The organism is Microbacterium sp. 22296 (assembly GCF_052045385.1).
In the GTDB taxonomy this organism is placed as follows: Bacteria; Actinomycetota; Actinomycetes; order Actinomycetales; family Microbacteriaceae; genus Microbacterium.
In genome coordinates, this window is the sequence record NZ_JBQEOS010000007.1 from 1 (window position 1) to 56,209 (window position 56,209).

The window sequence follows — 56,209 nt, forward strand, 5'->3', positions numbered from 1 at the left end:
GTGGTGGGGGCGAATGTGCTGGTGGGTTCGAGCAATTATTTCGGGCAGTTGGGTATCGGTTCGGCGGGGAATGATCAGGCGGAGTTGTTGCAGACGTCGTTGAAGTTCTCGTCGCCGGTGGTGGAGATCAGTGCGGCGGGGACGCATGCGCTGGCGTTGCTGGCGGATGGGACGGTGTGGTCGACGGGGTCCAACGGTGAGGGGTCTCTGGGTGATGGGACGAAGACGGATCGGTTCGTGTGGGGGATCGTTCCGGGGCTGTCGAATGTGATCTCGATCACCACCACGTTGGGGGCGTCGCACGCGCTGACGGCGAACGGGGATGTGTGGGCGTGGGGCGATGGTGTGAACGCGCAGTTGGGGCAGGAGGATTCGTCGAAGTGGGGGACGCAGTGGCCGTCGCCGCAGAAGGTGAAGTCGCTGCCGGGTGCCACGCAGTTGGCGTCGACGGCGCTGCGCACGGTGTTCGCGCTGATGTCGGATGGGACGGTGAAGTCGTGGGGTGCCGGCTGGTCGTTTCAGCGCGGCGATGCCGATGGGAACCCGCGGGGGACGGCGGCGACGATCGCCGGGCTGACCGATGTGGTGCAGCTCGCATCCGGGTTCGGTGGCGGTGGGTTGGCGCTGAAGAGCGATGGGACCGTGTGGGCGTGGGGCAACAACGACAAGGGTCAGCTGTGCGACGGCACCACGAACGCGCGGCCGACGCCGGGGCAGATCCCCGGTCTCACGGGCGTGACCCAGATCTCGGGCGGCCCGGGGTCGGACTACGGCTTCGGCAGCGGGTACGCGTTGAAGTCCGACGGAACGGTCTGGGCGTGGGGGGAGAACGGCTCCGGTCAGCTCGGTGACGGCACCACGACGGATCGCAACATGCCGGTGCAGGTGAAGAACATCACCACGGCCACGCAGATCAGTGGATCGATCACCTCGGGATTCGCGTTGCTGTCGGACAACCGCGTCGCGGCGTGGGGTGAGACGTTCCTGAAGAACATCGGCACCACCTCAACCCCCGGCTACGTGACCCCGGTCCGACCCGTCACCAAGCTGCGCGCCTCCCAGCACAACAAGTACGGATTCCACGGCCTCTACCTCATCACGGAATGACGTCGAGCTGAATCGAGCTCACCGCAGGCGGGACCTCGGACCGATGACCTCATCGTCCGGGGCCTCGTCGTCGTCGTGGCGGAGGAGTTCCGTTCCCGGTGCCGGGCAGACATCGCGCCGGGAACCCCGGTGACACCGCACCCGACGGCCGCGCAACCCCTCCGGGGCTTCCAGGAACGACGGGTAATCCGGATGAGGAGATGGAGGGTCGCGCGCCTCGTCCCGGGCGCGGCTCCGGCATCCGCTCGACAGGCGGGCCGTCGCGGCCTCGAGCGAACCACCGACACCGCAGCCACCAGGGAGACCGAATGACCACCATCGCCATCATCGGAGCCAGCCCCGGATTCGGCGCCGCCGTCGCACGCCGCTTCGACGAAGAGGGACAGAGCGCCTACGGGCAGATGCTGCACGACGCCGTCGCCGACGAGGGCATCCACGTGGGCCAGCTCATCATCCCCCGCGAGATCGCGCCCGGCGACGCGACCCACGACCCCGACGTGCTCGCAGGACACCTGTGGGACATGCACACGCATCGCGGCGACTTCCGCCGGTACGCCGATGACCTCGACGCGTAGGCGCCGTTCCGGCGCAGCGGCGGCGCTGACGTTCTCTCTCGTCGCCCTCGCCGGTTGCACGGGTGAGCGGGAGTCGGGAGCCCTGCCGCCGTCGCCGCGGACGCCCTCCGAGACCGCGACCACGAGCGCCCCGGCGCCCGGGGAGGACGGCTCGCCTCGTCCCGCGGGGGAGCCGGAGGTCATCGTGTCCGGCCTCACGACGCCGTGGTCGGTCGCCTTCGTGGGCGAGACCGCACTGATCAGCCAGCGCGACACGGGCGAGATCCTCGAGCTGAGCGACGAGGGCACGCGCGTCATCGGCGAGGTCCCCGACCTCGCCGCGCGGGGCGAGGGGGGCCTGCTCGGCCTCGCTCACGCCCAGGACTTCCTCTACGCCTACGTCACGACCCCCGGCGGCAACCGAGTTGTGCGATTCGCTCTCGAGGGCATGCCGGGTTCGTTCGCACTCGGGGCCGTCGAGACGATCGTCGACGGCATCCCCTCCGCGAACATCCACAACGGCGGGCGCCTCGCTTTCGGACCGGACGGCATGCTCTACGTCACCGCGGGCGATGCGGCCGATCCGGAAGCCGCCCAGGACCCCGAGGTGCTCGGCGGCAAGATCCTCCGGGTCGCCCCCGACGGCAGCATCCCGGCGGACAACCCCCTGCCGGGTTCGCCCGTCTGGAGCCTCGGCCACCGCAACCCCCAGGGCATCGGGTGGGATGCCGCGGGCACGATGTTCGCGTCGGAGTTCGGTCAAGACACCTGGGACGAGCTCAACATCATCGAGCCGGGCGCGAACTACGGCTGGCCGGAGGTCGAGGGCGTCGGCGACGACGATCGCTTCACCGATCCCGTACAGCAATGGGCGCCCGCCGATGCCAGTCCCAGCGGCCTCGCCGTCGTCGGAGACACCGTCTTCATCGCCAATCTCCGCGGTCAGCGTCTTCGGGTCGTGCCCGCTTCCGCCCCCGACACCTCGAGTGAGTTCTACGTCGGAGAATTCGGACGTCTCCGCGACGCGGTCGTCACCCCCGACGGCGACCTGTGGATGGTCACGAGCAACACCGACCGTGGCGCGGGCAGCGATGACTCGATCCTGCGGGTTCCGCTCGCCGCGGGGTGAGCGCGTCCCGGGCGATGATCTCCTCAGGGCGTCAGCACCGTCACCCCCGCCTCCGCCAGGGCGGCCGCGAGGTCGTGTGACGGCGCTGCGTCCGTGACGAGGTAATCGGCCTTCTCGAGCGGCGCGACCTGCGCGAACAGCCGGCGGTCGAGTTTGCTGGAGTCGGCGAGGATGACGGTGCGATCGGCGCGTTGGATCATCTCGCTCATCATCGTCGCGTCGCCGAGATTGCTCGTGGAATACCCTGACGCATCGACCGCGCCGACGGCGATGAGGGCGTAATCGCAACGGATGTCGACCTCGGTGGTGTTCGAGCTCATCGCGAGCGTGACCGGACCGGTCGTGGCCTGGGTGATGGTCCGGACGGCACCGCCGAAGATGAAGAGGTCGCGGAAGACGCTGGGGGAGATCTCGGCGGGGATGCGCAGGTTGTTCGTCGCGATCGTCAGGTTGCGGTGGTTGCGCAGCGCCCGGGCGACCGCGAGCGTCGTCGTGCCCGCATTGAGCATGAGGACGGAGCCGTCCTCGACGAGGTCGACGGCGAGAGCCGCGATGCGTTCCTTCTCGGAGATCTGCATCTGCAGGCGCACGTCGAGACCCCGGTCGCGGCCGGGCACCGACATCGCGCTCACCGCGCCTCCGTGCGTGCGCACGACGATCCCCTCACGGTCGAGTTGATCGAGGTCACGGCGCACGGTGTCGATCGAGACGCCGAAGTGCGAGGCGAGATCGACGACCGTGACCTGTCCCGATTCGGCGACGTACGCGGCGAGCTCGGCCTTCCTCCCCGCCGGCAAGCGCCTCTTCGTCGTCACTGTGGCTGCGTCCATGCCGTCATCTCTAGCACAGAGCAGCACGGGAAGCCGCATGAATTCCGGGAAAACAGCATGGAACAGCAGCAAAACCGCGGATTTTGCCACTTCGAGCGCGGTTCGCTGCCGTAATAGTCACGAATCTGCATCGGGCGCTTGATTACTCCGGCACAGGAGCGCATACTCATGCTTAAAGATGCAAGAACGCGCAGAACAGCGCGAAATGCAGCAGATCTCAACGAGGAGAAACGATGGACAACAGCGGGCGTCGGCGTCGGAACGCCATCAAGCTCGTCGGTGTCGCAGCAGCGGCCACGACCCTCCTGGCGATGGCGGGGTGCTCGTCGAGCGGCTCCGCTCCCGCCGCAGACGGAGACGTCACGATCGAGTTCGCCCAGTGGTGGGAACCCGAGCTCGGCGACGGCGAGTTCCGCGGTCTCATGGACCAGTTCGAGCAGGAGAACCCCGGCATCAAGGTCGATCTCGTCAGCGGCCCCTACGCCTCGACCAAGGAGCAGCTCTTCGCGGGCGCGGCCTCCGGCACCATGCCCGACGTCGTCGGGCTCGACGGCGCGTGGGTGAGCGACTTCGCGAAGCAGGGCGTGATCGCCGACCTGACGCAGCTCATGAGCGAGGCGGGGTACGACGACAGCCAGCTCGCCAGCCAGATCAAGGTCGACGACAGCACGTACATGATCCCGGTCGTCAACTTCGTCTACCCGATGTTCACGAACGACGGCCTGCTCGCCCAGGCGGGTGTCACGGCTCCGCCCTCGACGCGCACCGAGTTCGCGGACGCGGCCAAGAAGATCACGGCTCTCGGCGGCGACGTGTCGGGATGGGTGCTCCCGCTTTCGCTCGAGGCCCCCAACGGCGTCCAGAACGACGTCATGTCGTGGGTCTGGGCCTCCGGCGGTTCCATGCTGAAGGACGGTCAGCCCGACCTGACGAACTCCGACGTCTCCGCCGCCACCGACTACATCCAGCAGCTCTGGGCCGATGGGGTCATCGCCCCCGGATCCTTCACCATGAAGGAGCAGGACAAGGTCGAGGAGTTCACCAACGGTCGCGTGGGCATGATGATCGACTCGCTCGCGCACATCAACCTCATCCGCGAGTCCAACCCCGACCTGACCTTCTCCATCTCGGCGATCCCCGCCGAGGACGGGTTCTCCGGTGAGCGCGGCATCCCCTACGCCTCGTGGGGCATCGGCGTCGCCGAGAACTCCGAGCACAAGGACGCCGCCTTCAAGTTGGTGCAGTTCCTGATGGGCACCGACGTCAACAGCGAGCTGTCGACGATGGCCAAGGCCTTCCCGGGCAACACCGAGAGCGTGCCGACCTTCGTCGAGGACGACGAGCTGTTCAAGACCGCCTTCGAGATCTACAAGGACGGTTACCCCGCGAACGAGTTCACGGGTCTGCCCGTCGCCGAAGAGCTCATGCGCCAGTTCGGCACGCAGTTCCAGTCGGCGTTGGACGGTCAGCAGTCGATGAGCGACGCGCTCACCAAGACGCAGGACGAATGGACGTCGGAGTTCTGATCCGACGCCGATCCGGGATGCCGCATCGCCCCCCGCGGTGCGGCATCCCGCTCATCGAAAGCCGCACACCATGACCATGCGCACCCTCACACCCCCCGACACCGAGGTAATCGTCACCGGACGACCGCTCTCGCGGCGTACCCGGCAGCTCCGCAAGGCCGGCGAGGCCTACGTCTTCCTCTCGCCCACCCTCATCCTGCTGTTCGTCCTCATGATCGTCCCGATCGTGATGGTGATCGGCTACTCGTTCCAGGACAACGTCATCCTGAACAAGAGCCCTGATGTCGTGGGCGTCGCCAACTACGTCACGATCCTCACCGACCCGGGCTTCTGGAAGGCGACGGGCAACACTCTCTTCTTCACCCTCACCAGCGTCGCCGCGCACCTCGTGCTCGGCCTCTCGTTCGCCCTCCTGTTGAACAGTCGTCTCATCGGCGCCGTCCCCCGCGCGATCTTCCGCGGGCTCTACGTTCTGCCATGGTTGTTCACCGTCGCGGTCATCGCAGTGCTCTGGCGCATGTTGCTCGCCCCCAACGGCATCGTCAACTTCCTGCTCAACACCGACATCGAGTGGCTCGCCTCCCCGGCGCTCGCGCTCGGCACGGTGACCTTCATCAACATCTGGGCGGGCTACCCCTTCTTCATGGTGAGCCTGCTCGCGGGGCTCCAGGGCATCCCGAGCGACCTGTACGAGGCGGCGACCGTCGACGGCGCCAGCCCCGTCCAGCGCTTCTGGAACGTCACGATCCCGCAGCTGCGCCCCATCATCGTCAGCCTCGTGCTGCTCGACCTCATCTGGACGTCGCAGCAGTTCGCTCTCATCTGGCTGACCACCGGCGGCGGTCCCATCGACGTCACCGAGATGCTCAGCACCTACACCTACAAGCTCGCATTCGCGAAGTACGACTTCTCGATGGCCTCCACCTCGGCGGTGCTGGTCCTGGCGATGTCGATGATCATCGCGGTGCTCTACGTCCGCCAGCAGAAGGCGAGGGACTGACATGGCCCTGACCACCCCCGCGCGTCCGTCCGTCACGAGCGCTCCGNACCACCACCGTCACTCGTCGTCGGCTCGCCACGACCGGTGTGTTCATCGGCCTCCTGCTCGGGGCGGTCTTCGCCGCGGGCCCGGTGCTCTGGATGCTGTCGAGCTCGTTCAAGTCGAACACGCAGATCTTCGAGCTGCCCCCGCGGCTGGTCACCGAGACCTTCTCGTTCGACGCCTACATCTCGATCTTCACCAACCCCGAGACCGTCCGCTTCTTCATCAACAGCTACGTCGTGGCGGGGGCGGTCACGATCCTGACGCTGCTCGTCGCCATCCAGGCGGCCTACGCGTTCAGCCGGTTCGAGTTCCGCGGCAAGCGCATCGTCAACGTCATCATCGTCAGCGTCCAGGCGGTGCCGCCGATCACGCTGCTGATCCCGTACTTCGGGCTCATGGTCGGACTCGGGCTGTACAACACCTATCCGGGCCTGATCTTCACCTACATGGTGTTCACGCTGCCCTACGCGATCATCATGATGACGGGGTACTTCAACACCCTGCCCAAGGAGCTCGACGAAGCCGTCCGCGTCGACGGCGCCGGGTCCTTCACCGCCCTCTGGCGCGTGCTCGTGCCGATCTCGATCCCCGGCATCGTGTCCGTCGGCATCTACACGTTCATGATCGCGTGGAACGAATTCCTCTTCGCGCTGACCCTCACGCGCACCATCGACATGCGCACGGTGCCGATCGGCATCCAGCTGCTGATGGGCCAGCACTCCTACGAGTGGAACCAGATCATGGCGATGAGCATCCTCGGCTCGATCCCCGTGCTGCTGCTCTTCCTCTTCTTCCAGCGCTTCTTCATCAGCGGCCTCACGGCCGGTTCGGTGAAGAGCTGAGCCACCCGAACCCCACCCAACAAGGAGAATCTCCGTGCTCTACACCGGCAAGTCCATCCTCGACGTGGCGAATGCCCACAGCTTCGCCATCCCGGCCTTCAACATCAGCGATTGGGCGATGTTCACCGGGATCATGGACATCAGCGAAGAGAAGTCCGCTCCGGTCATCATCGCCATCCACCCCGACGAGGTCTCGCACATCACCACCGACCTGATCCCCGCCATGCACGCCCGTGGGCACCGCTCGAGCGTGCCCGTGGCCATCCACTGGGACCACGGCGGAACGTACGAGCAGATCATCACCGCGATCAAGGCCGGATTCACCTCGGTCATGATCGACGCCTCGCTCGAGCCCTTTGAGCAGAACGTCGCCCTCACCCGGAAGGTCGTCGAGGCCGCGCACGCGGTCGGTGTGCAGGTGGAGGGCGAGCTCGGCACGATCGGCGCCAACGACAGCTACGGCGAGTCGGGTGCCGCCGAGATCATCTACACGAACGTGGATGACGCGGTGCGCTTCGTCGAGCAGACGGGCGTCGACAGCCTCGCCATCGCGATCGGCACTTCGCACGGGCTCTACCCGGCCGAGAAGAACCCCGAGCTGCGCCACGATCTGCTCGAGCAGATCAAGGCCGCCGTCGGCATCCCCCTCGTGCTGCACGGCGGATCCAGCAACCCGGATGCCGAGCTCTCGCGCGCCGTGTCGCTCGGTATCAACAAGATCAACATCTCGAGCGACATCAAGGTGGCCTACCACGACCGCATGCGCGAGGTGCTGGGCACCGACCGGCGCCTGCGCGAGCCCAACGCGATCCAGCCCGAGTGCATCGCGGCGATGAAGGTCACGGCCGCGGAGAAGATCGACCTGTTCGGCGCCGCCGGCAAGGCCGACCTGTACTGAGAGATCGGAGACCGGCGTCATGGGGGGAGACCTCGTCCTCGGACTCGGCGGCACCGTCGATTACGAGATCGGATGGGATGCCGACGTGCTCTCGGCACTCGCCCGGAGTCACGGCATCCATCTCGATGAGCTGACCACCACGACGCCGGTCATCGACGAGCGCGCCCTCGTCGTGACGGTGCTCGCCTTCCTCGCCACCGGCGGGGGAGGCGAGCGCTTCGTCCTCTCCAGCGACATCGTCGAGCGCTTCGCGGCGCACTTCGACGTCGAGATCACCCTCGGCGGCACGGGGGTGCGCGCGGGGATCGCCCTCGATCGCATCGGCGTGCCGACACTGCAGCACCTGGTGAGCATCGACGACAACGTGCGGCACCTCCTCCCGGCATCCATGCGCATCGTGTCGTCGGCGACACGGGACACCCTCGATCCGCATCTCATCGTGCAGTACCCCGAGGGCGCGACCGTCGAGCTGATGGATGCCACGGTGACCGCCCCGGCATCCAACCGCCTCATCTTCGCCAACGACGCCCCCAACCGTGAGATGGCGATCGCCACCGACCTCGGCGACGCTCTGGCGGGAGCGGCGGCCTTCCTCGTCTCGGGCTTCAACACGATGCAGGACGCCGCCCTGCTCGAACGTCGTCTCGACGACCTCACCGCGGCCATGCGGCACCTGCCCGCCGGCGCCCTCGTGTACTACGAGGACGCCGGGTTCTACCACCGTGAGCTGTCGTCGCTCGTACGCGCACGTCTGCTCGACCGCATCGACGTCTACGGCATGAACGAGGACGAGCTGCAGGAATATCTCGGTCGGCCGGTCGACCTGCTCGCACCCGACGACGTCGTCACGGCCCTCGCGGAGGTGCACGAGGTGATCCCGGCGCGCGCGCTCGTGGTGCACACGAAGTACTGGGCGATCGCCGTCGGTCCCGACTCCGCCCGGCATCGCGCGGGTCTCGACAGCGCGGTGCGCACGGCCGCCACCCGCTACCGGCTGGGCGACATCTGCACCGTGGACGACCTCGACGACACGGCGCGGCTGCCGCGTCATGCCGGGGGTGCCGCCGTCGTCGCGGCGGCGGAGAGCGGGCTCGGGGCGACGGGAGTGCCCGCCTTCGTGGTCGACACCGCGCACCCCACGACCATCGGGCTCGGCGACACGTTCGTCGGCGGCTTCCTCGCGGCGGTCCCCGCGGCCGCGCGGATCGCGACGGCGGTGGCCCTGGAACGCGCGCTCGACGCCGCGTCGACGGTGCACTGATCGGTGACCGGCGGAGGGGCGGGGAGCTGCGGAGGACCAACGGGCCCGCCCGGCACTCCGCGCCTCCCTGGTCCTCCGCTCGTCACGGCGATCGAGTCTCGCGGGCCCGCGGGCGTCAGTCGTGGGAGCCGGGCCGGTAGGCGCGCCACAGCACGCGCGCGTGCCGGGCCTTCGCCCGTTCGACGCCGTGCTCGTCCTTGCGCGCGGCGCTGATCCACTCCGCGAACCGGCTCGCCATGGCGCCGAGCACCATGCGCACGTCGGCGTGCGAGGCGGGCGGGACCGCGGCGTCGGCCGCCGGCATCCGCCCCTTCGGCGCGAGCTCGTCGCGCACGTGCCGCATCGTCAACCGGGCGACGCCGACCGCGTGGCTGTTCACGACGCAGTGCGCGGCCCCCTCGATCTCCCACCGCCGGGCTGCTTCCGCGCGAGCGACCAGACGCGAGTGCAGTCGTCGGGGAGAGGGCCGGTCGAACTCTCCGCGCAGCAGCAGCACGGTGGCGCGGCCGGCACCGATGCGATCGGAGATCCGATACCGCAGCATGTGCGGGAGCGTCTCGAAGAAGTAGAGGAAACCGCACAGCAGATACGCCGAGACCGCCAGGAGGGCGATGTGGACCGATTCGCGCACGGTGGACTGCGCGAAGCGCGCGGCCTGCAGCAGCGCGTTGGACTCGGTCTCGTCGACCACCGGACTCACCAGGACGGCGTGCGTCAGGTGGTGGCGTCGGGCCAGGACCTCGGCGACGACCTGCGTGCCCATCGAGTGGCCGATCAGCACGGGGGCGGTGAGACCGTAATGATCGAGCACACCCTCCACCTGATCGGCGAAGAACTGCGCGGTCGGATTCTCACCGGAGGCCGGAACACCTCCGAAGCCCGGAAGGTCGAGCGCGTACACCTCTCCCTCCTCGGCCAGCAGGGGTGCGAGGAACTCGAAGTACGAGGAGGCGACGCCGATCCCGGCGACCAGCACGAACGACCGGCCCGTGTCCGCCCCCGTCGAGACGCGGGTCACGCGCGTGCGCGCGGCACCTCGGCGGTACGTGTCGACCTGCACGTCGGCGGGGCGGGAGTCGTCGGCCATCCGACCAGGATGCCGCACCCGCCTGAGCGCCCTGTCAATCCCGGTCCCGGCGTCACGGAACGCGCATAGCCTCGGCCCATGAGCGAATCCTCCCGTGAAGAAGAGACCCTGGGTGCCGTCCGCGAGGGTGACAACCCCGCCGAGAAGGACCCCTCCGACTGGGTCACCGGCGACGAGCCGATGACCGCTCCTCAGCGCAGCTACCTGGACACCCTCGCGCGAGAGGCCGGCGAGGAGATCCCCGCCGACCTCACCAAGGCCGAGGCCTCCGAGCAGATCGACCGTCTGCAGTCGGAGACCGGTCGCTCGACCGAGTAGGACCGCCGCGACAGCGCCCCGCACCCCTCAGGGAGTGTGGGGCGCTTCGTCGTGGGGGCACATCTCACCCATGTCCTCGGTCTCGCCGCGGGCGATGTCATCGAGGAAGTCGGCGACGATGCGCCGCTCCTCGGGCCCGAGGCGTTCCGCCGCAGCCACCGCGGACGCGCGTCGGACGGCGAGGATACGGCGCGCGGGAGACGCGGCGTCGATGGTCTCGCGCACCACGATGGAGCGCCGGTCGCCGGGGTACGGCTCGCGCGTCACCCAGCCGGCGTCGGCCAGGCGGTCGATCAGGGCCGTCGTCGCCGCCGACGAGATGCCGAGCATCGCGGCGAGCATGCGGGGGGTGACGGGCTCGGCGTCGTCGACGCGCTGGAGAAGGAAACGCAGGACCTTCGCGTCGTTGGGCCCGATGCCCAGGGATTGCAGCGCCGCGCGCTCGGAGGCGATGCCCGAATCGGTGAGGTCGTTGAGTGCCTTCACCACGTCGGCCGCCGTCGCAGGGTCTCGCATCTCGCCTCCTCGGATGTCTCGATGGGTTAGTGTCTCGGACGCCTATCAACTAGCCAAACGCCCTAATTGCATGGTACCTGCCCGCGCCATGCGTGGGCAGGGGGCTGGACGAGTCGGGCTGACATAAGATGCCCTGGTGGAAAACGGGTCGGAGTCGTCGCGTTATTGGTACGGCGCGAGCGAAGAGGATCGCCGTCGACGTGCCGTCGAGGTGCTCCAGGCCTTCCGCGTGTATCGGGCCGCCGAAGTGGCCATGCGGCGGCGAACCCGTGACTCGATGTCGATGGGCGAGAACGAGCTGCTCGTGCTGCGCTATCTGTTGAGGGCAGCGGGTCAGAAGCGGCAGGTGTCGCCCAGCGAGTTGACGCGCTACCTGGGGGTGTCGACCGCCTCCACCACCGCGATCGTCGACCGTCTCGAGAAGTCCGGCCACGTGGTGCGGGTGCCGCACCCGACCGACCGCCGCAGCATCTTCATCGTCGCCACCGCGGCCAGCGACGAAGAAGTGCGAGCAACCCTCGGATCCATGCACACGCGCATGATGGCGGCCGTGGTCGACATGACCCCGGAAGAGAGCGCGGCTGTCATCGCCTGCCTCGGCCGGCTCCAAGATGCGGTCGATCAGGTCGACCCGCACCCCGTCGACGCCGACCTCGCGCGTTGACGCTCGCCCCGCGGAGATGAATCGGCGTCCGAGAAGATCGCCTAGCTACTCGCCCGTGGAGTATTAGGTGGTGGCCGGGTGCCATGAAAGCATCGAGGCATGGACGAACGCCTTGTCGAGACGCGCCCCTCGGTGCGCCCGGGCGAAGCAATCGCCGTCGTCGACGGCGTCCCGGTGGCGTCGTTCCGTGACGTGGTCGCGCGTCTGCGCGTGGAGTACCCCGGCGTAGACCCCGCGCATATCGAGGGCGTGGTCCTGCGCGAATGGGATGCGTTCTCGGCGGGTCGTCCACTCGTGGTGCCCGCCGCCGTCGAAGAGGGCGCGCGCGAGATCCTCGATCAATCGCACGTCTGACTCAGGGGCCGAGTTGCAGGGGTTCCTCGACGAGGACCAGTCCTCCCGAGGAATTCGCCGAGTTCGCCAGGGCCTCGATCCACACGCGGCTCAGGAGTGCCGGCTCGGGCTCGTCGAACACGAACCGCAGCGGGATCGACGGGTGCAGCCACACCGTGCTGCGTCCCACCTCCTGACCGGGTCCGTGCGTCCACGACAGCGTGAAGCTCTCGCTCCGGCGGAGCTTGGTGGCGATGACGACCTTGACGTGCGCCAACGCACGATCGTCTATCTCGATCGGCGTCGCGGCATCTCCGTAGTAAAGCGTTCCCACACGAGCACGTTAGCCTCGCCGCGCGACCGCGGCTCGAGGGCTTGATTCGGGGGAGTCGGCATGGCATCCGGGAATGCGGAGGGCTCTCCGTCTTCCTCGACTAGGCTCGTGGACATGGGCAGATTCATCTACGACACCGTGGCCAATGCGGTCGACATCGATGACCGCACGCTGGCACACCTGCGCATCGTCGTGATGAACAAGCTGCGCCGCTCGGAGTCGTTCATGTTCGACGTCGAGGTCGGCGACGGCAGCGGGCGTCGCAGCTTCTGGATGCATCCCTCGGTGCCGATCCAGTTCCACTTCTACGGAAGCCGCCAGCCGCGCATCAACCGCGTGTGGGTCGAAGATCTCATGCTCGCGGCCTCCGGCCCCAACGGTCTCGCGATCACCCCCGAGCCCAGCGAAGACGCACACGTCGAAGAGGGCTGACCCCGTCCGACGCGGCCGGTCGCCCGCCGCGCCGCGAGCGGGGCTCAGGCCGTGCCGGAATGTTCGGCGGGGCTGAGGTCTTCGGGGACGAGCATGATGCCGCCCGAAGAGTTCGCCGAATCGGCGAGGCGCTCGATCCATTCGCGGCTCAGTGTCGTGGGTTCGGTTTCGTCGAAGACGAAGCGCAGGGGGATCGCGGGGTGCAGCCACAGCGTGCTGCGTCCGCGTTCCTCGTCGTCGCGGTGACGCCACGAGAGCGTGAAGCTCTCTCCGCGACGCAGCTTGGTCGAGATCACGACCTTGAGGTGGGCGAGAGCACGGTCCTCGATGTGGACGACCGTGCCGCTTCCGCCGTAGTGAATGGTCCCCATGCCGCCACGATACGCCAGAGCGCGGGGGAAATACGCGCCGGATCACGCGGTGTCAAGACCACCCGGGGGTGCGCGGGCCACCTGACACAGTGGGGTCACGCACGGAAGGAGAGCGCCGTGACACCCCACCCCCCGCCCCCTCGGCATTCCGAGCCTGCGGAAGACCCGGACCTGCCGGAGGTCTTCCGTAGCCTGATCGGCATCGACGTCATCGACGGCGAATTGGTGCCGCGCGCATCGGAGCCGCCGCAACGGTGAGGCTCTCAGCGGCCTCGTAGTCGTCGTCGGTACCGTCGTGTCCATGTCGGATGCGCTGGACGATCAGCAGATCACCGTCTCCGGCGCTGCTCTCCGTGCTCTGCGCGACGAGTTCCAACGCTTCCTGATGGAGTACCGGTTCGGGCTCGCCGAAGTCGAGACGAAGATCTCGATCCTGCGCGAAGAGTTCCAGGAGATGCACGCGTACAACCCGATCGAGCACGTCTCGAGCCGAGTGAAGTCGCCGGACAGCCTCGTCGACAAGGTGCGGCGCAAGGGCATCGAGGCCGACTTCGACTCGATCCGCTCGGCCATCACCGACATCGCCGGCATCCGCATCACGTGCAGCTTCGTCGATGACGCCTACCGTCTGTCCGATCTGCTCACTCGGCAGGACGACATCACCGTGCGCGACGTGAAGGACTACATCGCCCAGCCGAAGGCGAACGGGTACAAGAGCCTGCACGTCATCGTCGAGGTTCCCGTGTACCTGTCGACGGGGCGCGTCGACGTGCCCGTCGAGGTGCAGTTCCGCACGATTGCGATGGACTTCTGGGCCAGCCTGGAGCACAAGATCTACTACAAGTACGACCGCCTCGTGCCGGCCGAGCTGCTCGCCGAACTGAAGAACGCCGCCGACACCGCATCAGAGCTCGACGCGCGCATGGAGCGACTCCATCGTGAGATCCGCGGCCCGCGCCCGGGGATCGTCTCGCTCTGAGCGCGCGGGGAGCGGGTGGTCACCCCCCTCCCGAGTGGAGACAATAAGGGGATGACCGACGACGACGCACGCCTCGACGAGGTCGCCGCCGAGTTGCTCGCCCTGCCGCCCGCGCGCTTCACCACCGCCCGCAACGAACGCGCCGCCGAGATCGGCGGAGCCGTCGGCCGCCGGATCGCCCGGCTGCGAAAGCCCACCGTCGCCGCCTGGGCCGTGAACCTGCTCGTGCGCGACGGACAGCTCGGTGAAGCGGTCGAACTGTCGCGGGCGCTGCACGAAGCGCAGGATGACAGGGATGCCGCCGAACTCGCACGTCTCGGACGACAGCGTCGACAGCTGGTGTCGGCACTCGCCCGCCGCGCGGGTGAGCTCGCCGCCGGCGCGGGCACACCGCTGAGCGCGGCGACGGCCGATGCCGTGGAGAAGAGCGTCAACGCCGCGATCGTCGACGAGACGGCCGCCGCGGCGATCCTGACGGGGCGCCTCGTGGCCGCCGTCGACCTGGCGGCCCTCGAGGGCGACACCCTCGGCCAGGCGGTCGCCGGCTCGCTCCCCGACGCCCTGCCGACGCCGGCGCCGCGCGACGACCTCGCCGCCCGGAGAGCGCGGAAAGCCGCGGAACAGGCGGTGCGCGAGGCGGAACGCGCACGTGCCGACGCCGAGCGCGAGCGGACCTCGATCGAGAAGACACTCGCCACGGCGCGCGAGAAGGCCGACCGCGCGCACGAGCGCGTCGATGCCCTTCGTGCCGACCTCGTTCGGGCCGAGAAGGACGCGGCGGACGCCGATGCCGCGGTGCAACGCCGAGAGGATGAGCATGCGGATGCCGTCGCCGCGGTGAGCGCGGCCCGTCGTGTCCTCGAGCGGGCCGAGGCGGAGCGAGACGCCGAGCCGCAGCGAGACGAGAGGGGCGGGGCATGACCGAGGGATCAGCGGACGAGATGCTCTCCGCCGCCCGCGCGCGCCTCGACGACGCGCCGCGCGAACGGCTGGGGGATCTGCAGGAGGGACGCCGGCTGCTCGGGTTCCCGCGCGCGGCCCGCATCGCCCCGCGGGGGACGGCGTGGCACCTGGGGGTACTCCTGCTCACCGACGACGGTGTGCTGGCCACCGGCGACATCGTGCGCTCGCGCGCCGAGGTGCGCCGGGGTTTCGCGGCCGAGTCGCAGAGGCGCCGCGCCGAGCTGTCGGCCGCGGCCGCCCGCGGGGGTGTGCCCGAGGGGGAGACGGTGCACATCGGATGGCATCCGATCGACCTCGCCCGGCTCGATGCGACGTCCAGCCCGGTGGCCGTGCGCGGGTCGGAGCCGCTCGTCAGATGGAGCGCGGCCGGTGGGTACATGCCCCTCGCGCGCTACCTCGACGAGCGGATCGACCTGCTGCGTCATCCCCCGGAGCGCGCTTAGGGGGCCCGCGCATAGTCGGGGCGCGGGCACCTGTCAACAGCGGTGACCGCGGTCCTGACCGGAAACGACGCTGGTCTATCGTGAGCCACGTGCAGCAGGTATGGCCAGGATCCAGTTATCCCCTCGGGGCCACTTACGACGGTAATGGGACGAACTTCGCCCTGTTCAGTGAAGGAGCGGAACGCGTAGAGCTCTGCCTCTTCGAAGAAGACGGAACGGAGACGCGTGTCGATCTCGTGGACGTCGACGCGTTCGTGTGGCACGCCTTCCTCCCCAACGTTCAGCCCGGGCAGCGGTACGGCTACCGCGTGCATGGGGAGTACGACCCGAAGAGCGGTAAGCGCTTCAACGCGAGCAAGCTCCTTCTCGACCCGTACGCCAAGGCCGTCGAGGGGCAGATCGACTGGGGCCAGCCGGTCTTCAGCTACGAATTCGGCGACCCCGACTCGTTCAACGACGAGGACTCCGCCCCGCACATGATGAAGGGCGTGGTCGTCAACCCGTTCTTCGATTGGGCGGGCGACCGTCAGCCGAAGATCCCCTACGCCGAGAGCTTCATCTACGAGGCCCACGTGAAGGGCCTCACCCAGCTGCACCCCGACGTGCCCGAGGAGCTGCGCGGCACCTACGCCGGCATCGCCCACCCCGCCGTCATCGATCACCTGCGCAAGCTCGGCATCACGGCGATCGAGCTCATGCCGGTGCACCAGTTCGTCAACGACTCCACTCTCGAGGAGAAGGGGCTGTCGAACTACTGGGGGTACAACACCATCGCGTTCCTCGCGCCGCAGAACACCTACTCCTCAACCGGTGACCACGGCCAGCAGGTGCAGGAGTTCAAGGCCATGGTGAAGGCCCTGCACGCCGCCGGCATCGAGGTCATCCTCGACGTGGTCTACAACCACACCGCCGAGGGCAATCACATGGGCCCGACGCTGTCGATGCGCGGCATCGACAACGAGGCGTACTACCGCCTCGAAGACGACGACAAGCGCTACTACACCGACTACACCGGCACCGGTAACAGCATGAACGTGGGCAACCCCCACACCCTGCAGCTGATCATGGATTCGCTGCGCTACTGGGTGCTCGAGATGCACGTCGACGGCTTCCGCTTCGACCTCGCCTCGACCCTCGCTCGCGAGTTCTACGAGGTCGACAAGCTCGCCACCTTCTTCGAGCTCGTGCAGCAGGACCCGGTGGTCTCGCAGGTCAAGCTGATCGCCGAGCCCTGGGACGTCGGCCCCGGTGGCTACCAGGTCGGCAACTTCCCGCCCCAGTGGACCGAGTGGAACGGCAAGTACCGCGACACCGTCCGCGACTTCTGGCGCGGTGAGCCCCAGGCCCTCGGCGAGTTCGCCTCGCGCCTGACGGGTTCGGCCGACCTCTACGAGCACTCGGGCCGGTTCCCCGTGGCGTCGATCAACTTCGTCACCGCGCACGACGGTTTCACGCTCCGCGACCTCGTGTCGTACAACGACAAGCACAACGACGCCAACGGCGAAGACAACAACGACGGCGAATCGCACAACCGCTCCAGCAACATGGGCGTCGAAGGTCCCACCGATGATCCCGAGGTGCTGAAGCGTCGTGCGCAGCAGCAGCGCAACTTCATCGCGACACTGCTGCTCAGCCAGGGCGTGCCTATGCTGCTGCACGGCGACGAACTCGGTCGCACGCAGGGCGGCAACAACAACGGCTACGCGCAGGACAACGAGATCACGTGGGTGGACTGGTCGACCATCGACACCCCGCTCATCGAGTTCACCGCCGCCCTCGCTCGGCTCCGCAAGCAGCACCCCACCTTCCGCCGCAGCCGGTTCTTCGACGGCCGCCCGGTGAAGATGGAGGAGGGCGCTCCTATCCCCGACGTGGTGTGGCTGCGTCCCGACGGCTCGCTCATGCAGCCGGAGGACTGGGACAACGGCTTCGGCCTCGCGGTGGGTGTGTTCCTCAACGGCCAGGGCATCCGCGAGCGCGATCGCCGCGGCGAGTCGATCAGCGACGACCACTTCCTCGTGCTCTTCAACGCGGGTGACGACAAGGTCGACTTCCGGCTCCCCGACTTCGAGTACGCCCCGAAGTGGGACGCGTACGTCGACACCGCGGGGGAGCGGGCGAACACCGAGCCGCTCGACCCCGGCGAAACGCTCCCGCTGGAGCCGAAGTCGCTCATGGTCCTGCGCGAGCACCACCTGCCCGAGCCCGAGATCGACCACTCGGTCGCCGCCTCCCTCACCGCGCAGATCCCGGTGGTCGGCACCGACGACCTGCCCGGTCAGGCGCCCAAGCCGGAGCTGTGAGCGACATGCGGCATCCGCTCTCGACCTACCGCCTGCAGATCCGCGAATCGTTCACCCTCGACGACGCCGCCGAGGTCACGGATTACCTCCGTGACCTCGGGGTCTCGTGGGCGTACCTCTCGCCGATCCTCGAGGCCACTCCGGGCTCGGACCACGGCTACGACGTCGTCGACGTCACGCGGGTCGACCCCGCACGGGGCGGTTCCGAGGGCCTCGACCGCTTCGCGGCCGCGGCGCGGGCCACAGGACTCGGCATCCTCGTCGACATCGTGCCCAACCACATGGGTGTCTCGGAGCCGCGGACGAATGCGTGGTGGTGGGACGTGCTGCGTCAGGGCCGCACCTCGGCGCACGCGACGGCGTTCGACATCGACTGGGAGTTCGGCGGCGGCAAGGTGCGCGTGCCGGTGCTCGGGGATCATCTCGACGCCGCCATCGACGACATCTCCTACGACCCGAAGCCGGCCGTGGACGCCCCCGACGGGCTGATCCGGTACTTCGATCACGCGTTCCCGGTCGCGCCGGGGACGGGTTCCGCGGGCGATGACATCCGCGCGCTGTTGGACGCGCAGAACTTCGAACTGCGGTTCTGGCAGGACGAAGCTGCCGACCTGAACTACCGTCGCTTCTTCGCCGTCACGACCCTCGCGGGCGTGCGCGTCGAGCTGCCCGAGGTGTTCGACGCCACCCATGCCGAGATCCTGCGCTGGGTGCGCGAGGGCCTCGCCGACGGCCTGCGCGTGGACCACCCGGACGGCCTGGTGGATCCGGGCGGGTACCTCGACCGGCTCGCGGTCGCGCTCGAGGAAGCGGGCGAGGGCGAGGTCGGCTACGTGCTGGGCGAGAAGATCCTCGAGCACGGCGAGGCGCTGCCCTCGTGGTGGAAGACCGCCGGAACGACCGGATACGACGCGCTCGCCGAGATCGACCGCGTGCTCACCGACCCCGCCGGAGAGGCCGCCCTCGACGCGCTCGATGCGCGCCTCCGCGCCGACAGCGACCTCGCGCCGCTGACCGGCTGGCACGACCTCATCCACGACACCAAGCGCAAGATCGCCGACTCGATCCAGGTGTCGGAGATCCGCCGGATCGTGCGCGGGCTCCCCGCCCCTCTGCGCGAGGAGTTCGAGGCCGAGGTGCTGCAGGACGCGCTCGCCGAAGTCCTCGCGTGCTTCCCCGTCTATCGTTCCTACCTGCCGGCCGGCCGCGCGCACCTGGACGCCGCCGTCGGCGAGGCCGAGGTGCGGCGGCCCGAGCTCGGCGACGTCATCGAGAAGCTCGTGCCGGTGCTCGCCGACACGAGCCTCGAGGTCGCGTGGCGGTTCCAGCAGACGACCGGGCCCGTCATGGCCAAGGGCGTCGAAGACACGGCGTTCTACCGCTACACGCGGCTGGGTTCGCTCACCGAGGTGGGCGGCGACCCGGGGGAGTTCTCCCTCGACGTCGCGGGTTTCCACACCGCGCAGGCCCTGCGGCACGCGTCGTGGCCCACCGCCATGACCACGCTGTCGACCCACGACACCAAGCGCGGCGAGGACACGCGCGCCCGCATCGCGGTGCTCGCCGAGATCCCGGAGACGTGGGCGGCACGCCTCGAGGAGTTCCGCGGGATCGCCTCGACCGGCCACGGACCCTTCGACGCTCTGCTGTGGCAGGCGATCGTGGGGGCGTGGCCCGCCTCGGCATCCACCCCCGAGGGGCTGAAGGTCTACCGCGAGCGCCTGCACGCGTACGCCGAGAAGGCGGCACGCGAGGCGAGCGAGGTCACCGGCTGGTGGGAGCAGGACGAGGCCTTCGAGGAGCGCATGCACGCGGTCGTCGACGCGGCCACCGGCCCTGCTGCCGAGCGCGTCCGCGCCTTCGTCGACGAGATCTCGCCCGCCGGGTGGTCGAACGGCCTGTCGGCGAAGCTGCTGCAGATCATGGGCCCCGGCGTCCCCGACGTCTACCAGGGCTCGGAGCTGTGGGAGCAGTCGCTCGTCGACCCCGACAACCGTCGTGCGGTCGACTTCGCCGAGCGCCGTCGGATGCTCGCCGAGATCGACGCCCCGGGGGCTCGTCCTCCGGCGGTGGATGCCACGGGGGCGGCGAAGCTGCTCGTGACCTCGCGCGCGCTGCGCCTGCGCCGCGAGCACCCGCTCGACATCTACCGTCCGCTGGAGGCCGCGGGAGTGGCATCCGACCATGTCGTCGCGTTCGACCGCGGCGGCGTGTTCACGGTCGCCACGCGTCTGCCGCACGGGCTGAAGGCGGCGGGAGGCTGGCGCGACACCGTCGTGCTGCTGCCCGGCACGCCCGTCGTCGACGTGCTGACGGGCCGCTCGTTCGCCGGTGGCCCGACCCCCCTGGCCGATCTGCTGGCGTTCCTCCCGGTCGCCCTCCTGATCTTCTGACCCCCCCCGAGCGCGTGAGTCGCCAGAATTTGTCGCCTCACGCGCTCCTGGAGCGACAAATCTTGGCACCTCACGCGTAAGGACGAACCCACATGAGCATCGACGTTTGGGCACCCAAGGCACGGCGGGTGCGGCTGCGCCGGCTGGACGACAGCGGCGACAGCGTCGTCGAAGACATCGAGATGACCTCGGCGTCGGACGGATGGTGGACGGCACCGGTCGACCTCGCCGACGGCGAGCGCTACGGCTTCGTGCTCGGCGACGGCGACGACCTGCGCCCCGACCCCCGCTCGCGGCGTCAACCCGGCGGCGTCCACGAGGCCTCGGCGTGGTTCGACCCGTCGGTGTACTCGTGGAACGACGCGGCATGGACGGGCAAGCAGCTCGCCGGGGGCCTGATCTACGAGCTGCACCTGGGCACCTTCACCCCCGAGGGGACCCTGGATGCCGCGATCGGGCGCCTCGACCACCTCGTCGACCTCGGCGTGACCCACGTCGAGCTGCTCCCGGTCAACGGCTTCAACGGCACGTGGAACTGGGGCTACGACGGCGTGCTCTGGTACACCGTGCACGAGGCCTACGGCGGTCCGGAGGCCTACCAGCGCTTCGTCGACGCCGCGCACGCGGCGGGGCTCGCCGTCATCCAGGACGTCGTGTACAACCACCTCGGCCCCTCGGGCAACTACCTGCCAGAGTTCGGGGAGTACCTGCGCGAGGGCAGCCGAAACACGTGGGGCGACTCGGTCAACCTCGACGAGGACGCCGTGCGCGCCTACATCGTCGAGAACGCCCTGATGTGGATGAGCGACTACCACGTCGACGGCCTGCGCCTGGATGCCGTGCACGCGCTGCTCGACCACCGCGACGTCCACGTGCTCCAGGAGATCGCCGAGCGCACCGACGCCCTGTCGGCGCACCGCGGCCTCCCGCTCACGACCATCGCCGAGAGCGACATGAACGACCCGAAGCTGATCCTGCCGCGCGAGGCCGGCGGCTACGGCCTCACCGCCCAGTGGTCGGACGATTGGCACCACACCGCGCACGTCGCCCTCACCGGCGAGACGACCGGTTACTACGAGGACTTCGCCGACCTCGAGGCCTTCCGCAAGGTCAACGAGGGCGGGTTCTTCCACGACGGCACCTACTCCTCGTTCCGCGAGGAGAAGCACGGCAAGCCCATCCCGGATGCCGTGCCGAACTGGCGTCTCGTGACGTTCGCTCAGGACCACGACCAGATCGGCAACCGCGCCGCCGGCGACCGCCTGTCGCAGTCGCTCGGCTACGATCGCTTGGCCGCGGCCGCTGTGCTCACCCTGACCGCTCCCGGTACGCCCATGCTGTTCATGGGCGAGGAGTGGGGCGCCACCACGCCGTGGCAGTTCTTCACCTCGCACCCCGAGCCCGAGCTCGGCAAGGCCACCGCCGAGGGGCGCATCGCCGAGTTCGAGAAGATGGGGTGGGACGAGGACTCCGTGCCCGACCCGCAGGACCCCGCGACGTTCGAGAACTCGAAGCTCGACTGGGACGAGGTCGGCGAGGGCGACCACGCCCAGCTCCTCGGCCTGTACCGCGAGCTCGCGAAGCTCCGCCGGGAACGCCCCGAGCTCACCGATCCATCGCGCGACGGTCTCTCGGCCGCCGCGCGCGAAGCCACCGGCGGACGCGTCTACGAGCTGCACCGCCGCGACCTCGTGGTCGTGGTGAACCTCTCGGAGGCAGAGGCCACGGCATCCGTCGTTCCGGGAGCGCGCGTGCTGCTCGCCACCGCGAACGGCGTGGTGCTGGACGGCACGATGCTGAGCGTCCCCGCGGGGGCCAGCGCGATCGTGGGCCCGGCGCTGTGACGTCGCGCTGACGGCCCCGTTCCCGCAAGGGGGGCGGGGCCGTCAGCGTGTCAGCGGGACGCGTCCCAGTTCGGCCTGGATCGCCACCGCTGCCGCTCCCCGCGCCCAGGCGGAGAACCCCGAGCCGTCGACATGCACCCGCACCGGGGTCGAGCCGTGAGGGCGGGTGCGCTCCAGGGCCGCGTCGACATGCTCGCGCGCGAGGTCGCAGACGGCGGTCGCCTCACCCGCCAGCACGATGTCGGCCTGCAGCGACAGGTTCGCCGCCAGCCCGCACAGGATGCCGAGGGCCTCGCCGGCATCGTCGATCGCGGCCCGCGCCACGGGTTCGCCGTCGCGGGCCAGCGAGAAGACGTCGTCGGCGCTGACCGCGCGTCCGAGATGCCTCGACACCCGGGTGCTCAGTGCACCGGTCGTCAGCAGGGCGTCGGCGCACCCGCGATGACCCTCCGCGCACGAGGGCCCGTCGGCCCGGAGCGGGAGGTGGCCGACGGTGCCGCGAGACGCGTCGGGGGAGCGGACGGTGCGCCCATCGATGACGAGCCCCAGGCCGACGCCGGCGCCGATCGTGACGACGGCGAACCCGGGGATGCCCCGTCCAAGGCCGAACCAGCGCTCGGCATCGGTGAGGGCGACCACGTCGTTCTCGAGCGCGACCGGGACGCCGAGCCGTTGGGCGAGCATGTCGGCGAACGGCACGTCCCGCCATCCGAGGAACGGGGCGTCGGCGGCGAGGCCGTCGTGCACGTGCCCGCCGATGGCGACGCCGACGCCACGAACGTGGTCCACGGCATTCACGAGGTGCGCGATCGCTGCGGCGACCGCGTCGGGGGAGGTGTCGGCGAGGGCGCTCTCGTGCGACGCGATCACCCGGGCGCGCATGTCGGTGGTGATCAGATACAGGCGCTCGCCGGTGAGCTTGACCCCCACGAAGGTTCCTGCGGCGGGGGAGAGGTCGAGGGGACGCGACGGGCGGCCGACCGATCCGGCGGCGTCGTCGTCGAGTTCGACGAGCAGGCCCGCGTCGAGCAGCGGGCGCGTGAGACGCGTCAGGCTGGCCGGCGAGAGGTGCAGGCGCGTCGCGAGGGCGCTGCGCGAGAGCGGTCCATGGATCAGCACCTCACGCGCGACGGCGGCTTCGCTGTCGGTGAGCATCGTTTCCTCCCCCATCGGTTGACCCGTCGAATAACTTCCGTGATAAAAATAATGCCATGACCGACCCCGTCTCCGCCCCTGAGACCGCCGTCCACCTGCGAGGCGGTGGCACGAGCGTCGTCGTCGACCTCACCGCGCACCCGGCGCCCGCGATCATCCACTGGGGCCCCGACCTCGGCGAGCTCGGGGCCCGCGAGCTGTCGTCGATGGTCGTCGCCGCGCGGCCGCAGCGCGTCTCGGGGGGCATCGACCAGACACCCCGCCTCACGATCGTGCCGACCGCCGCGGCGGGATGGCCCGGGGCGCCCGGGTTCGAGGGGGGACGCGGCGGTGTCGTGCAGGGAACGGTGTTCTCGACAGCATCCGTCGATGTCGCCGTGGATGCCCTGACGCTGCACCTCGTCGACGAGCAGCGCGCTCTGCGTCTGCGCGCCGAGCTGCGGGTGGATGCCGCTGGCCTCTTCACGCAGCGGCTCACGGTGACCAACGACGGCGCCGACGACCTCGTCGTGCAGGCGCTGCAGCCGACGTTCCCGCTGCCGTGGGACGCCACCGAGATCCTCGACACGACCGGGCGCCACCTGCGCGAGCGCTCGGCGCAGCGCCACGCCTTCACCTTCGGCACCCACCTCCGCGAGAGCCGCCGGGGTCGACCGGGGGCGGATGCCACGCTGCTGCTGACCGCCGGGCGGCCGGGGTTCGGGTTCGAGAGCGGCCTCGTGCACGGCATCCACGTCGGTTGGAGCGGCAACCAGCGCGTGTTCGCCGAGCGGCTGCCGCTGGGCGAGGCGCTGCTCGCGGGCGGCGAACTGCTCGCGTGGGGAGAGGTCGTCGTCGCCCCCGGCGATGAACTGTCGTCGCCGATCGTCTACGGCTCGTGGGGCGACGGGCTCGATCAGCTCGCGCTGCGCTTCCACGACGCCTGGCGTGCGCGCCCGCAGCATCCGACCCGCCCGCGTCCGATCACCCTGAACACCTGGGAGGCCGTGTACTTCGACCACCGCCTGCCCAAGCTCCTCGAGCTCGCCGACGTCGCCGCCGAGATCGGCGTGGAGCGCTACGTGCTCGACGACGGCTGGTTCCGGCACCGCCGCGACGACACCGCGGGGCTGGGCGACTGGTTCGTCGACGAGGACGTGTGGCCCGACGGCCTGAGCCCGCTCGCCGATCACGTCATCGAGCGCGGCATGGAGTTCGGGCTGTGGTTCGAGCCCGAGATGGTCAACCCCGACAGCGACATCGCCCGCGCGCACCCCGAGTGGATCCTCCGCGGCCGCGACGAGCTGCCGCCCTCGGCCCGCCAGCAGCAGGTGCTGAACCTCGCCCACCCCGGCGCCTACGCCTATCTGCTCGAACGCATGACCGCGGTGCTGCGGGCCTACCCGATCGCCTACGTGAAGTGGGATCACAACCGCGATCTCGTGGATGCCGCGACCGGGCCGGGCGGAGGCTCGGCCGTGCACGCCCACACGCTCGCCGTCTACCGCCTCATCGACGAGCTCAAGGCCGCGTTCCCGGGCCTCGAGATCGAATCCTGCGCCTCGGGAGGCGCGCGGGTGGATCTCGGCATCCTGGATCGCACCGATCGGATCTGGACGAGCGACTGCCTCGACCCGGTCGAGCGGCTCGAGACGCAGCGTCACACGGCCCTGGTGGTGCCGCCCGAGATGATGGGCATGCACCTGACCACTCCGCACGTGCACTCCACGCAGCGCACGGTGTCGCTCGCATTCAGTGGCGCGGTCGCCCTCTTCGGGCACTTCGGGATCGAGTGGGACCTCACGACGCTCTCCGCCGACGACCGCGCGCTCGTGGCGGAGTGGGTGGACCTGGCGCGGCGGGTGCGGCCGCTCGTGGCGACCGGACGTCTGGTCAACGTCGACACGACCGACCCCGGTCTCGACGTGCGCGGGGTCGTCTCGGCCGAGCGCGACCACGCGTTCTTCACGATCGCGCAGACCCAGACGCTCATCGCCTCGCCCGCGGGGCGCGTGCGCCTTCCGGGCCTCGAGCCCGACCGCCTCTACCGCGTGCGGTTGGTCACCCCGGGCGGACTCGTGCAGGAGCCCGCGCAGTCCCCGCTGCCGTGGGCTCAGGACGACGCCGTGCTCACCGGCCGGCAGTTGGCCGTCGCCGGCATCCGTCCCCCGGTGCAGAACCCGCAGCAGGCGGTGGTCGTCGAGCTCACGGCGTGATCCGGAGCGTGAAGCCGTGGCTCGCTCACGCGGAGATCGCGAACAGCCCGCCGATGCCCACGGCGTAGAGCACGAGGACGACGAACGAGTCGACGCCCATCCCGATGATCCGCCGCTGCGGACGGAAGATCAGGCCGACGACGTAGACGAGCGTCAGCAGCGCCGCCAGCGCGGTCAGGTAGATGTCGGCGCCGTTGGCGCGCGGGAGCACCGCCGATCCCGAGATCACCGTGGCCAGCAGGAACAGCACGGGCAAGAAGGCGTTGCCGCCGAAGATGTCGCTGATGGCCAGGTTGTCGTCGCCCTGCCGGATGGCCTGCAGACCCGTCGAGATCTCGGGCAAGGAGGTGGCGAGCGCGAGCACCGTCGCGCCGAACAGCACTCCCGACAGTCCGATCTGCGAAGAGGCCGCGTCGCCGGCGCGCTCCAGGACGACGCCGGCGACGAGGGTCGCGAGCGCCGAGATCGAGAAGACCACGGCGGCCTTCTTCGTGCTCATCTTCGTCTTCGCGGGGGAGGGCTTCGGACTCGCATCGGGGGCGCGGCCGTCCTCGTGCCACGGCAGGTGCTCACCAGCGCGCTGCACCAGCACCAGCCCGATGATCCACAGAGCGGCGATCAGGACCACGTCGGGGGTCAGCCGCAGCACCTCGAGGCCGTCGGGCAACTGGCTGCCGGCGATCACCACCGCCAGCACCGCCACCACGGACAGCCCCTCCAGCACCAGGGTGAGCGAGGCCGCGCGGTAGGTGAGCGGCTTCACGCCGCGCCCGCGTCTGCCGAACGCGTCGAGGATCACCAGGACGACCGTCTGCAGGGCGATGCCGCCGAGGATGTTGCCCACGGCGACTTCGAGGTTCCCCGCCATCGCCGCCGACACGGTGATGGCGATCTCGGGAAGGTTGGTCGCCACGGCGAGCACGATGAGCCCGCCCAGAGCGCTGCCCAGATGCAGACGCGCGTCCAGGACGTCGGTCGCTTTCGACAGCTGGATACCGGCGACCCATACCACCGCCGCGGCGGCGACGAAGATCACGACGAGAAGGGCGAAGGGCAACGAGTCCACGCCCCGATGAGACCACCGATCGCTGTGGCATCCGATGCTCTTGTGCGGCGGATGCCGAGGGGTTACGCGAACGGCCCGTGCGCTCCCGATCCGTCGACGTCCGGCGGGTGACGCGCGGTGCGCCGTGGCGCCCCGTCGGCCCGTGCGTTCCCGCTCAGTCGACGCTCGGGCGGAGGAGGCGCAGTACGCTCACGGCCACCGGGGGCACGAGCACGACGACGGCGACGATGATCGCCGTCACGCCGATCGGGGTGCTCTGCGGTTCACCGCCGAAGCGTTCGACGGCGAGCCAGCTGAGGCCCCATGCGAGGGCGAGCGCCGGGGTGACGCGCCACGAGCTGCGCCACGCGATCGCGAGACCGATGAGCGCGACCACGATGAGCACGGCGATGCCGATGGCACTCGCCGCGTTCTCCCAGTCGGCCGGAACGACGGTGGTGAGGTAGGCCGCGGTGTTGGCCACCGTGGCGAGAGTGACCCAACCGAGGTGAAGGCCGGTGACGCCGTCGATGAGGACGGAGTCGACGACGCCGCCCCGCGGCTCGCGGGTGGCGACGGCGACTCGGAAGGTCCAGCCGAGCGCGGCGAGGAGCAGGACGATCACGACGACGGTGAGGAACAGCGTGCCGAAGCGGGCGGCGACGAGCCAGAGGCCGTTGAGCGTCATCGTGAGCGCGATGAGCCACCCGAGCGCGCGCTGACGCGGGTTCGTCCGCTGACCGGGGAGCGCCTGCCAGATGGCGTACGCGATGAGGCCGAGGTAGATCACCGACCAGATCGAGAAGGCGGGGCCGGCGGGTGCGAGATAGGAGCCGTCGGTGTCGAGGGCGCCGCCCTGCTGATCCTCGACGGCGGAGTTGCCGAACGCCCCCGCGCCGATGACGGCCGCGATGAGCATGAACGACAGCGCGGAGAGGACGACGATCTGGCGCGCGAGGTCGGAGCCCCGCCAGCTGCGTGAAGCGTTCATATCGAGAACACTAGAAAAGCTAGGTAAATATGAGCGGTGGGCTTGACATTCCGACCTCGACGATTGTTCCCGCGATCGGTGCATGCATCCCGCCCCCCCGCGAGCTTCGCCGCGAGCGCGGATCCCGTCGCTCGTCGCCGGATCAGGCGGCGACGGCGCGAGCCGCGAACGAGCGCAGCAGACGGGTCGGCTGCTCGACCGACGCCGTGCGCACGTGCGCCGAGACCTCGTCGAAGGCGTCGGCGTCGAAATAGCCCGCATCGCGGTAGACCCGCATGCGGGCGACGAAAGCGTCGGTGGTCGGCTCGGGGTGGAATTGCGTGGCCCACAGCCCCGCGCCGGCGCGGTAGGCCTGCACCGGGCACGCGTCGTTCACGGCGAGGAGGGTCGCACCGGGTGGCACGCTGTCGGTGCCCTCTTTGTGCGCGGTGAGCGCCTCGAAACGGGGGCTCAGGATGCCGAACAGCTCGTCGCCGCGTCCCGCCTCGGTCAGCACGATGTCGGCGGGGCCGGTGTCCTCGGGATGCTGCAGCGTCACCGTTCCGCCCAACAGGCGGGTCACGACACCGATGCCGAAGCACGTGAACAGGACGTTGGTCCGCCCCTCCATGGCCGCGGCCGCGAGACGCTCGAGGTCGCGTTCGAGGCGGCGCTGCTCGTCGGTCTTGTCGGGATCGGTGACGTTGAAGGGGCTCCCGCCCACCACGACGGCGGCGAAGCGATCGAGGTCGGCGGGCAGGGGCTCGCGCACGAGGTCGTGGTGCACGAGGTCGGCGTCGCCGACGCCCAGCCCGTCGCGGAAGGACGCCCACTCGGCCACGGCCGCAGCACGCTGCGGTCGGGCGCAGACGTAGAGCAGGGAGGCGGTCACCAGGAGATTTTATGCGGCGTGGACCCCGCGCGGGGTGGGGCTGGAAACGCGGCGAAACGTTCGGGCCGTTCCATGGCGTCGTCGACGTGTCAGCGAGACGAGCGGGCGGTGCGTCCGCGCACGATCCCGACGAAGGCCTCGACGTCGGGCGTGGTGCGATCGCGCAACCAGGCGAGGGCGACGCGGGACTCCGGCCCGTCGCGGAGCACCCGGTACTCGACGTCGCGGCGCCGGTGCGCCCGCGCCAGGGACATCGGCACGATGACCACGCCGACCCCGGCGGCCACCGTCGCGATCGCCTCCGCGGTGTCTGCCGGCGCCGCGAACGTCGGGGAGACGGCATCCGGGACGTGCAGGCCCAGCACGTCGTCGGCGGGGACGATCACGACCTCCCCGGCGAGGTCGGCGAGCGTGATCTCATCGCCCGCGGTGAGATCGGCGTCGGCCGACATCACCACCACCGGCTGCTCGTCGTAGAGCGGGATGAGATGGAGCTCGTCGGGGGCGTCGACGGGCAGCCGCACGAGAGCGGCGTCGACGCCGTCGAGCAGCCTGCGCTGGTCGGCGACCCCGATCTCGCGCAGGATGAGCGTCACGTGCGGCATCCGCTCGCGCCACAGGCCGATCCACTTGCCGGGGGTCGCGCCCGGGACCGCGCCGAGCACGAAGTCCCGTGGTTCCTCGCGAGGAGGATGCTCCGGTCTCTCGCGCTTCGGCGTCTTCGCGCGGGCGCGGGCGGGCGAGGGCGGCTTTGCGCCCCCGGTGCGACCGGGTCGCTCGGCGCGCCCCCGAGCCCCACCGCCGTTCGCCATGGTCCCAGGCTAGCCGCGGGGGTAGCGTTGACGCATGATCGGCACCCTCGCGCTCGTCTTCGCGGGGCTCGCGGCCCTGCTGCACGTCTACATCTTCGTGCTCGAGAGCGTCCGGTGGACCAAGCCCGCGACCTGGCGGGTGTTCGGCATAGCCGACCAGCAGACGGCCGACGCCACCCGCCCCATGGCCTACAACCAGGGGTTCTACAACCTCTTCCTCGCGATCGGCGCCGCGGTCGGCATCGTGCTGTGGATCGTGCACGGTACCGGCGATGTCGCCGGACGCACGCTGCTGATCTTCTCGCTCGGCTCCATGGTGGCCGCCGCCCTCGTCCTGGTCACCTCGGGGCGCCGATACCTGCGCCCCGCGAGCATCCAGGGGACGCTTCCGCTCATCGGGCTGGTGCTGACGATCCTCGCCTGACCGCCCGGGCACGAAAGAACCCGCACGCTCCGAGGAGTCGTGCGGGTCGTGATTTCGTGTGTCCGATGGCGTCAGGCTGCCAAGCGCAGCCCCCGCTGGTCGGTGGCGACCGCTTCGCCGTCGTTGATGATCTCGTCATCGCCGATCAGCGAACCGACCGCGATGCGCGCGTTGTGGCCGACCTGCGTCCGGACGCCGATGTGGGCGCCCGCGCCGATGACCGCGCCGGCGCAGATGTGCGCGTGCGGTTCGATGTGCGCCTCCGGTCCGATCACGGCGTCGGATTCGATCCAGGCGCCACGGCCGACTCGAACACCCGCGGCGATCTGCACGCCGGGTTCGACGTAGGCGCCGTTCTCGACCAGCGCTGACGGGTGGACCTTCGCGCCGTGCGCGACGAGGCCGCGACCGTTGACGTGCTTGCGATAACGCAGCGTCTCGCCAAGGTCGTTCTCGATGTCGATGTAGTTCTTTCCCACGATCCCCTCCGGTCGGTCATCGGGTCTGCCGACATGTATGACAACTGGTCGGAAGTACCCTTCATTCCCTCGAATGGTTCTTCGTCGCCCCTACCGGTATCGGTTTTCTCGATGTCGAGAGACCTGCCGCTGTGGTGTCGTCCCCCTTGTTCTCGCATGTCGGCCGAGCTGCCGCGGGCGGGTTGACACGCGGGCCGGGAGGAGTCGCGCGTCGACGCGGAGGCATCCGGTCCGGCGGGAGCGGTCGGGGTGGGTCGTCGAGTGGAGGGATGCCGTCACTCCGGCTCCTCGCCGACGGGTCCATCCCACGCGGGCGCCGGGGCGCTCAACCGGGCTGGCAGGTGGGGCACCAGTAGACGTTGCGCTCGCTCGTCGCCGACGCCCCCAGGCTCGTCGCCCGGATCGGCGTGCCGCAGCGGCGGCATGGAGCACCGTCGCGGCCGTAGACCCAGAAACGCCGCCCGGGGCGGGTGTCGCCGGTGAAGGTGCGTTCCGGCCGCGGGAGGTTGGCGCGGATCATGCGCTCGCCGAGGGCGATCGTCGCTTGTGCGTCGATCTCGGTCGCGGGTGTCGTGGGCGCGATCCCGCGCACGAACAGCAGTTCGTTCGCGTAGACATTGCCGAAGCCCGCGACGTTGCGTTGGTCGAGCAGCGCCACGTGCGCGGGCCGTTCGTCGGCGGCCAGGCGCCGGACGGCCTCGGCTTCATCCCAATCGTCGGCGAGCAGATCGGGGCCCAGGTGGCCGATCACCGTGTGCTCGTCTCCCGTACGCAGCACCTCCACCATGGCCAGGTCGAAGCCGACGGCGTCGAAACCTGCGACGCCCACGATCGCTCGGGCCTTGAACGCTTGGCGCCGCCATCGCTCGCCCGGACGATACACGTCCCACCGCCCCTCCATCTTGAGGTGGGAGTGGAGGGTGTACCCGCCGATACGGTGCAGCAGGTGCTTGCCGCGCGCCGCGACCTCGTGCACCGTCTCGCCGCGCAGGTCGGCCGTCGCGCTGCCGGGGACGCGGATGTCGAAGCGGGTGACGACCTTGCCCGCCAGCGCCGCGGTGAGCTTCGCGGCCGCGCGGTAGACGGTGTCGCCCTCAGGCATGGCCGACATCCCGGTGCGCGGCGGGCGCGACCGCGCGCACCGGGTGCGACCGCGAGTCGCGCGGGATGGGCGTGGCCGACGGCCGCGGCATCCGTCGTCGGGGAGGACGCGCGCGCCCGCGCGCGGCGAGGTGCGCGGGGATCGACATCTCACGCACGAGCGGCCTCCCGCAGGGTGTCGCCGGCGGTGAGTTTGCGCAAGGTCAGACCCTTGGGCGATTCGACGAACCCGGCCTCGCGGAGCGCGCGGCCGACCGCGGTGCCGTAGACGAACTCTCCATTGACCTGCTCGACGGTGAGGGTCTCGAGGCGCCTCTTCTTCGCCGTCTCGGCGAGGTGGCGTGCGGCGGCGAGCAAGGGGGCTTCGGCGTCGGTGAAGGCGAGGGCGCTGCGGCCCCCGCGTTCCAGGTACAGCGTCAGCTCGCCGTCGACCAGAACGACCAGCCCGCCGGCCTTGCGGCCCGGACGGTGGGTGACGCCTTCGATGGCCGGCCAGCCGAGAGCGGCGCCGTAGGGGTTCGCGGGGTCGGTCGCGGCGAGGGTGACCGTTCGCAGGGGAGGCGGATCGGCCACGGCAGCGAACTCGCGGAGGCGATCGACGGTGGCGGAGGCCGCGAACTGCGCCGCACCGAGCTTCTCGATGACGTAGCCGCGGCGGCAGTGCCCCGCCTCTTCGAAACCGGCGAGGATGCGGTACACCTGCGCGAAGCCGCCCGGTACGCCCTCGGACTGCACGGCGCCGCGGGTGACGACGCCGTAGCGGTCGAGCAGCAGGCTGGCCGTCGCGGTCGCCCGGGCCGCGGCATCCGGTTCGCGTTCGGGCAGCAGCGACCACCGGCCGCCCAGGGTGGGTGGGCGGGGCGCCGACGTCGCACGCGGCATCGTCGCGCCCCGGTACATGCGGGCGCGGGGGGCGCGGCGGGCGACGCGATGCGATTGTCCTCCGCCGCTGAGAAGCGTGCGCACCGGAGCGAACGTGTCGTTCGTGACCCGCCCCGCCCAGGTCAGCGCCCACAGAGCGTCGTTGACCGACTGCTCGTTGTCGGCGCCTGCCAGCTGCTTCAACTGCGAGGCGAAGTAGGCACCTCCCCCGGCCAGGGCGGTGAGCAACCGCGCCTCCAGGGAGTCCGGAGCGGGGTCGTCGGCGTCGGAGGGATCTTGCAGGGTGAACGGCGCAGCTTCCGCCGGGTGCAGCGCGATCCACCCGTCACGGCCGGGCAGCGTGCCGTGACCCGACCAGACGACCTCGCCGGTCGCGGTCAGCTCGTCGAGGAGGGAGGGCGAGTAGTCGGAGACACGCGACGGCAGGATGAGCGACTCCCAGGCGCTCGCCGGGATGGGCACGCCCGCGAGCTGCTCGACCACCGCGAGCACCCCATCGACACCCTCGAGCGGGCGCCCGAGGTGCTGCCACACCGGGAGGAATCGCGCGTAGGCCGCCGGGGACACCGGCTCGACGCTGCCGCGGATCGCGGCGAGCGAGCGCATGCGCAGGCGCCTGAGCACTTCGACGTCGCACCACTCGGTGTCGTCGCCGCGAGCGCCCCCCGACGCCTCCGGCAGGAAGAAGCCGCTCGACAGCCGCCCCTGCGACTCGAGGCGCTGCAGTGTGAGGCGGGCGACGGCGATGCCGACGCCGAGACGCGCGGCCACCGCGTCGGTCGTGAAGGGGGCATGGGTGCGGGCGTACCGCGCGACGAGATCGCCGAGGGGATCTGCGAGGGGTTCGAGGAAGGCGTTCGGGATGCCGACCGGGAGAGCCGCGCCGAGGGCGTCGCGAAGACGCCCGGCGTCTTCGATGCCGGCGACCCGCGGCACGCCGCCGAAGGTGACGCGGATGGCGCGACGGTCGTCGATGAGCGTCGCCAGGTGCCGCTCCGCCTCGCCGAGGGCGTCGGACTCGGCGTCGAGGCGCGCGGCGACCTCGGTGGCGTCCAGCGGGCCGAGGATGCGCAGGAGATCGGCCACGCCCTCCATGCCCCGGGCACGACGATCGGGGTCGAGACGCTGGGCTTCGCGCTCGAACTGGGCGATGACCTCGGGATCGAGGAGCTCCCGCATCTCGACCTTGCCGAGCAGTTCGCTCAGCAGCGCGGGATCGACCGAGAGGGCCGCGGCCCGGCGCTCGGCGAGGGGGGAGTCGCCTTCGTACATGAACGCGCCGACGTAGCCGAAGAGCAGGTCGCGTGCGTACGGCGAGGGCTGCGACGTCGTGATCTCGACGAGGCGGATGCGGCGCTCGCCGATCTGACGCGTCACGCGCAGCAGAGCGGGCAGGTCGTAGACGTCTTGCAGCACCTCCCGGAGCGTCTCGAGGATGATCGGGAACGCGGGGTGGCGCTTGGCGACCTCGAGCAGTTGCGCGGATCGCTGACGCTGCTGCCAGAGGGGCGAGCGACGGTTGGGGTTCAGCCGCGGCAGGAGCAGAGCCCGCGCGGCGCACTCGCGGAACCGCGAGGCGAACAGCGCCGAGCCCCCGACCTCGTCGGTGACGATCTGCTCGAGCTCGTCGGGTTCGAACACGAAGAGGTCGGCGCCGGGCGGCTCGGCCGCGGCATCCGGAACCCGGGCGATGATGCCGTCGTCGCTGGCGACGGCGGCCCCCTCGACGCCGAGCCGCTCCCGGATGCGCGCGTTGACCGCGAGCGCCCACGGCGCGTGCACCTGCATGCCGTAGGGCGAGTGCAGGATGATGCGCCAGTCGCCGACCTCGTCGCGGCTGCGCTCGACCGTGAGACTGCGGTCGGTCGGCAGGCTCCCGGTGGCCTCGCGCTGCTCGGCGAGGTACGACAGAAGGTTGGTGATGGCGTAGTCGTCGAGACCGGACTCCCGCAGACGCTCCTCGGCCTTCGCCCGTTCGGCGCCGGCGATGTCGCGCGAGAACTTCCCCAGTGCCTCACCCAGCTCGGCGGGCCGACCGATGCCGTCGCCGTGCCAGAAGGGCAGCTTGCCGGGCTGGCCGAAGGCGGGTAGCACGTTGACGCGGTCGTGGGTGATCTCGACGATGCGCCAGCTCGTGGTGCCGAGGGTGAACACGTCGTTGATGCGCGATTCGTAGACCATCTCTTCGTCGAGCTCGCCCACACGGGCGTTCTGCGACTCGCCCGCCACGAACACCCCGAAGAGGCCGCGGTCGGGAATGGTGCCGCCGCTGGTGACGGCGACGCGTTGAGCGCCCGGGCGGCCCGTGAGCGTTCCCGCGTCGCGGTCCCACACCAGGCGGGGTCGCAACTCGGCGAACTCGTCGGACGGGTACCGCCCGGCGAGCAGGTCGAGGGTGGCTTCGTATGCCGAGCGGGGCAGCGCGCGGAACGGCGCACTGCGCTTGACCGTCTCGAACCATTCCTCGACATCGATGGCGCCCAGGGCGGATGCCGCCACCGTCTGCTGCGCGAGGATGTCGAGCGGGTTCTGCGGCACCGAGATGGCCTCGATACGCCCCGCGAGCATGCGCTCGGTGACGACGGCGGTGTGCAGGACGTCGCTGCGATGCTTGGGGAAGAGGGCGGCGCGGCTGACCTCTCCGACCTGGTGGCCGGCGCGTCCGACGCGCTGGAGTCCGGATGCCGCGCTCGGCGGTGCCTCGACCTGGATGACGAGGTCGACCGCGCCCATGTCGATGCCGAGTTCGAGGCTGCTCGTCGCCACGACGCAGCGCAGGACCCCCGATTTGAGCTCGTCTTCGACCTGTGCGCGCTGCTCTTTCGACACCGACCCGTGGTGAGCCTTGGCGAGGATCGCGGGGACGCCGGCCGAGGCGCCCGCCTGCGCCATCGTCGCCGCGGGCACCGTCGGCTCGGGGACGTCGATGCCCTGTCGTTCGGCGTAGATCTCGTTCAGACGCCCGGTCAGACGCTCGGCGAGACGGCGGGAGTTGGAGAAGACGATCGTGGAACGGTGTCGCAGGATGCGGTCGACGATCGCCTCTTCGACGTGCGGCCACACCGAACCCGCCATCTCGGTGCTCTCGGGGCGCTCCGCGAACCATTCGCCGTCGCCCGCTTCGTCGGGGGCGGGCGAGCCCGGCGGCGGCGGCGGGTTGAGCATGTCCTCGATCGGCACGACCACGGACAGGTCGAACGCCTTCGTCGCTGTGGGGGCGACGATGTCGACGGGCTGCGCGCCGCCGAGGAAGCGCGCCACCTCGTCGATGGGCCGCACGGTCGCCGAGAGCCCGATACGCTGCGCGGGCCCGTCGAGCAGCGCGTCGAGCCGCTCGAGACTCACCGCCAGGTGGGCGCCGCGCTTGGTCGCGGCGACCGCGTGCACCTCGTCGATGATGACGGTGTGCACGCCGCGCAGGGTCTCTGCGGCCTGGCTGGTCAGCATGAGGTAGAGCGATTCGGGCGTCGTGATGAGGATGTCGGGTGGGGCGGTGACGAGCTTGCGCCGGTCGCTCGAACTCGTGTCGCCGGAGCGCACGCCCACCGTCACCCCCGGGACCTCGATGCCCAGGCGTCGAGCCGATTGGCCGATGCCGACCAGGGGGGAGCGGAGGTTGCGCTCGACGTCGACACCGAGCGCCTTCAGCGGCGAGATGTACAGCACGCGCGTGGTGGTCGGCGGCGCCTTGGGGGCCTTCGGCGCGGCGCGCCTCCCGCGACGTGCGGGCTCGGCATCCGGAACCTCGGGCCCCTTCTCGCGGAAGATGCGGTCGATCGCGAAGAGGAACGCGGAGAGCGTCTTGCCCGAGCCGGTGGGCGCGACCACGAGGGCATTGCGTCCCGACGACACGGACTCCCACGCGCCCTTCTGCGCGTTCGTGGGAGCGGCGAAGGCGCCACGGAACCAGTCCTGGGTCGCAGGACCGAATCTCTCCAACACGTCGGCCATGCCGACATCCTCTCCCGGACCTCCGACATCGGGTCGGGGTTGACGTTCGCCGGCCGCGGAACGGCTCCCTCCGGCTGCCCCGACGGACAGCCGGAGGGAGCCCGTCGACGGGGCAGCAGTGATGTTCGGCACGGCAGGGGGTACGGCCGTTCCGACGTCGACTGCAGCGACCGCGGGGCAGCAGCGACGGCGGAGGGGCGACGGCGGCCAGCGACGTCGCCGCCTGCTCGCGCACGCCCGCAGAGGCGAACGCTCGTCCGCCGCGGCTCCGCTCGCCCGGTCGCGGGATGCCGCGCTCAGCCCGCGGTCGGGGCCTCGCTCGCCGACAGTCGAGCGTCGAGGAAGGCCCGGACGTCGTCGAGCTCGTCCTGCGAGATCGAGTGGGTCAGCCCGGGGTACACCCGCCCGCTCAGCTCGCTGTGCAGCGGGAGCCACTGCGCCGTCAGATCGACCTGGGCCGGGGGGATGACGTCGTCTGCGGCACCGCGCCCCCAGAAGACCGGGGGGCGCCGCTCGGCCAGGACGGCGTCGCCGGGCGATTCGCCACCCGCGGCATACCCCGCGAGGACGACCGCGAACGACACCGCGTCGGGTGCCACGCGCAGCGTCTGCAGCGCCACCGCGCCGCCCTGCGAGAACCCGAGCAGACCCACGGGCGCGTCGCCCACGGCCTCCTGGATCCACGCGAGCACCGCGCGCGCCGCGAGGGTCACGGCCGCGGGATCACGGCCGTCGAGCCCCTCGATCGGATACCACGAGGCCCCGGGCATGGGCCAGGGCGGTGCCAGCGGAGCACGGACGCTCGCCACGACGAACGCGTCGGGGAGATACGGCACGAGGCCGAACAGGTCGTGCTCGTCGGAGCCGTAGCCGTGCAGGAGCACCAGCACGGGCCGGTCGCCGCGCTCGTCGACGGGCGCCGACCATCGCACGACGGCCGGATCGAGGGAGGGGTGCGCGCTCATGCGGCCATTGTGGCAAACCCCTCCGACATCGCGGGCGGGGGCGGGGCGACCGGCGCCGCGCGACCGCGGCGGGAGGGGATCCCGGGAGGGGAGGATGCGCCGCGCCGAGATGATTCTCCCCCGCCCCGATCTCCTCTCCGGGCGGGGCGCGTCCGCGCGGGACACGCGGCATCCGGCGCCGGCGGTTGATATACAGGGGGTATGCCCGTGCGAACCCCCGACCCCGAACCCGGTGACAACGGCGACGAGCGCGAACCGCTCGGCGCCCCCTTCTCGGGTGCGTCCGCGACCCCCAACCCCAATCCGGGCTGGCTCAGCGAGGTCGAACTGGCCGAGGCGCGACGCCGCCTGCCGATGATCTACGTCGAGGCGCTGCCCGTGCGCACCGACGGCATGGGGGCGGTGACGCAGGTCGGCATCCTGCTGCGCGCGACGCCGCTCGGCGAGATGACCCGCACCCTGGTCTCGGGCCGCGTGCGCTACGGCGAGACCGTGCGCGACGCCCTCTTCCGCCACCTCGAGAACGATCTCGGACCCATGGCGTTCCCGCTCCTGCCGCCGTCTCCGACGCCGCTCACCGTCGCCGAGTACTTCCCGCTGCCGGGGATGACCGCGTTCCACGACGATCGTCAGCACGCCGTCTCCCTCGTCTACGTGGTGCCGGTCACGGGCACCTGCGAGCCCCGACAGGACGCACTCGAGGTCACGTGGCTGTCGCCGCAGGAAGCGGCATCCGACGCCCTCTCCGACGAGATGGAGGGCGGCCGCGGAACGCTCATCCGCCTCGCCCTCGCCTCGGTGGGGGCCCTGCGCTGAAGCGGAGGGTCATTGCCGGTGTCGGTGGCCCTGCCTAGGGTCGGAGGATGCCGGAAACCCCCCTCGCACCCCTCACCCTCCCGAGCGACCTCGACGGATGGCGTGCCTTCGCCGACGAGCGTCCGCGTGAACGGCTCGACCGGGTCGCCGCGATCGATGCGCGGCTCATCGCCGAGACCGACCTGACGCTTCGAGAGCGCCTCGAGTTGTGGAACGACGCCGACATCGCGCTCGCCGAGGCGGCTGCCCCCGCGCACCTGATCAGCGAGTCTCACCCGGACGCCGCTGTGCGAGACGCCGCGGAGAAGCAGGCGCAGGCCGTCGACGCGGTACAGTCCCGCCGTCTGCTCGACCGCGACCTGTGGGCCGTCTTCGCGGACGCCGACGCCTCGGGCCTCGAGCCCGACGAGCGGCGCCTGCTGGAGCACCTGCTCCGCGACTTCCGCCGCGGCGGGGTCGACCTCTCCGACGCGGACCGCGACCGCGTACGAGAGCTCACCGAGCGCGACACCGAGCTGTCGCTGATGTTCTCCCGCAACATCCGCGAGGGGCGCCGTGAGATCCGCGTCGCCGCCTCGTCGCTGAGCGGGCTTCCGGCCGACTTCCTCGACGAGCACCCCGCTGATGACGAGGGCATGGTCACCCTCACCACCGAGTACACCGATCTCATGCCCGTCCGCGAGTACGCCCACGATCGGTCGGTGCGCCATGCCCTCGTCGGCGCGTACAACGACCTCGCGTGGCCCGAGAACGAGCCCGTTCTCACCGAGCTGCTCGCGGTCCGGGCCGAGCGTGCGACGCTGCTGGGGTACGGCGACTGGGCCGACTTCGAGACCGAGACGCGAATGATCGGTTCCGGCGCTGCGGTGGCGACGTTCCTCGAGCGCGTGGCCGAGGCCGCCGCCCCCGCCGCCGCGGCGGAGTACGAACGGGTCCTCGAACGCCTCCGTCGTGACGCCCCCGAGGTCGACGCGGTCACGATCGCCGACTTCTGGTATCTGCTGGGGGCGCTCAAACGCGAGGAGTACGACGTCGACGCGCAGGTCGTTCGCTCGTACTTCCGCTTCGACCGCGTGCTCGACGGAGTCCTCACCACCACCGGACGCCTGCTCGATGTGCAGTACATCCCCGTCGACGCGCCGTCGTGGCACGACGACGTGCGCACCTTCGACGTCGTCCGGGCGGGGGAGCGTCTGGGCCGTATCCACCTCGATCTGCACCCCCGCGAGGGCAAGTACAACCACGCGGCGTGCTTCGGCCTCGTTCCGGGCATCGCCGAGCGGACGCTTCCCGAGTCGGTGCTGCTGTGCAACTTCTCGCGCGGCCTGCTCGAGCACGACGAAGTCGTGACCTTCTTCCACGAGTTCGGGCACCTGGTGCACGACATCCTGGGCGGGCACCAGAAGTGGGGGCGGTGGACGGGCGTCGCCACCGAGTGGGACTTCGTCGAGGCTCCGAGCCAATTGCTCGAGGAATGGGCGTGGGATGCCGAGGCGCTGGCGTCCTTCGCCGTCAACGACGAGGGGCAGCCCATCCCGGCCGACCTCGTCGCGCGCATGCGCACCGCCGACGCCTTCGGCCGCGGCCTCGAGGTGACCCGTCAGCTCGGTCACGCGACGACGTCGTACCGCCTGCACGTCGATCGTCCCGCCGACCTGCAGGCCGCCGTCGACGGCTACTACCGGGCGGCGAGCCCCGTCGCACCTCTGGACGGCTCCCACTCGTACGCCGGATTCGGCCACCTCACCGGTTACGGCGCCTGCTACTACACCTACCAGTGGAGCCTCGTGATCGCGCGAGACCTCCTCTCGGCCTTCGGTGCCGACCTCTTCGACTCCGCGACGGCGACGCACTACCGTCGCGAGATCCTCGAACCCGGCGGCACGCGCGATGCGCGCGACCTCGTGCGGGCGTTCCTGGGCCGCGACAGCACCTTCGACGCCTATCGGGATTGGCTCGCGGGCGCGTGAGGCGGTGGTCGGCGGCATCCCGGAACGAATGCCGCCGGCCCCGGTGCTCTCGGGCCAGAGCCCCGCGGGCGACCGCCGCGACGAGCGACCGGCCGTCAGAACGGGCCGGCGTCAGGCGGTGGTTTCGCGCGCGATCGCCGCGACGAAGGCGTCGATGTCGTCCTCGGTGGTGTCGAACGAGCACATCCAGCGCACCTCTCGACGCAGCTCGTCCCAATCGTAGAAGCGGAAGCTCCGGCGGAGACGGTCGGCGACACCGGCCGGCAGGGTCGCGAAAACACCGTTCGCCTGCGTCGGCTGGGTGAACTCCACGCCCCGGATCGACCCGTCGGCGAGCCCCGCTTCGACGCCGGCGCGCAGTCGCTGCGCCATGGCGTTGGAGTGCCGCGCATTGCGCAGCCACAGGTCGTCCTCGAGAAGAGCGACCAACTGCGCCGAGACGAATCTCATCTTGCTCGAGAGCTGCATGTCGAGCTTGCGCAGGTAGGTCAGACCGGTGGACGCCTCGGGATCGAGCACGACGATGGCCTCGCCGATCATCGCGCCGTTCTTCGTTCCGCCGAAGCTCAGCACATCGACGCCGGCATCGCGGGTGAAGGCCCGCAGCGGCACGTCGAGCGCGGCGGCGGCGTTGGAGATGCGGGCGCCGTCCATGTGCAGGCGCATGCCGTGGCCGTGCGCGTGCGCGGCGAGCTCGCGGATCTCGTCGACCGTGTAGAGGGTGCCGAGCTCGGTCGACTGCGTGATCGACACGACCAGCGGCTGCGCGCGGTGCTCATCGCCCCAGCCCCAGGCTTCGCGGTCGACGAGCTCGGGGGTGAGCTTGCCGTCGTCGGTGGGGACGGTCAGCAGCTTGATGCCGCCCACGCGCTCGGGGGCGCCGCCCTCGTCGACGTTGATGTGGGCGGTGGATGCCGTGATCACGGCGCCCCAGCGGGGGAGCATCGACTGCAGTCCGACCACGTTGGCGCCCGTGCCGTTGAACACCGGGTAGGTCTCGACACCGTCGCCGAGCAGGCCCGTGAAGAGCTCCTGCAGGCGCGCGGTGTAGACGTCTTCGCCGTACGCGACCTGGTGGCCCTCGTTCGCCGCGGCTATCGCGGCGAGGACGTCGGGGTGGATTCCGGAATAGTTGTCGGACGCGAAGCCGCGGACGGACGTGTCGTGGAGGGATGTCACCCCTCCAGCGTAACTTTTCCGGCTCCTCCCCAGGGGGTATCTCTCCCCCAGCGGCTCCTGTCGTCACCGGGGTGTCGGTGACCCCGACGACAATGGGGGGATGCGGTTGGATCCCGAAGCGCTCAGCATCGCCGGCGAGATGTTCTCGTCGTCGGCGATGATCCGCGCCGACCGCCTCCTCGTCTACGGCTCGGTCGAGGTGGGCGATGCCCGCTCGGTCGGTGGTGTCCTCGTGGTGTCGGCGCAGTCATTCGGCGCGGCGGGCTACGAGAACCTCGAGCTCCGCGTTCCGAGCGACTTCTCCCGACTCTCGGGGTGGTGCTCGTGCGGGCGCGGCCCCGAGTGCGAGCACTCCTGCGCGGCCGCCCTCGTGCTCTTCGATCGCATGATCTCCGCCGGTCGTCCGCCCCGCCCCGAGTGGCAGCGATCGCTCGACGAGCTGTTCTCGTCGGCATCGGTCGCCGACGACGAACCGGCGTTCGAGCTCTGCCTGTTCCTCGCGATCCGCCGGGGCGGAGGGCACGGCCGCAGTACCGCCCTCACCCTCACCGCCCGCCCGGGCGTCCGTGGCACCCGCGGCACGTGGATCAAGGGGCGCGCCGGGTGGTCGGCTCTCGCGACCCTGCCGGCCGACCCGCGGGGGCGCGCTGCGCTCGACAGCCTCGGGCGGCTGGGACGATCGGGTTCCGGGGCGTACCTGTCCGACGAATGGATGCCGCTGTCGGCCGTCCCCCCGCACTCGCTGTGGTTGCAACTCGAGGCCGTCATCGCCGCGGGTGTACCCCTCGTGTCGGCCGCGGGCGTGCATCACCCGGTGCGTGTCGTCGATGAGGCGACGACGGTCGCCGTCACCGTCGACCGTCGGGGCTCGACCCTGCACGTGCGCGGGGTCGTCCAGGGCATCGACGAGGAGACCGCGGTCCTTCCCTCGTGGGTGGTGGGTGACCCGGCGGTCGCGGTGGCCTTCGTCGCCGACCGCGATGGAGATGACGAGCGCATCACCCTCGCGCGCCTGTCGACGCCCACGTCGGGGCCGGTGCGCGGTCTGCTGGCACGACCGGGCGCCCTCACCATCGATCAGGGCGGTTCCGACACCTTCCTGCGCGAGTATCTTCCGCGGCTGCAGCTCGACGCGCCGGTGGTGTCGCCCAAGGGCACGGTGGAGGTGCCGGTCGCTCCCCGCCCGGTGCTCGAGGTCCTGGTGGAGCACCGCGACGAGTCGACGACGCTGGCCACGAGCTGGGATCGCTCGCCCACTCGTGGTCGCCGTCACGACGAGCACGAGCGGGCCGTCTGGGCCGCCGTCGCCCGGGTCGCCGATGACCTGCGGATCGAGATCCCCGCACCGTTCGACACGGGGAGGGCGCCCGCGCGCGTGCTGACCCCCGCTGTCGCGGCGGTCCTCTCGGTCGAGGGACTCCCGCTCCTTCGGGCGATTCCCGACGTCCGGGTGACGCTCACCGGTGAGGAGCTGGCCTATCGGGCGGCGGAGCACGCCCCGGTGGTGCAGCTGAGCACCGGCGACGACGACGGCAGCGATTGGTTCGATCTGAACGCGCGGGTGAGCGTCGGCGACACCGAGGTCGACTTCACTGCCCTGTACACCGCTCTGGCGCTCGGTGACCGGGTGATGTTCCTCGGCGACGGACGGTACGTGCGCCTCGACACGGCGGAGTTCGACCGCCTGCGCGCCGTGATCGACGAGGCCCGGACCCTCGCCGATCGGCCCGGCAACGAGTTGAAGCTCAACCGCTACAACGTGGGTCTGTGGGACGACCTCTCCGAACTCGGCCTGCTCGCGGCGCACGAAGCGGAATGGTGGCTGCGCGTGCGCGGCCTCACCGATGAAGCCTCGCTAACGCCCGTCGCGCCGCCGGTGGGCCTTCGGGCAACCCTCCGCGACTATCAGCGCACCGGTCTCGACTGGCTGCACTTCCTGCGCGTTCAGGGACTGGGTGGCATCCTCGCCGACGACATGGGACTCGGCAAGACCGTGCAGACCATCGCCATGATGGAGGTCGCACGCGCCGCGGATCCCGGCATGGCGCCCTTCCTCATCGTCGCGCCGACGAGCGTCGTCGGCAACTGGGCGCGCGAGTGCGCCGCGTTCGCCCCCGATCTCGACGTGAGGGTGATCTCGGCCACCCGCGCGCGACGGTCCACCAGCATCGCCGAGGCCGCCGTGGGCGCGCACGTCGTGGTCACCAGCTACGCCCTCTTCCGACTCGAGCAGGAACAGTACGGCGAGGTGGAGTGGTCGGGACTCGTGCTCGACGAGGCCCAGCAGATCAAGAACCCGTCCTCCCGGGGCTACCGCGCCGCCCGCGCCCTGGCGGTGCCGTTCACCCTCGTCATCACCGGCACGCCCATGGAGAACAACCTGCTGGAGCTGTGGGCACTGGTCTCGCTCGTGGCCCCGGGCCTGCTCGGCACGCGCGACTCGTTCACCGCCCTGTACCGCACGCCCATCGAGAAGCACTCCGACGGGGCGCGACTCGACCTCCTCCGGCGGCGCATCCGCCCGTTCCTGCTCCGGCGCACCAAAGACCTCGTGGCCTCCGAGCTGCCGCCCAAGCAGGAGACAATCGTCGAGGTTGCCCTGCACCCCGCGCATCGCAAGCTCTACGACCGGCGATTCCACCGCGAGCGTCAGCGCCTGCTGGGCCTGCTCGACGACGATGCCGAGGGCAATCGCTTCGCGATCTTCCGCTCGCTCACGATGCTGCGGCAGCTCGCGCTCGACCCGGCGCTCGTCGACGAGGGCGAGGCGCCGTCGGCGAAGCTCGATGCGCTGGAGGAGCTGCTGGTGGAAGCCGCGGCCGAGGGGCACCGCGTGCTCGTGCTCAGTCAGTTCACGCGCTTCCTGCGCGCGGCCCGTCAACGGTGCACCGATGCGGGTGTCGCTTCGGGCTACCTCGACGGCGCCACGACGCACCGTCAGGCCGAGATCGACCGGTTCCGCGACGGCGACGACCCCGCATTCTTCGTCTCGCTCAAGGCCGGCGGCGTAGGTCTGAACCTCGTCGAGGCCGACTACGTCGTTCTCCTCGATCCCTGGTGGAACCCCGCGGTCGAGGACCAGGCCATCGACCGGGCGCACCGCATCGGCCAGACGCGTCCGGTGATCGTCTACAGACTCGTCTCCTCCGACACCGTGGAGCAGAAGGTCGTCGCGTTGCGCGAGGCCAAGGCCGACCTGTTCTCGCGGGTCCTCGACGGGGGCGCCGGCGGCGACGGCGAGACCTTCGCGGGCGGTCCGCGACTCACCGCCGACGACATCCGCAGCCTGCTCGACTGACGCGAGCCTTCCCGGGCGTTCGGGCGTCTGCGGGCGGCGGCGCGAGGCGGCTGAGCCTGTCGACGACCCCGGTCCCGTGGGCGGGTCTGGCCGATGTCGGAGGTCGGGTCTAGCGTGACTGCCATGTCCGATGCACAGCCCTCGCCCGTCGCCGGGGCGTCCGCCGCGCCGGCGGGCGGCAACCGCGCCTTCCTCGCCGTGCTCGTCAACACGGCCGCGGCCAACGTCACCACGAGCTTCCTGTGGTTCGCCCTGACCTTCTGGGTCTACCTCGAGACGCGCTCGGTGCTGGCGACCGGCATCGTCGGCGGCGCGTACATGCTGCTGCTCGCCGTCTTCGCGATGGTGTTCGGTTCGATCGTCGACCGCCACCGCAAACATCGCGTCATGGTCTTCTCGGGGCTCGTCACCCTCACGGCCTTCCTCGTCGCCGGTGCCCTGTGGGTGGCGTTTCCCGAGGCCGCGTTGCTCGATCTGGGCGGGCCCTGGTTCTGGGTGTTCTCCGGCGTCATCCTCGCCGGCGCCGTCGTCGAGAACATGCGCAACATCGCGCTGTCCACCACCGTCACCCTCCTCGTGCCGGTGGAACGCCACGCGAACGCGAACGGTCTCGTCGGTACGGTTCAGGGGCTCGCCTTCGTCGTCACCAGCGTCTTCAGCGGGTTGTCCGTCGGCTTCCTCGGTATGGGGTGGACCCTCGCGATCGCCATCGGGCTGACCCTGGTCGCGCTCATGCACCTGTTGACCATCCGCATCCCCGAGGAGCGACCGTCCGCGGGTGACGACCCCGGTCCGGTGGTGGATCTGCGCGGGGCGGTTCGCGCCGTCCGGGCGGCACCCGGTCTGTTCGCCCTCATCGTCTTCTCGACGTTCAACAACCTCATCGGCGGCGTCTACATGGCGCTGATGGACCCGTACGGACTCGAACTGTTCAGCGTGCAGGTGTGGGGCGTGGTGCTGGGTGTCACGGCGACAGGCTTCATCATCGGCGGGGGCCTGGTCGCGAAGTTCGGTCTCGGCAAGAACCCCATCCGCACGATGCTGTGGATCGTCATGGCGATGGGGGTGCTCGGAGCCGTCTTCGTCATCCGCGACTGGTGGTGGCTCTACGCCCTCGGCATCTGGGTCTACATGGCGCTCATCCCGCCCGTGGAAGCGGCGGAGCAGACGGTGATCCAGAAGGTCGTGCCCTTCGCCACTCAGGGGCGGGTGTTCGGGTTCGCCGCCGCGTTCGAGTCGGCCGCAGCGCCCGTGACGTCGTTCTTGATCGCCCCGATCGCCGAGTTCGCGATCATCCCCTACATGGAGGGCTCGGAAGGGCGCGCGACGTGGGGCTGGCTGCTCGGTGAGGGCCAGTCGCGCGGCATCGCGCTCGTCTTCGTCTTCGCGGGCCTGGTGATGGTGATCGCCGCCTCGCTCGCGTTCCTCACCCGTTCGTATCGCATCCTGTCGCAGCAGTACCGGACGGCCGAGGTCAACGCCGATGTCGTCGAGCCGGCGACCGACCGCCACGACGAGGGAGCGGACGATGCGCCGCCCGTCGAGATGCCCGAAGCGGCCTCGCGGGGACTGCGCGGGCCCGCACCCGCTCCCGCGTCCGAGGAGCCGCGCGGCTGAACGGACGGGGGTCACGGAAGACGTCTGCGCCACCCCGCACCCGCCATCGCGCTCGACGCGGCTCAGACGGGCGCGGCGATGTCGATCATGACGTCGTTCCACGCCGCCGCGTCGTCATCCCAGAGAGCGACGAACGAAGCAGCCAGTGCGTCCTCGAGTCCGTCGAGGCTCTTCACGCGGAAGACGACCGCCGCCGCCGCCGGCTCGCGCCCCGCTTCGCGTGCGTGTCGGGCGTACCCCTGCGCGACCGCGCGCACCCAGGCCTCCGATGCCGCCTTCACCGCCGCGTAGTTCGCTCCGCCGGCGAGGGGTCGGACGACCGCGCGCGATGAGACGATCGCGAGCCGACCGGCATCCGAGGTGCGGATGTCGTCGTCGAAGGCGCGACTGACGTGTCGCAGCGCGGTCAGCGACCGCAGCAGGAAGGCGAAGTCGTCGTCGCTCTGCCCGGCGAGACCGCCGCCGCCCCGCCAGCCGCCGACGAGGTGGAGGATGCCGTCGACTCGGCCGTACATCGAGTGCACGCGGTCGCGGAGGGCTTCGACGGCGTCCGCGTCGGTCAGATCGCAGCACTCGACGGCGACGCCGGGGACCTCGGTCGAGACCGCGGCCAGCCGATCGCGGTCAGTGCCGACGACGAGCACCTCTGCTCCCGCGTCCGAGAGGGCGCGTGCGCACGCCCGTCCCGCTGCACTGGTTCCGCCCGCGAGCAGCACGCGCCGACCGCGTACTCCCTCATCCACGGCTGCTGTGATCGTCATCGTCGCCCCTTCTTCAGTGTGTGCCTCCGCGTGACGGACGTCGACCCCCTCCGCGCGGGGCGACCGTGACGGGTCGCCGTGCGTCGGCCGGTCCCGAGGCTGCGCGGCCGGTCGCCGTGCATCGGCCGGTCCCGAGGCTGCGCGGCCGGTCGCCGTGCACCGGCCGGTGTCAGGGGTACCCTCGGTCGCCGCGATAGCGGTTCGCTGTGCGTCGGCCGCTGCCCCGTGTGCGCGCGTCGGTGCGCGGCGCGTCGCCGTGCGTCGGCCGCTGCCGCGATGCGTCCGGTCGCAGGGATGGCGGTTCGCCGTGACGTCAGTCCGATCCGCGGATGCCCTCGGTCGACGCGATCACGGGCCGCATCTTCTTCTCGAGCGCCTCGAAGAACATCGACAGCGGGAACTCGTCGTCGAGGACCGCGTCGGTGTAGCCCTTCGGCAGCCCCGCGAGCACGTCATCCGGGAGCCCGCGGGCCCACACCGACGCCGGGTGGGGTGTGACGACCGATCGGACGAGGTCGTACGCCGCGAGCCAGTGGGCCGTCTTGGGCCGGTCGATCGAGCGCCAGTAGAGCTCGTCGATCGCGTCGGCCAGGGCGACGACCGCCGCCGGCACCTCGTCCCAGTCGAAGGCCAGCGAGGTGTCGGTCCAGTGCAGCACCCGGCGCTGGTGCAGCCAGGCGAAGAGCAGCTGTCCGCCGAGACCGTCGTAATTGCGCACGCGCGAACCGGTGATGGCGAAGCGGAAGATGCGGTCGAAGATCACCGCGTACTGCACGAGCTCGGCGTGCTCCAGCATCGCCCGCTCGGCGTCGTCGAGCTCCGGTCCCTGAGCCTGTCGGCGGGAGAGGCGAGCCTGCAGCGAGACGCTCTCGCGGAAGGCGGTCAGGTCGCAGCGCAGCTCTTCGAGCGAGTACAGGAAGAACGGCATCCGCTGCTTGATCATGAACGGGTCGAAGGGCAGGTCGCCGCGCATGTGGGTGCGGTCGTGAATGAGGTCCCACATGACGAAGGTACGTTCGGCGAGGTCCTGGTCCTCGAGCAGACGCGCGGCGGCATCCGGGAGCTCGAGCTTGGTGATCTGGGATGCCGCGCGGGTGACACGCCGGTAGCGGGCGGCCTCGCGGTCCTGGAAGATGGCGCCCCAGGTGAACGAGGGGACCTCGCGCATGGCGACCGTCTCGGGGAAGAGCACGGCCGAATTGGTGTCGTAGCCCGAGGTGAAGTCGATCAGGCGCAGCGAGACGAACAGTTTGTTGGTGTACTCCGTCTCGAGCCGGGCGATGAACTCCGGCCAGATCGCCTCGACGAGCACCGCTTCGACGTGCCGGGCGCTCGAGCCGTTCTGCGTGTACATGGGGAATACGACGACGTGCCGGATGCCGTCGATCCGGTGCTCCTGCGGCTGGAAGGTCACCAGGGAGTCGAGGAAGTCGGGGGTGCCGAAGCCCTCGGCGCGCCAGCGCCGGAAGTCGGCGACCGAGGCGGCGAGGTACGCGGCGTCGTGCGGGAAGAGGGGGGAGAGGGCGTCGAGCGAGGCGATGACGTCGTCGACGAGTGGCTCGGCCGCGGCGGTGTCGTCGATCGACCCGTCCGCGGCCTGAAGCGCCTGCAGGGAGGTCGCGGCGCCCTTCAGCTGCGCCCAGGCGGGGGTGTGCTCGACCGTGTCGACGCCGTGACCGGCGAGCAGATCGTCGGCGGCACGGGTGGGCGTGATGATGGTCATGGCATCCTCCGTTCAAGGCGGTAAATTTTCCTGCTGAAAGTGGATACTAACGGAAAACCTACGGCGCCCACCACTGCCGTCCGGGGTGCCCCTGCTACTGTCGACCCCATGACCGAGGCTCCCGCGCCCCGCGCCCCGCGTCTCGAAGACGCCGTCGACGCCGCGATCGTGCGGGAGATCTCGCTCGACGCCCGCGCCACCCTCTCGCATCTGTCCGACCGCATCGGCCTGTCGGTCTCCGCCGTGCAGTCACGGCTGCGCCGGCTCGAAGCGCGCGGCATCGTGAAGGGATACCGCCCGATCCTCGACGCCGAGGCCCTCGGCCGGCCGCTGGCGGCCTTCGTCGAGATCACTCCGCTCGATCCCGCGCAGCCCGACAACGCCCCCGAACTGCTCGCCCACCTCACGGCGATCGAGGCCTGCCACTCCATCGCCGGCGAGGCGGCCTACATGCTGTTCGTGCGCGTGCCCACCCCGCGCGACCTCGAATCCCTCATCCGCGATATCCGCGCCGCCGCCCAGGTGAACACGCGCACCACCGTCGTGCTGCAGACGTTCTTCGAGGCGCGGCCGGTTGAGCCGGCCGATTTCCCCGCCTGACGACTCGCGACGCTCGGAATACATCCCGAGACGGATGCCGCGCTCGGCCCCCGCGCGTAACGTGAAGGCGATGGCCACCCTCCGCCCCCTCAAGCGCTACCAGCTGACCACCGATCTGGTGATCGCCGGCGCGTTCGGGCTCCTCTCGCTCGTGGTGGAACTCGTGGGCTCGGCCGCGTCCACGTCGATCGCGGGCGGTGCGCTGATGGTCATCGCCTTCACGGCGGCGCTCGCCGTCCGGCGTCTGCAACCGGGCATCGCCCTCTGCCTCGCCTGGGCGGGAGCGGCCCTGCAGATGGCGCTCGGGATGACGCCCTCCCCGACGAACCTGTCGATCTTCGCCGTGCTGTACGCCACCGCCGCCTATGGCAGCACACGCGTGTTCTGGAGCGGGTTCGCCTCCGCGATCGCCGGTGCCGTCATCGTGCCGGCCTACCTGGTGGGGCGCGGCATGTCCGAGCCCCCGACCGCGGAGGTGTGGTTCGTCGCGGGGGCGCTGCTCCTGGCCGCCGGCTTCGCCCTCATGCTGTCGTGGGTGTCGGGCGCGCTGGTGCGCACGGCGATGCGGGCGGCCGAGAACAGCCGTGCCCAGCGCCTCGCCGAGGCCGAGACCATCGCCGAGCAGCAACGCGTGCGCATCGCGCGCGACATGCACGACGTCGTGGCGCACTCGCTCGCCGTCGTCATCGCCCAGGCCGACGGGGCGCGGTACGCGGCCGCCACCGATCCCGCGGCGACATCCGACGCCCTCGCCACGATCTCGACGACCGCGCGCGCCGCGCTGACCGACGTGCGTCTCCTCCTCACCCAGCTGCGCCACAGTCAGGCCGAGGGGCCGCAGCCCACCCTCGCTGATCTCGAGGAGCTGTTCGCGCGCATGCGCGCGGCCGGACTCGCGCTCGACGTCGTCGTCGACCCGGCCCCACCCGGTGAACCTCCCGCGGCCGCGCAGCTCGCGGTCTACCGCATCCTGCAGGAAGCGCTCACCAACGCCCTCCGCCACGGGGTGGACCCGCGCGTGCACGTGCAGCTCGGCTGGTTCGCCGACCGCGTCGTGCTCTCGGTGCGCAACGCCCGCTCCACGGCATCCCCCGTGTCGACGTCGCCGGCGAGCGGTCACGGTGTCATCGGCATGCGCGAGCGGGCGCAGCTGGCCGGCGGCAGCCTGACGGCGGGAGCGGAATACGGCGAGTTCGTCGTGAAAGCCACCCTCCCCATCGGGGCGGGCGGGTGAAACCCGTCGAGATCGGCGTCCCTCGACGAGGGCGGAGCCGTCGCCCTCGGGCAGAGTGGATGCCACGCCACCCCCACCCCCGAGAGGAGTCGAGGTCATGACCGCCCGCGTCCGCATCGTCCTCGTCGACGATCAGGTGCTCTTCCGCGCCGGCATCAAGATGGTCCTGAACTCGCAGCCCGACCTCGAGGTGGTGGGCGAGGCCTCCGACGGGCGCGAGGGCGTCGAGGTCGTACGGCAGACCCGGCCCGACCTGGTGCTGATGGATGTACGGATGCCGGTCATGGACGGCCTCGCGGCGACCGCGGAGATCCTGTGCGACCCCGACGCGCCGCGCGTGGTCGTGCTCACCACGTTCGACCTCGACGAGGCCGCGGCGCGGGCGATCCAGGGCGGGGCGAGCGGCTTCCTGCTGAAGGACTCCGAACCGGAGTCCCTCCTGTCCGCGGTGCGGACGGTGCACGCGGGATCGGCCGTGATCGCCGCTTCCGCCACACGCGAGCTGTTCGCGCACATCGCCGACGGCGGTTCGACGGAGCCCGTTCCCCCGTCGTACGGCGGGCTGACCGACCGTGAGCGGGAGATCTTCGCGCACGCGGCGTCCGGGCTGAGCAACGCCGAGATCGCCGAGCGGGAGTTCCTCTCGGAGGCCACCGTGAAGACCCACATCAGCCGCGTCCTCACAAAGCTGGGGCTGCGCGACCGCGTGCAGCTGGTGGTGTTCGCCTACCGGCACGGACTCGTCTGAGCGCAGGTCGGGTACCGGGTGTCATCCGCCCCCGTGCTCCGCGGTCGCGCTTGTCACGCCGCGTCGTCGGAACCCGACTCGTCCTCGAGGTCGTACGCCCACGTGGGAGCCAGAGCGCGGATGCGCGTCGCGCGCCATTGCCAGGTCGCCCAGAGCGCCGGCCACAGGGCGGGGGCGGCGGCACCACCGATGGTCAGACGTTCGCGCCACAGCGTGCGGGTCGGATCCCCCGGGGCCGCCGACACGGCCATCTGGTGATCCCACACGTCGAGGACCGACAACGGTCCCGTCAGCGGTACGCCCCAGTCGCGGAACACCCGGACGCTCCCGTTCTCGTCGGTCGTCTCGCGGTCGGCGACCGAGATGAGCTGGCGGCCCACGGGAACCAGGCCCGCCACGCTCATCTGCACCGGCACGTCGTCGCCCGAGGCGAACGAGGTCGGCATGGTGCCCAGGGCGTCGACCGAGAGCAGAGGACCGTACAGCTCGGCCACGGCGCGGGGCGAGTGCAGAGCGCGCCAGGCGGCATCCGGATCGCAGTCGACGACGAATTTCAGCAGGATGCGCATGACCCCGATCCTCCCCGATCCGCGTCCCCGCCGCGCAGACCTTGACGCGATCCCGGCCGGGTGTGAAGCGGTCGTAGGCTCGGAGGATGCCGAACACCGCCGCCCACGCGCAGTCCGACTACCAGGTCCGTCTGGAATGGGGGGCGGCGGGACTGGCTCGTCTCGCCCCCGCCGACGTCGTGGTCGTCGTGCAGACGCTCGGACTGTCGGCGCGCGCCCTGGACGCGTGCGAGGGGGGTGGAGCGCTCGACCTCGCGACCGACGACGAGGCCGCGGCCTCCCTCGCCCGCGCCGCGGAGGCGGGCGGCGCGCACGTGGTCGTCGGGGGCCTCAGGAACGCCGCCGCCGTGGCCGCGCACGTGATGCGGGTGCAGCAGACGCGAGGCCTCCGCACGAGCATCTCCATCCTCGCGGCGGGCTACCCCGGCGAGACGGACGCCGCGGGTGTGCGCTTCGCCGTGGACGATCTGCTGGGCGCGGGCGCCGTCGTCGCGGCACTCGGCGACCTCGGCATCGACCACGCGTCCCCCGACGCGGCGGTCGCCGGCGAGGGTTTCCGTGCCCTCGGCGGAGCCGTTCGACACCTTCTCACCGCGAGCGGCACCGGTCGCGCGCTCGCGGCGGAGGGGCGGCGCGATGCGGTTCTCGCCGGTGCGACGCGCGATGCGGCATCCGTGGTCCCCGTTCTCCGCGACGGCGTGGTGACGGCGGCCTGAGCGTCGTCGCGCCGTGTCGTCGGACCGGCAGGTCTCACGGCATCCGTCATCCGGACGCCCCGCGGCGATGCGTCGGTCGCGGCCCGCACGTCGGGGCCCTTTCCGGGGCGGGGCGCCGTGCGTCGGGGCTGCCTCAGCGCGGCGTCGCGGCGGCGAGTCTCACGGCCCGGCTGATGTCGCGACGCACCCACGACAGCGCGAAACGCGGGTCGAAGGTCGGCGCGCACTTCGCGCACGACGTCGGGCGCGTCGCACGCCGATGACGATAAGCCACGTGACCGGCCGGGCAGGTGCCCACCCACGGGGCGAGCTCGTTCGCCGTCTCGCCGGCATGGGTGGTTCCCCCGACGTAGCCGAGGTCGTGCGCCGTGCGCTTCCACGTCGCGCCGTGACCTGCGGATGCCCCCGCGATCGCGTGCGCGACCTCGTGCAGGAGGGTCTGGTGGTTGGTGTCGTCGTCGTAGCGGGCGGCGAGGTAGCGCGACACGCTGATGCGCTTGCGTCCGTAGTCGCACAGGCCGGCGCGACGTTTGGCGTTGTCGAACGCGAAGGACCATGACGCATCGAGGTGCAGGGCGATCAACGCCTCAGCCCAGGTGCGCACGCGCTGCAAGTCGGACATGACCGGAAGACTAAGCGGGGCCTACGACATTCAGCTCGCGACGACCTCGCGCGCACGTCGTCGTTCGGCGGCATCGATGGCGAGCAGCGTCGACTCGAGCTGTGCGTCGGTGGCGCCGGCGTTCTGCCGCAGGAACAGCGCCTGCTTGAAGTCGCGGCGGGCGGAGTCGTAGTCGCCCTCGTCGTAGTGCACCTTGCCGCGGTGCTGCAGCGCGAAGGCGGCGATGCTCGCCCAGCCCTGCCCGTCGGCCTCCTCGGCGCACATCGTCAGTTCCTGCTCGGCGGCGGCGTAGGCCCCTCGGCACTGCATGATCGTGGCGTGCAGGATGCGCGCGCGCAGCAGGTCGCGACGGGTTCCGGCCATGCGGGCGACGCGCACCGACTGGTCGGAGATGTCCAACGCCTCGTCGAAGCGGTCGAGCACCTTCAGCAGCCAGACCCGTTCGAGCAGGGCGTGCAGACTCCGCTGCGAACCGATCTCCTCGAGACGCTCCGCGCACTCGCGAGAGTCGGTGATCTCGCGCAAGGTGTCGGGGTCGTACCCGTGGATATAGCTCACCGTCGCTCCTCTCGGTCGGGCAGGACTTCCAGTGTGCGTGGCGCACGCGTCCAGAGCGACACCGCCACGCGGTCGGTCGGCGAACACCGGGGCGTCATCGTTCGAAAATGGATGCCGAGGGCTTCGGCGACGGTGTCGCGTCGGCGTCCGTGGCCGCGCGGGACCCGCGGGTGAACTCGGTGATCTCGGCCCCCTGCGCGACCTTGGCGGGATGGGGTCCGGCGGCCATCAACCGCGGGAGCCACTCGACGGGCAGGGGGGCGGCGGAGGCGGCGACGACGAGGTTGCCGAAGCGACGTCCTTTCAGCACCTGCACTTCGGCGAGCACGATGACCTGCGGGAGCACCTCGCGGATCGTCGCGACCTGCCGACGGGCGAAGACCAGGCCCGGCCCGTCGGAGACGTTCACCAGCAGCACCCCGTCGGGCGCGAGCAGCCGCGCGGCATCGCGGTAGAACTCCACGGTCGTCAGGTGTGCGGGCGTCTGCGCACCCGAGTACACGTCGCTGACGAGCAGGTCGACCGCGCCGGTGAGCCCGGCGGGAAGGCGCGACAGCCCCGCCCGCGCGTCGCCGATCCGCACCCGCATCGACGCACCGCGGGGGAGGGGGAGGTTCTCGCGCACGAGGTCCCAGAGCGCCGGCTCCAGCTCGATCACCTGCTGGCGCGAGCCCGGGCGCGTCGCCTCGACGTAGCGGGGAAGGGTGAGCGCCCCTGCGCCGAGGTGGACCGCGGTGAGGGGCTGTCCCGGCATCCGGAGTCGATCGATCACGGCGCCCATGCGCGCCACGTACTCGAAGTGCAGATGCGTGGGGTCGTCGAGATCGACGTGCGACTGCGGCGTGCCGTCGACCACGAGCTCGAAGCCCGACACGAACCCCGAGGGGGTGACGCGCGCGGTCGTTCCGTCCGAGAGGCGCGCCGTCGGGGCGTCGTCGGGTTCGATGCGCATGCGGGCCATGTGTCAACGCTAGTCCGGCTCCGACTTCGGCCCCGCCCCGTGGGTGATCGACACACCGCGTGCCACCCGGGCAGGGTGCTGAACATCCCATGATCGGGGCGGGCGGATTGCGTCGTTCCCACGCACAGAAGCGATCAAGATGCCGGGATGCCGAAACACGATCGATACAAAGGTGCAATGGGCAGCGCGCCACCCGCCCTGTACGGTCGTCAGAACACAGCAAGTGGAGCGCGGCACGACGATGTGACAGCGCCGTCGTCCTCCTCCTTTCTCCCCCCGGAAGGTGCATCGAACAATGCTCAGTACTCTTCGACGACGTCTGCTCGTCGGTGGCGCGACCGTCGCCATCGGTGCGCTCGCCCTGTCGGGCTGCACGAGTCAGCGCGACGACAACGGCGGTGGCGGCGACGCGGCCGGCGGCGACGTCGACTCGACCTTCGTCTTCGGCGCCTCGGGCGATCCCTCCAGCCTCGACCCCGCGTTCGCGAGCGACGGCGAGTCGTTCCGCATCTCCCGGCAGATCTTCGAGGGCCTCGTCGGCGTCGAGCCCGGCACGGCCGACCCCGCGCCCATGCTCGCCGAGAGCTGGGAGCAGTCCGACGACGGGCTGTCGTACACGTTCCAGCTCAAAGAGGGCGTGACCTTCCACGACGGCACGGAGTTCAACGCCGACGCGGTGTGCTTCAACTTCGACCGTCAGAACGACTTCACCGGCATCGCGCAGTCCGAGAGCCTGTCCTACTACTGGGGCAAGATCATGCGCGGCTACGCCGACACCGGCACCTCGATCTACGGCGGCTGCGAGGCCGTGAGCCCCACCGAGGTCACCATCACCCTCACGCAGCCCTACGCCGGCTTCATCCCGGCGCTGTCGCTGCCGGCATTCGCCATCCAGAGCCCCGCCGCCCTCGAGCAGTACCAGGCCGACGAGGTCGGCGGCACGTCCGAGGCTCCGACGCTCAGCGAGTACGCGCAGGGCCACCCCACCGGCACCGGTCCCTTCAAGTTCGACTCGTGGGAGCCGGGCGCCGAGACGACCGTCAGCGCTTACGACGGCTACTGGGGCGAGCAGGGCCAGGTGCAAGAGGTCATCTTCCGCGTGATCGGCGACACCACCGCGCGTCGACAGGCGCTCGAATCGGGCTCGATCGACGGCTACGACCTCGTCGCCCCGGCCGACCTCGGCGCGCTCGAGAGCGCGGGCTACATGCTCACCAACCGCGACCCGTTCAACATCCTCTACCTCGGCATGAACCAGGCCGACCCGGCGCTGAGCGACATCCGCGTGCGCCAGGCCATCGCGCAGGCCATCGACAAGGACCAGCTGGTCACCCAGGTGCTCCCCGAGGGCACCACCGTGGCATCCCAGTTCATGCCCGACAGCGTCATCGGATTCAACTCCGGCGTGACCACGTACGACTTCGACCAGGATGCCGCCAAGGCGCTCCTCGCCGAGGCCGGGTTCACCGAGGCCAACCCGTTGACGATCACGTTCAATTACCCCGTGAACATCTCGCGTCCGTACATGCCGAACCCCGAGCAGATCTTCACGAACCTGCAGTCCCAGCTGCAGGCCGTGGGCATCGTCGTCAACCCCGTCTCGAACGAGTGGGGCGAGTACCTCGACCTCATCCAGGGCGGCAGCACGCACGGCATCCACCTGCTCGGCTGGACCGGCGACTACAACGACCCCGACAACTTCGTGGGCACGTTCTTCGGTGCGAAGTCCAACGAGTGGGGCTTCGACAACGCCGAGCTGTTCTCGGCCCTGACCTCGGCTCGGGGCCTTGCGAC

At 70.5% G+C, this 56,209-nt stretch carries 51 protein-coding genes (1 of these 51 cut by a window edge); 30 read left to right on the forward strand and 21 right to left on the reverse strand.

All coding sequences use genetic code 11. The features are described from left to right. From ACTJJP_RS13165 to ACTJJP_RS13175, 3 genes are all read left to right on the forward strand, one after another. A partial coding sequence (locus tag ACTJJP_RS13165; RefSeq protein WP_440775450.1) for an RCC1 domain-containing protein occupies nt 1–1,107 on the forward strand: 1,107 nt, incomplete at its 5' end. Between the two features lie 308 nt (nt 1,108–1,415). After that, on the forward strand, nt 1,416–1,682 hold the full coding sequence (locus ACTJJP_RS13170; RefSeq protein ID WP_440775451.1) for a hypothetical protein: 267 nt from the start codon (nt 1,416–1,418) through the stop codon (nt 1,680–1,682). Beyond that, on the forward strand, nt 1,666–2,790 hold the full coding sequence (locus ACTJJP_RS13175; RefSeq protein ID WP_440775452.1) for a PQQ-dependent sugar dehydrogenase: 1,125 nt from the start codon (nt 1,666–1,668) through the stop codon (nt 2,788–2,790). Before ACTJJP_RS13170 ends, ACTJJP_RS13175 begins: the two co-directional genes overlap by 17 nt. Before the next feature lie 23 nt (nt 2,791–2,813). Here the strand turns inward: ACTJJP_RS13175 and ACTJJP_RS13180 are convergent, their stop codons facing one another. After that, on the reverse strand, nt 2,814–3,620 hold the full coding sequence (locus ACTJJP_RS13180) for a DeoR/GlpR family DNA-binding transcription regulator (RefSeq protein ID WP_440775453.1): 807 nt from the start codon (nt 3,618–3,620) through the stop codon (nt 2,814–2,816). 233 nt (nt 3,621–3,853) lie between these two features. Here ACTJJP_RS13180 and ACTJJP_RS13185 point away from each other — a divergent pair, with 233 nt between their 5' ends. The 5 genes from ACTJJP_RS13185 to ACTJJP_RS13205 all read left to right on the forward strand — a co-directional run bounded on the left by ACTJJP_RS13185 (nt 3,854) and on the right by ACTJJP_RS13205 (nt 9,192). Further along, the gene (locus tag ACTJJP_RS13185; RefSeq protein WP_440775454.1) at nt 3,854–5,146 is read left to right on the forward strand and encodes an ABC transporter substrate-binding protein; all 1,293 of its coding nucleotides are present in this window, start codon (nt 3,854–3,856) and stop codon (nt 5,144–5,146) included. 70 nt (nt 5,147–5,216) lie between these two features. Further along, on the forward strand, nt 5,217–6,146 hold the full coding sequence (locus ACTJJP_RS13190) for a carbohydrate ABC transporter permease (RefSeq protein ID WP_440775455.1): 930 nt from the start codon (nt 5,217–5,219) through the stop codon (nt 6,144–6,146). A gap of 86 nt (nt 6,147–6,232) precedes the next feature. Beyond that, nucleotides 6,233–7,033: a carbohydrate ABC transporter permease gene (locus ACTJJP_RS13195; RefSeq protein ID WP_440775456.1), complete on the forward strand. Its 801-nt coding sequence runs from the start codon at nt 6,233–6,235 to the stop codon at nt 7,031–7,033. A 34-nt stretch (nt 7,034–7,067) separates the two neighbouring features. Then, nucleotides 7,068–7,931, forward strand: coding sequence for a ketose-bisphosphate aldolase (locus ACTJJP_RS13200; protein WP_440775457.1), 864 nt, complete (start codon nt 7,068–7,070; stop codon nt 7,929–7,931). Between the two features lie 19 nt (nt 7,932–7,950). Further along, nucleotides 7,951–9,192 (forward strand): ADP-dependent glucokinase/phosphofructokinase, encoded by a 1,242-nt coding sequence (locus ACTJJP_RS13205; protein WP_440775458.1) that lies wholly within the window; start codon nt 7,951–7,953, stop codon nt 9,190–9,192. 115 nt (nt 9,193–9,307) lie between these two features. On the opposite strand, the gene ACTJJP_RS13210 is transcribed toward ACTJJP_RS13205, so the two are convergent. Next, complete coding sequence (locus ACTJJP_RS13210; protein WP_440775459.1) at nt 9,308–10,279, reverse strand: alpha/beta fold hydrolase; 972 nt, start codon at nt 10,277–10,279, stop codon at nt 9,308–9,310. Nucleotides 10,280–10,357: 78 nt separating this feature from the next. Between ACTJJP_RS13210 and ACTJJP_RS13215 the strand changes: the two genes are divergently transcribed. Beyond that, nucleotides 10,358–10,597 (forward strand): DUF3072 domain-containing protein, encoded by a 240-nt coding sequence (locus ACTJJP_RS13215; RefSeq protein ID WP_440775460.1) that lies wholly within the window; start codon nt 10,358–10,360, stop codon nt 10,595–10,597. Between the two features lie 27 nt (nt 10,598–10,624). Here ACTJJP_RS13215 and ACTJJP_RS13220 read toward each other — a convergent pair whose 3' ends face one another. Next, on the reverse strand, nt 10,625–11,113 hold the full coding sequence (locus tag ACTJJP_RS13220) for a MarR family winged helix-turn-helix transcriptional regulator (protein WP_440775461.1): 489 nt from the start codon (nt 11,111–11,113) through the stop codon (nt 10,625–10,627). Between the two features lie 136 nt (nt 11,114–11,249). Here ACTJJP_RS13220 and ACTJJP_RS13225 point away from each other — a divergent pair, with 136 nt between their 5' ends. Together ACTJJP_RS13225 and ACTJJP_RS13230 are read left to right on the forward strand one after the other, a co-directional pair. Next, on the forward strand, nt 11,250–11,777 hold the full coding sequence (locus ACTJJP_RS13225; protein ID WP_440775462.1) for a MarR family winged helix-turn-helix transcriptional regulator: 528 nt from the start codon (nt 11,250–11,252) through the stop codon (nt 11,775–11,777). Between the two features lie 99 nt (nt 11,778–11,876). Then, nucleotides 11,877–12,131 carry a three-helix bundle dimerization domain-containing protein gene (locus ACTJJP_RS13230; RefSeq protein ID WP_440775463.1) on the forward strand — a complete coding sequence of 85 codons (255 nt, stop codon included), beginning with the start codon at nt 11,877–11,879 and terminating at the stop codon, nt 12,129–12,131. A gap of 1 nt (nt 12,132) precedes the next feature. On the opposite strand, the gene ACTJJP_RS13235 is transcribed toward ACTJJP_RS13230, so the two are convergent. After that, nucleotides 12,133–12,444: a DUF7882 family protein gene (locus ACTJJP_RS13235; protein ID WP_440775464.1), complete on the reverse strand. Its 312-nt coding sequence runs from the start codon at nt 12,442–12,444 to the stop codon at nt 12,133–12,135. Nucleotides 12,445–12,558: 114 nt separating this feature from the next. Between ACTJJP_RS13235 and ACTJJP_RS13240 the strand changes: the two genes are divergently transcribed. Beyond that, nucleotides 12,559–12,876 carry a DUF7882 family protein gene (locus ACTJJP_RS13240; RefSeq protein ID WP_055959437.1) on the forward strand — a complete coding sequence of 106 codons (318 nt, stop codon included), beginning with the start codon at nt 12,559–12,561 and terminating at the stop codon, nt 12,874–12,876. A gap of 44 nt (nt 12,877–12,920) precedes the next feature. Here the strand turns inward: ACTJJP_RS13240 and ACTJJP_RS13245 are convergent, their stop codons facing one another. After that, nucleotides 12,921–13,247: a DUF7882 family protein gene (locus ACTJJP_RS13245; protein WP_440775465.1), complete on the reverse strand. Its 327-nt coding sequence runs from the start codon at nt 13,245–13,247 to the stop codon at nt 12,921–12,923. A 117-nt stretch (nt 13,248–13,364) separates the two neighbouring features. Here ACTJJP_RS13245 and ACTJJP_RS13250 point away from each other — a divergent pair, with 117 nt between their 5' ends. The 7 genes from ACTJJP_RS13250 (at nt 13,365) to treZ (ending at nt 22,172) form a co-directional block, all read left to right on the forward strand. After that, on the forward strand, nt 13,365–13,505 hold the full coding sequence (locus ACTJJP_RS13250) for a hypothetical protein (protein ID WP_440775466.1): 141 nt from the start codon (nt 13,365–13,367) through the stop codon (nt 13,503–13,505). 43 nt (nt 13,506–13,548) lie between these two features. Further along, nucleotides 13,549–14,226 (forward strand): GTP pyrophosphokinase, encoded by a 678-nt coding sequence (locus ACTJJP_RS13255; protein ID WP_440775467.1) that lies wholly within the window; start codon nt 13,549–13,551, stop codon nt 14,224–14,226. Nucleotides 14,227–14,277: 51 nt separating this feature from the next. Next, nucleotides 14,278–15,147 carry a transposase gene (locus tag ACTJJP_RS13260; RefSeq protein WP_440775468.1) on the forward strand — a complete coding sequence of 290 codons (870 nt, stop codon included), beginning with the start codon at nt 14,278–14,280 and terminating at the stop codon, nt 15,145–15,147. Further along, complete coding sequence (locus ACTJJP_RS13265) at nt 15,144–15,632, forward strand: glutaminase (RefSeq protein ID WP_440775469.1); 489 nt, start codon at nt 15,144–15,146, stop codon at nt 15,630–15,632. The genes ACTJJP_RS13260 and ACTJJP_RS13265 overlap by 4 nt, the downstream gene beginning before the upstream one ends. Nucleotides 15,633–15,712: 80 nt before the next feature. Next, nucleotides 15,713–17,935, forward strand: a complete 2,223-nt coding sequence (gene glgX / locus ACTJJP_RS13270) for a glycogen debranching protein GlgX (RefSeq protein ID WP_440775470.1) — start codon at nt 15,713–15,715, stop codon at nt 17,933–17,935. Between the two features lie 5 nt (nt 17,936–17,940). Further along, the gene (gene treY, locus ACTJJP_RS13275; protein ID WP_440775579.1) at nt 17,941–20,328 is read left to right on the forward strand and encodes a malto-oligosyltrehalose synthase; all 2,388 of its coding nucleotides are present in this window, start codon (nt 17,941–17,943) and stop codon (nt 20,326–20,328) included. Between the two features lie 92 nt (nt 20,329–20,420). Next, the gene (gene treZ, locus ACTJJP_RS13280; protein WP_440775471.1) at nt 20,421–22,172 is read left to right on the forward strand and encodes a malto-oligosyltrehalose trehalohydrolase; all 1,752 of its coding nucleotides are present in this window, start codon (nt 20,421–20,423) and stop codon (nt 22,170–22,172) included. Between the two features lie 42 nt (nt 22,173–22,214). Here treZ and ACTJJP_RS13285 read toward each other — a convergent pair whose 3' ends face one another. Beyond that, a complete protein-coding gene (locus ACTJJP_RS13285) occupies nt 22,215–23,327 on the reverse strand; it encodes an ROK family protein (protein WP_440775472.1) in 1,113 nt (370 codons plus the stop codon). Between the two features lie 56 nt (nt 23,328–23,383). Between ACTJJP_RS13285 and ACTJJP_RS13290 the strand changes: the two genes are divergently transcribed. Beyond that, nucleotides 23,384–25,522, forward strand: a complete 2,139-nt coding sequence (locus tag ACTJJP_RS13290; protein ID WP_440775473.1) for an alpha-galactosidase — start codon at nt 23,384–23,386, stop codon at nt 25,520–25,522. A 25-nt stretch (nt 25,523–25,547) separates the two neighbouring features. On the opposite strand, the gene ACTJJP_RS13295 is transcribed toward ACTJJP_RS13290, so the two are convergent. The 4 genes from ACTJJP_RS13295 to ACTJJP_RS13310 all read right to left on the reverse strand — a co-directional run bounded on the left by ACTJJP_RS13295 (nt 25,548) and on the right by ACTJJP_RS13310 (nt 29,241). After that, entirely contained in the window at nt 25,548–26,588 is a 1,041-nt protein-coding gene (locus ACTJJP_RS13295; RefSeq protein ID WP_440775474.1) for a sodium:calcium antiporter, read from the reverse strand. Nucleotides 26,589–26,742: 154 nt separating this feature from the next. Continuing rightward, nucleotides 26,743–27,558, reverse strand: a complete 816-nt coding sequence (locus ACTJJP_RS13300) for a tryptophan-rich sensory protein (RefSeq protein ID WP_440775475.1) — start codon at nt 27,556–27,558, stop codon at nt 26,743–26,745. A 142-nt stretch (nt 27,559–27,700) separates the two neighbouring features. Continuing rightward, entirely contained in the window at nt 27,701–28,429 is a 729-nt protein-coding gene (locus tag ACTJJP_RS13305; RefSeq protein WP_440775476.1) for a glutamine amidotransferase-related protein, read from the reverse strand. Nucleotides 28,430–28,518: 89 nt separating this feature from the next. Next, the gene (locus tag ACTJJP_RS13310) at nt 28,519–29,241 is read right to left on the reverse strand and encodes a LysR substrate-binding domain-containing protein (protein ID WP_440775477.1); all 723 of its coding nucleotides are present in this window, start codon (nt 29,239–29,241) and stop codon (nt 28,519–28,521) included. Between the two features lie 34 nt (nt 29,242–29,275). On the opposite strand from ACTJJP_RS13310, the gene ACTJJP_RS13315 reads away from it, so the two are divergent. Further along, a complete protein-coding gene (locus ACTJJP_RS13315) occupies nt 29,276–29,665 on the forward strand; it encodes a DUF1304 domain-containing protein (protein ID WP_440775478.1) in 390 nt (129 codons plus the stop codon). Nucleotides 29,666–29,736: 71 nt separating this feature from the next. Here ACTJJP_RS13315 and ACTJJP_RS13320 read toward each other — a convergent pair whose 3' ends face one another. The 4 genes from ACTJJP_RS13320 to ACTJJP_RS13335 form a co-directional block, all read right to left on the reverse strand. Beyond that, a complete protein-coding gene (locus tag ACTJJP_RS13320) occupies nt 29,737–30,144 on the reverse strand; it encodes a transferase (protein ID WP_440775479.1) in 408 nt (135 codons plus the stop codon). A 325-nt stretch (nt 30,145–30,469) separates the two neighbouring features. Continuing rightward, on the reverse strand, nt 30,470–31,246 hold the full coding sequence (locus ACTJJP_RS13325; RefSeq protein ID WP_440775480.1) for a DNA-formamidopyrimidine glycosylase family protein: 777 nt from the start codon (nt 31,244–31,246) through the stop codon (nt 30,470–30,472). 149 nt (nt 31,247–31,395) lie between these two features. After that, a complete protein-coding gene (locus ACTJJP_RS13330) occupies nt 31,396–36,078 on the reverse strand; it encodes an ATP-dependent helicase (protein WP_440775481.1) in 4,683 nt (1,560 codons plus the stop codon). Between the two features lie 296 nt (nt 36,079–36,374). Further along, entirely contained in the window at nt 36,375–37,043 is a 669-nt protein-coding gene (locus ACTJJP_RS13335) for an alpha/beta hydrolase (RefSeq protein ID WP_440775482.1), read from the reverse strand. A 201-nt stretch (nt 37,044–37,244) separates the two neighbouring features. On the opposite strand from ACTJJP_RS13335, the gene ACTJJP_RS13340 reads away from it, so the two are divergent. Both ACTJJP_RS13340 and ACTJJP_RS13345 read left to right on the forward strand, forming a co-directional pair. Then, a complete protein-coding gene (locus tag ACTJJP_RS13340; protein ID WP_440775483.1) occupies nt 37,245–37,859 on the forward strand; it encodes a DUF4916 domain-containing protein in 615 nt (204 codons plus the stop codon). Nucleotides 37,860–37,906: 47 nt separating this feature from the next. Beyond that, the gene (locus ACTJJP_RS13345) at nt 37,907–39,829 is read left to right on the forward strand and encodes a M3 family metallopeptidase (RefSeq protein WP_440775484.1); all 1,923 of its coding nucleotides are present in this window, start codon (nt 37,907–37,909) and stop codon (nt 39,827–39,829) included. Nucleotides 39,830–39,940: 111 nt separating this feature from the next. Here the strand turns inward: ACTJJP_RS13345 and ACTJJP_RS13350 are convergent, their stop codons facing one another. Next, nucleotides 39,941–41,008: a threonine aldolase family protein gene (locus tag ACTJJP_RS13350; protein ID WP_440775485.1), complete on the reverse strand. Its 1,068-nt coding sequence runs from the start codon at nt 41,006–41,008 to the stop codon at nt 39,941–39,943. Between the two features lie 100 nt (nt 41,009–41,108). Between ACTJJP_RS13350 and ACTJJP_RS13355 the strand changes: the two genes are divergently transcribed. Together ACTJJP_RS13355 and ACTJJP_RS13360 are read left to right on the forward strand one after the other, a co-directional pair. Continuing rightward, nucleotides 41,109–44,306, forward strand: coding sequence for a DEAD/DEAH box helicase (locus ACTJJP_RS13355; RefSeq protein ID WP_440775486.1), 3,198 nt, complete (start codon nt 41,109–41,111; stop codon nt 44,304–44,306). 123 nt (nt 44,307–44,429) lie between these two features. Then, nucleotides 44,430–45,923 (forward strand): MFS transporter, encoded by a 1,494-nt coding sequence (locus ACTJJP_RS13360; protein ID WP_440775487.1) that lies wholly within the window; start codon nt 44,430–44,432, stop codon nt 45,921–45,923. A gap of 62 nt (nt 45,924–45,985) precedes the next feature. Here ACTJJP_RS13360 and ACTJJP_RS13365 read toward each other — a convergent pair whose 3' ends face one another. After that, complete coding sequence (locus tag ACTJJP_RS13365; RefSeq protein WP_440775488.1) at nt 45,986–46,684, reverse strand: SDR family NAD(P)-dependent oxidoreductase; 699 nt, start codon at nt 46,682–46,684, stop codon at nt 45,986–45,988. A gap of 313 nt (nt 46,685–46,997) precedes the next feature. After that, nucleotides 46,998–48,407, reverse strand: coding sequence for a DUF6421 family protein (locus ACTJJP_RS13370; protein ID WP_440775489.1), 1,410 nt, complete (start codon nt 48,405–48,407; stop codon nt 46,998–47,000). Nucleotides 48,408–48,515: 108 nt separating this feature from the next. On the opposite strand from ACTJJP_RS13370, the gene ACTJJP_RS13375 reads away from it, so the two are divergent. The 3 genes from ACTJJP_RS13375 (at nt 48,516) to ACTJJP_RS13385 (ending at nt 50,989) form a co-directional block, all read left to right on the forward strand. After that, a complete protein-coding gene (locus ACTJJP_RS13375; RefSeq protein ID WP_440775490.1) occupies nt 48,516–49,007 on the forward strand; it encodes an Lrp/AsnC family transcriptional regulator in 492 nt (163 codons plus the stop codon). A gap of 70 nt (nt 49,008–49,077) precedes the next feature. Beyond that, the gene (locus tag ACTJJP_RS13380; protein WP_440775491.1) at nt 49,078–50,241 is read left to right on the forward strand and encodes a sensor histidine kinase; all 1,164 of its coding nucleotides are present in this window, start codon (nt 49,078–49,080) and stop codon (nt 50,239–50,241) included. 97 nt (nt 50,242–50,338) lie between these two features. Beyond that, nucleotides 50,339–50,989, forward strand: coding sequence for a response regulator (locus tag ACTJJP_RS13385; protein WP_440775492.1), 651 nt, complete (start codon nt 50,339–50,341; stop codon nt 50,987–50,989). 53 nt (nt 50,990–51,042) lie between these two features. On the opposite strand, the gene ACTJJP_RS13390 is transcribed toward ACTJJP_RS13385, so the two are convergent. Beyond that, entirely contained in the window at nt 51,043–51,558 is a 516-nt protein-coding gene (locus ACTJJP_RS13390) for a hypothetical protein (protein ID WP_440775493.1), read from the reverse strand. An 86-nt stretch (nt 51,559–51,644) separates the two neighbouring features. On the opposite strand from ACTJJP_RS13390, the gene ACTJJP_RS13395 reads away from it, so the two are divergent. Then, nucleotides 51,645–52,274 carry a 2-phosphosulfolactate phosphatase gene (locus ACTJJP_RS13395; protein WP_440775494.1) on the forward strand — a complete coding sequence of 210 codons (630 nt, stop codon included), beginning with the start codon at nt 51,645–51,647 and terminating at the stop codon, nt 52,272–52,274. 133 nt (nt 52,275–52,407) lie between these two features. On the opposite strand, the gene ACTJJP_RS13400 is transcribed toward ACTJJP_RS13395, so the two are convergent. The 3 genes from ACTJJP_RS13400 to ACTJJP_RS13410 all read right to left on the reverse strand — a co-directional run bounded on the left by ACTJJP_RS13400 (nt 52,408) and on the right by ACTJJP_RS13410 (nt 54,415). Then, nucleotides 52,408–52,896 (reverse strand): SprT-like domain-containing protein, encoded by a 489-nt coding sequence (locus ACTJJP_RS13400; RefSeq protein ID WP_440775495.1) that lies wholly within the window; start codon nt 52,894–52,896, stop codon nt 52,408–52,410. Nucleotides 52,897–52,926: 30 nt separating this feature from the next. Then, on the reverse strand, nt 52,927–53,454 hold the full coding sequence (locus ACTJJP_RS13405) for a hypothetical protein (protein WP_440775496.1): 528 nt from the start codon (nt 53,452–53,454) through the stop codon (nt 52,927–52,929). A gap of 94 nt (nt 53,455–53,548) precedes the next feature. Beyond that, nucleotides 53,549–54,415: a spermidine synthase gene (locus ACTJJP_RS13410; protein ID WP_440775497.1), complete on the reverse strand. Its 867-nt coding sequence runs from the start codon at nt 54,413–54,415 to the stop codon at nt 53,549–53,551. A gap of 295 nt (nt 54,416–54,710) precedes the next feature. On the opposite strand from ACTJJP_RS13410, the gene ACTJJP_RS13415 reads away from it, so the two are divergent. Next, nucleotides 54,711–56,209, forward strand: partial view of an ABC transporter substrate-binding protein gene (locus ACTJJP_RS13415; protein ID WP_440775498.1) — the 5' portion only. 175 nt of this gene lie beyond the right edge of the window; the window shows 1,499 of its 1,674 coding nt (coding positions 1–1,499); it begins with the start codon at nt 54,711–54,713; its stop codon lies off the right edge, out of view.

Excerpts from the sequence above, each read along its gene's own strand:
- ACTJJP_RS13170 (WP_440775451.1), top strand. The coding sequence starts at position 1,416 with ATGACCACCATCGCCATCATCGGAGCCAGCCCCGGATTCGGCGCCGCC.
- ACTJJP_RS13175 (WP_440775452.1), top strand. The coding sequence starts at position 1,666 with ATGACCTCGACGCGTAGGCGCCGTTCCGGCGCAGCGGCGGCGCTGACG.
- ACTJJP_RS13180 (WP_440775453.1), bottom strand. The coding sequence starts at position 3,620 with ATGGACGCAGCCACAGTGACGACGAAGAGGCGCTTGCCGGCGGGGAGG.
- ACTJJP_RS13185 (WP_440775454.1), top strand. The coding sequence starts at position 3,854 with ATGGACAACAGCGGGCGTCGGCGTCGGAACGCCATCAAGCTCGTCGGT.
- ACTJJP_RS13190 (WP_440775455.1), top strand. The coding sequence starts at position 5,217 with ATGACCATGCGCACCCTCACACCCCCCGACACCGAGGTAATCGTCACC.
- ACTJJP_RS13205 (WP_440775458.1), top strand. The coding sequence starts at position 7,951 with ATGGGGGGAGACCTCGTCCTCGGACTCGGCGGCACCGTCGATTACGAG.
- ACTJJP_RS13210 (WP_440775459.1), bottom strand. The coding sequence starts at position 10,279 with ATGGCCGACGACTCCCGCCCCGCCGACGTGCAGGTCGACACGTACCGC.
- ACTJJP_RS13215 (WP_440775460.1), top strand. The coding sequence starts at position 10,358 with ATGAGCGAATCCTCCCGTGAAGAAGAGACCCTGGGTGCCGTCCGCGAG.
- ACTJJP_RS13220 (WP_440775461.1), bottom strand. The coding sequence starts at position 11,113 with ATGCGAGACCCTGCGACGGCGGCCGACGTGGTGAAGGCACTCAACGAC.
- ACTJJP_RS13230 (WP_440775463.1), top strand. The coding sequence starts at position 11,877 with ATGGACGAACGCCTTGTCGAGACGCGCCCCTCGGTGCGCCCGGGCGAA.
- ACTJJP_RS13240 (WP_055959437.1), top strand. The coding sequence starts at position 12,559 with ATGGGCAGATTCATCTACGACACCGTGGCCAATGCGGTCGACATCGAT.
- ACTJJP_RS13245 (WP_440775465.1), bottom strand. The coding sequence starts at position 13,247 with ATGGGGACCATTCACTACGGCGGAAGCGGCACGGTCGTCCACATCGAG.
- ACTJJP_RS13255 (WP_440775467.1), top strand. The coding sequence starts at position 13,549 with ATGTCGGATGCGCTGGACGATCAGCAGATCACCGTCTCCGGCGCTGCT.
- ACTJJP_RS13260 (WP_440775468.1), top strand. The coding sequence starts at position 14,278 with ATGACCGACGACGACGCACGCCTCGACGAGGTCGCCGCCGAGTTGCTC.
- ACTJJP_RS13265 (WP_440775469.1), top strand. The coding sequence starts at position 15,144 with ATGACCGAGGGATCAGCGGACGAGATGCTCTCCGCCGCCCGCGCGCGC.
- treY (WP_440775579.1), top strand. The coding sequence starts at position 17,941 with ATGCGGCATCCGCTCTCGACCTACCGCCTGCAGATCCGCGAATCGTTC.
- treZ (WP_440775471.1), top strand. The coding sequence starts at position 20,421 with ATGAGCATCGACGTTTGGGCACCCAAGGCACGGCGGGTGCGGCTGCGC.
- ACTJJP_RS13285 (WP_440775472.1), bottom strand. The coding sequence starts at position 23,327 with ATGCTCACCGACAGCGAAGCCGCCGTCGCGCGTGAGGTGCTGATCCAT.
- ACTJJP_RS13290 (WP_440775473.1), top strand. The coding sequence starts at position 23,384 with ATGACCGACCCCGTCTCCGCCCCTGAGACCGCCGTCCACCTGCGAGGC.
- ACTJJP_RS13300 (WP_440775475.1), bottom strand. The coding sequence starts at position 27,558 with ATGAACGCTTCACGCAGCTGGCGGGGCTCCGACCTCGCGCGCCAGATC.
- ACTJJP_RS13310 (WP_440775477.1), bottom strand. The coding sequence starts at position 29,241 with ATGGCGAACGGCGGTGGGGCTCGGGGGCGCGCCGAGCGACCCGGTCGC.
- ACTJJP_RS13315 (WP_440775478.1), top strand. The coding sequence starts at position 29,276 with ATGATCGGCACCCTCGCGCTCGTCTTCGCGGGGCTCGCGGCCCTGCTG.
- ACTJJP_RS13325 (WP_440775480.1), bottom strand. The coding sequence starts at position 31,246 with ATGCCTGAGGGCGACACCGTCTACCGCGCGGCCGCGAAGCTCACCGCG.
- ACTJJP_RS13330 (WP_440775481.1), bottom strand. The coding sequence starts at position 36,078 with ATGGCCGACGTGTTGGAGAGATTCGGTCCTGCGACCCAGGACTGGTTC.
- ACTJJP_RS13335 (WP_440775482.1), bottom strand. The coding sequence starts at position 37,043 with ATGAGCGCGCACCCCTCCCTCGATCCGGCCGTCGTGCGATGGTCGGCG.
- ACTJJP_RS13340 (WP_440775483.1), top strand. The coding sequence starts at position 37,245 with ATGCCCGTGCGAACCCCCGACCCCGAACCCGGTGACAACGGCGACGAG.
- ACTJJP_RS13345 (WP_440775484.1), top strand. The coding sequence starts at position 37,907 with ATGCCGGAAACCCCCCTCGCACCCCTCACCCTCCCGAGCGACCTCGAC.
- ACTJJP_RS13355 (WP_440775486.1), top strand. The coding sequence starts at position 41,109 with ATGCGGTTGGATCCCGAAGCGCTCAGCATCGCCGGCGAGATGTTCTCG.
- ACTJJP_RS13360 (WP_440775487.1), top strand. The coding sequence starts at position 44,430 with ATGTCCGATGCACAGCCCTCGCCCGTCGCCGGGGCGTCCGCCGCGCCG.
- ACTJJP_RS13365 (WP_440775488.1), bottom strand. The coding sequence starts at position 46,684 with ATGACGATCACAGCAGCCGTGGATGAGGGAGTACGCGGTCGGCGCGTG.
- ACTJJP_RS13370 (WP_440775489.1), bottom strand. The coding sequence starts at position 48,407 with ATGACCATCATCACGCCCACCCGTGCCGCCGACGATCTGCTCGCCGGT.
- ACTJJP_RS13375 (WP_440775490.1), top strand. The coding sequence starts at position 48,516 with ATGACCGAGGCTCCCGCGCCCCGCGCCCCGCGTCTCGAAGACGCCGTC.
- ACTJJP_RS13380 (WP_440775491.1), top strand. The coding sequence starts at position 49,078 with ATGGCCACCCTCCGCCCCCTCAAGCGCTACCAGCTGACCACCGATCTG.
- ACTJJP_RS13385 (WP_440775492.1), top strand. The coding sequence starts at position 50,339 with ATGACCGCCCGCGTCCGCATCGTCCTCGTCGACGATCAGGTGCTCTTC.
- ACTJJP_RS13390 (WP_440775493.1), bottom strand. The coding sequence starts at position 51,558 with ATGCGCATCCTGCTGAAATTCGTCGTCGACTGCGATCCGGATGCCGCC.
- ACTJJP_RS13395 (WP_440775494.1), top strand. The coding sequence starts at position 51,645 with ATGCCGAACACCGCCGCCCACGCGCAGTCCGACTACCAGGTCCGTCTG.
- ACTJJP_RS13400 (WP_440775495.1), bottom strand. The coding sequence starts at position 52,896 with ATGTCCGACTTGCAGCGCGTGCGCACCTGGGCTGAGGCGTTGATCGCC.
- ACTJJP_RS13410 (WP_440775497.1), bottom strand. The coding sequence starts at position 54,415 with ATGGCCCGCATGCGCATCGAACCCGACGACGCCCCGACGGCGCGCCTC.